Annotated in this window: 52 protein-coding genes and 1 pseudogene (1 of these 53 running past the window's edge); 13 read left to right on the top strand and 40 right to left on the bottom strand. The window is 68.1% G+C overall.

Annotation, left to right across the window (positions count from 1 at the left end):
* On the bottom strand, nucleotides 1–1,921 hold the 5' portion of the coding sequence (locus SBI80_RS21020; protein WP_318976762.1) for an ArnT family glycosyltransferase. 77 nt of this gene lie to the left of the window's left edge; only the first 1,921 of its 1,998 coding nucleotides appear in the window; its start codon is at nucleotides 1,919–1,921; its stop codon lies off the left edge, out of view.
* Between the two features lie 30 nt (nucleotides 1,922–1,951).
* Nucleotides 1,952–3,211: a bifunctional glycosyltransferase family 2/GtrA family protein gene (locus SBI80_RS21015; protein WP_318976761.1), complete on the bottom strand. Its 1,260-nt coding sequence runs from the start codon at nucleotides 3,209–3,211 to the stop codon at nucleotides 1,952–1,954.
* 222 nt (nucleotides 3,212–3,433) lie between these two features.
* Here SBI80_RS21015 and SBI80_RS21010 point away from each other — a divergent pair, with 222 nt between their 5' ends.
* Nucleotides 3,434–4,195: an ABC transporter permease gene (locus tag SBI80_RS21010; protein ID WP_318976760.1), complete on the top strand. Its 762-nt coding sequence runs from the start codon at nucleotides 3,434–3,436 to the stop codon at nucleotides 4,193–4,195.
* Nucleotides 4,196–4,264: 69 nt separating this feature from the next.
* Here the strand turns inward: SBI80_RS21010 and SBI80_RS21005 are convergent, their stop codons facing one another.
* The 5 genes from SBI80_RS21005 to SBI80_RS20985 are packed head-to-tail and all read right to left on the bottom strand — an operon-like array spanning nucleotide 4,265 to nucleotide 10,217.
* The gene (locus SBI80_RS21005; protein WP_318976759.1) at nucleotides 4,265–4,723 is read right to left on the bottom strand and encodes an amidohydrolase family protein; all 459 of its coding nucleotides are present in this window, start codon (nucleotides 4,721–4,723) and stop codon (nucleotides 4,265–4,267) included.
* Entirely contained in the window at nucleotides 4,716–6,251 is a 1,536-nt protein-coding gene (gene mhpA, locus SBI80_RS21000; RefSeq protein ID WP_318977025.1) for a bifunctional 3-(3-hydroxy-phenyl)propionate/3-hydroxycinnamic acid hydroxylase MhpA, read from the bottom strand. Before mhpA ends, SBI80_RS21005 begins: the two co-directional genes overlap by 8 nt.
* Nucleotides 6,252–6,259: 8 nt before the next feature.
* Complete coding sequence (locus SBI80_RS20995) at nucleotides 6,260–8,152, bottom strand: acyl-CoA synthetase (protein WP_318976758.1); 1,893 nt, start codon at nucleotides 8,150–8,152, stop codon at nucleotides 6,260–6,262.
* Nucleotides 8,149–9,087, bottom strand: a complete 939-nt coding sequence (locus SBI80_RS20990) for a fumarylacetoacetate hydrolase family protein (RefSeq protein WP_318976757.1) — start codon at nucleotides 9,085–9,087, stop codon at nucleotides 8,149–8,151. The genes SBI80_RS20995 and SBI80_RS20990 overlap by 4 nt, the downstream gene beginning before the upstream one ends.
* Nucleotides 9,084–10,217, bottom strand: coding sequence for a VOC family protein (locus tag SBI80_RS20985; RefSeq protein ID WP_318976756.1), 1,134 nt, complete (start codon nucleotides 10,215–10,217; stop codon nucleotides 9,084–9,086). Before SBI80_RS20985 ends, SBI80_RS20990 begins: the two co-directional genes overlap by 4 nt.
* A gap of 122 nt (nucleotides 10,218–10,339) precedes the next feature.
* On the opposite strand from SBI80_RS20985, the gene SBI80_RS20980 reads away from it, so the two are divergent.
* On the top strand, nucleotides 10,340–11,005 hold the full coding sequence (locus SBI80_RS20980; RefSeq protein ID WP_318976755.1) for a TetR/AcrR family transcriptional regulator: 666 nt from the start codon (nucleotides 10,340–10,342) through the stop codon (nucleotides 11,003–11,005).
* A 24-nt stretch (nucleotides 11,006–11,029) separates the two neighbouring features.
* On the opposite strand, the gene SBI80_RS20975 is transcribed toward SBI80_RS20980, so the two are convergent.
* From SBI80_RS20975 to SBI80_RS20940, 8 genes are all read right to left on the bottom strand, one after another.
* The gene (locus tag SBI80_RS20975; protein WP_318976754.1) at nucleotides 11,030–11,221 is read right to left on the bottom strand and encodes a ferredoxin; all 192 of its coding nucleotides are present in this window, start codon (nucleotides 11,219–11,221) and stop codon (nucleotides 11,030–11,032) included.
* A 2-nt stretch (nucleotides 11,222–11,223) separates the two neighbouring features.
* Nucleotides 11,224–12,501 carry a cytochrome P450 gene (locus SBI80_RS20970; protein ID WP_318976753.1) on the bottom strand — a complete coding sequence of 426 codons (1,278 nt, stop codon included), beginning with the start codon at nucleotides 12,499–12,501 and terminating at the stop codon, nucleotides 11,224–11,226.
* Between the two features lie 99 nt (nucleotides 12,502–12,600).
* On the bottom strand, nucleotides 12,601–14,016 hold the full coding sequence (locus SBI80_RS20965; RefSeq protein WP_318976752.1) for an aspartate ammonia-lyase: 1,416 nt from the start codon (nucleotides 14,014–14,016) through the stop codon (nucleotides 12,601–12,603).
* Nucleotides 14,013–15,182, bottom strand: coding sequence for a M20 family metallopeptidase (locus tag SBI80_RS20960; RefSeq protein ID WP_318976751.1), 1,170 nt, complete (start codon nucleotides 15,180–15,182; stop codon nucleotides 14,013–14,015). The genes SBI80_RS20965 and SBI80_RS20960 overlap by 4 nt, the downstream gene beginning before the upstream one ends.
* Nucleotides 15,179–15,847, bottom strand: coding sequence for a DUF1028 domain-containing protein (locus tag SBI80_RS20955; RefSeq protein WP_318976750.1), 669 nt, complete (start codon nucleotides 15,845–15,847; stop codon nucleotides 15,179–15,181). Before SBI80_RS20955 ends, SBI80_RS20960 begins: the two co-directional genes overlap by 4 nt.
* Entirely contained in the window at nucleotides 15,844–16,287 is a 444-nt protein-coding gene (locus SBI80_RS20950) for a RidA family protein (RefSeq protein WP_318976749.1), read from the bottom strand. The genes SBI80_RS20955 and SBI80_RS20950 overlap by 4 nt, the downstream gene beginning before the upstream one ends.
* A gap of 37 nt (nucleotides 16,288–16,324) precedes the next feature.
* Nucleotides 16,325–17,587, bottom strand: coding sequence for a flavin-containing monooxygenase (locus SBI80_RS20945; protein ID WP_318976748.1), 1,263 nt, complete (start codon nucleotides 17,585–17,587; stop codon nucleotides 16,325–16,327).
* Between the two features lie 122 nt (nucleotides 17,588–17,709).
* Nucleotides 17,710–18,621, bottom strand: coding sequence for a LysR family transcriptional regulator (locus SBI80_RS20940; RefSeq protein WP_318976747.1), 912 nt, complete (start codon nucleotides 18,619–18,621; stop codon nucleotides 17,710–17,712).
* A gap of 123 nt (nucleotides 18,622–18,744) precedes the next feature.
* Here SBI80_RS20940 and SBI80_RS20935 point away from each other — a divergent pair, with 123 nt between their 5' ends.
* Entirely contained in the window at nucleotides 18,745–20,253 is a 1,509-nt protein-coding gene (locus SBI80_RS20935) for an aldehyde dehydrogenase (RefSeq protein WP_318976746.1), read from the top strand.
* 27 nt (nucleotides 20,254–20,280) lie between these two features.
* A complete protein-coding gene (gene yczE / locus SBI80_RS20930) occupies nucleotides 20,281–20,886 on the top strand; it encodes a membrane protein YczE (RefSeq protein WP_318976745.1) in 606 nt (201 codons plus the stop codon).
* On the opposite strand, the gene SBI80_RS20925 is transcribed toward yczE, so the two are convergent.
* The 8 genes from SBI80_RS20925 to SBI80_RS20890 form a co-directional block, all read right to left on the bottom strand.
* The gene (locus SBI80_RS20925; protein WP_318976744.1) at nucleotides 20,858–22,426 is read right to left on the bottom strand and encodes a GMC family oxidoreductase; all 1,569 of its coding nucleotides are present in this window, start codon (nucleotides 22,424–22,426) and stop codon (nucleotides 20,858–20,860) included. The two genes, yczE and SBI80_RS20925, sit on opposite strands and share 29 nt — an antisense overlap.
* A complete protein-coding gene (locus SBI80_RS20920) occupies nucleotides 22,423–23,847 on the bottom strand; it encodes a purine-cytosine permease family protein (protein ID WP_318976743.1) in 1,425 nt (474 codons plus the stop codon). Before SBI80_RS20920 ends, SBI80_RS20925 begins: the two co-directional genes overlap by 4 nt.
* Before the next feature lie 195 nt (nucleotides 23,848–24,042).
* The gene (locus tag SBI80_RS20915) at nucleotides 24,043–25,572 is read right to left on the bottom strand and encodes an APC family permease (RefSeq protein ID WP_318976742.1); all 1,530 of its coding nucleotides are present in this window, start codon (nucleotides 25,570–25,572) and stop codon (nucleotides 24,043–24,045) included.
* Between the two features lie 237 nt (nucleotides 25,573–25,809).
* On the bottom strand, nucleotides 25,810–27,231 hold the full coding sequence (locus SBI80_RS20910; protein ID WP_318976741.1) for an aspartate aminotransferase family protein: 1,422 nt from the start codon (nucleotides 27,229–27,231) through the stop codon (nucleotides 25,810–25,812).
* Between the two features lie 12 nt (nucleotides 27,232–27,243).
* A complete protein-coding gene (locus SBI80_RS20905; protein WP_318976740.1) occupies nucleotides 27,244–28,392 on the bottom strand; it encodes a histone deacetylase-like amidohydrolase in 1,149 nt (382 codons plus the stop codon).
* Nucleotides 28,393–28,478: 86 nt separating this feature from the next.
* Nucleotides 28,479–29,078 carry a TetR/AcrR family transcriptional regulator gene (locus SBI80_RS20900; RefSeq protein ID WP_318976739.1) on the bottom strand — a complete coding sequence of 200 codons (600 nt, stop codon included), beginning with the start codon at nucleotides 29,076–29,078 and terminating at the stop codon, nucleotides 28,479–28,481.
* A 123-nt stretch (nucleotides 29,079–29,201) separates the two neighbouring features.
* Nucleotides 29,202–30,014 carry a carbon-nitrogen hydrolase family protein gene (locus tag SBI80_RS20895; protein WP_318976738.1) on the bottom strand — a complete coding sequence of 271 codons (813 nt, stop codon included), beginning with the start codon at nucleotides 30,012–30,014 and terminating at the stop codon, nucleotides 29,202–29,204.
* A 79-nt stretch (nucleotides 30,015–30,093) separates the two neighbouring features.
* The gene (locus tag SBI80_RS20890) at nucleotides 30,094–31,281 is read right to left on the bottom strand and encodes an MFS transporter (protein WP_318976737.1); all 1,188 of its coding nucleotides are present in this window, start codon (nucleotides 31,279–31,281) and stop codon (nucleotides 30,094–30,096) included.
* A gap of 94 nt (nucleotides 31,282–31,375) precedes the next feature.
* Between SBI80_RS20890 and SBI80_RS20885 the strand changes: the two genes are divergently transcribed.
* From SBI80_RS20885 to SBI80_RS20875, 3 genes are all read left to right on the top strand, one after another.
* Complete coding sequence (locus SBI80_RS20885) at nucleotides 31,376–31,924, top strand: TetR/AcrR family transcriptional regulator (RefSeq protein WP_318976736.1); 549 nt, start codon at nucleotides 31,376–31,378, stop codon at nucleotides 31,922–31,924.
* A 178-nt stretch (nucleotides 31,925–32,102) separates the two neighbouring features.
* Nucleotides 32,103–32,648 (top strand): hypothetical protein, encoded by a 546-nt coding sequence (locus SBI80_RS20880; RefSeq protein ID WP_318976735.1) that lies wholly within the window; start codon nucleotides 32,103–32,105, stop codon nucleotides 32,646–32,648.
* A gap of 140 nt (nucleotides 32,649–32,788) precedes the next feature.
* Nucleotides 32,789–33,769 carry an alpha/beta fold hydrolase gene (locus SBI80_RS20875; RefSeq protein ID WP_318976734.1) on the top strand — a complete coding sequence of 327 codons (981 nt, stop codon included), beginning with the start codon at nucleotides 32,789–32,791 and terminating at the stop codon, nucleotides 33,767–33,769.
* A gap of 3 nt (nucleotides 33,770–33,772) precedes the next feature.
* Here SBI80_RS20875 and SBI80_RS20870 read toward each other — a convergent pair whose 3' ends face one another.
* Nucleotides 33,773–34,621: an HpcH/HpaI aldolase/citrate lyase family protein gene (locus tag SBI80_RS20870; RefSeq protein ID WP_318976733.1), complete on the bottom strand. Its 849-nt coding sequence runs from the start codon at nucleotides 34,619–34,621 to the stop codon at nucleotides 33,773–33,775.
* Between the two features lie 149 nt (nucleotides 34,622–34,770).
* Between SBI80_RS20870 and SBI80_RS20865 the strand changes: the two are divergent.
* Together SBI80_RS20865 and SBI80_RS20860 are read left to right on the top strand one after the other, a co-directional pair.
* Nucleotides 34,771–35,021, top strand: a pseudogene (locus SBI80_RS20865) (hypothetical protein).
* Nucleotides 35,022–35,133: 112 nt separating this feature from the next.
* The gene (locus SBI80_RS20860) at nucleotides 35,134–35,898 is read left to right on the top strand and encodes an endonuclease/exonuclease/phosphatase family protein (protein ID WP_318977024.1); all 765 of its coding nucleotides are present in this window, start codon (nucleotides 35,134–35,136) and stop codon (nucleotides 35,896–35,898) included.
* On the opposite strand, the gene SBI80_RS20855 is transcribed toward SBI80_RS20860, so the two are convergent.
* A complete protein-coding gene (locus SBI80_RS20855) occupies nucleotides 35,892–37,499 on the bottom strand; it encodes a phospholipase D-like domain-containing protein (protein ID WP_318976732.1) in 1,608 nt (535 codons plus the stop codon). The two genes, SBI80_RS20860 and SBI80_RS20855, sit on opposite strands and share 7 nt — an antisense overlap.
* Nucleotides 37,500–37,633: 134 nt before the next feature.
* Between SBI80_RS20855 and SBI80_RS20850 the strand changes: the two genes are divergently transcribed.
* Complete coding sequence (locus tag SBI80_RS20850) at nucleotides 37,634–38,812, top strand: lycopene cyclase family protein (RefSeq protein ID WP_318976731.1); 1,179 nt, start codon at nucleotides 37,634–37,636, stop codon at nucleotides 38,810–38,812.
* Here SBI80_RS20850 and SBI80_RS20845 read toward each other — a convergent pair.
* From SBI80_RS20845 to SBI80_RS20800, 10 genes are all read right to left on the bottom strand, one after another.
* The gene (locus SBI80_RS20845; protein ID WP_318976730.1) at nucleotides 38,809–39,747 is read right to left on the bottom strand and encodes a serine hydrolase; all 939 of its coding nucleotides are present in this window, start codon (nucleotides 39,745–39,747) and stop codon (nucleotides 38,809–38,811) included. The genes SBI80_RS20850 and SBI80_RS20845 overlap by 4 nt on opposite strands.
* A gap of 291 nt (nucleotides 39,748–40,038) precedes the next feature.
* Complete coding sequence (gene fbaA, locus SBI80_RS20840; RefSeq protein WP_318976729.1) at nucleotides 40,039–41,061, bottom strand: class II fructose-bisphosphate aldolase; 1,023 nt, start codon at nucleotides 41,059–41,061, stop codon at nucleotides 40,039–40,041.
* A gap of 25 nt (nucleotides 41,062–41,086) precedes the next feature.
* On the bottom strand, nucleotides 41,087–42,076 hold the full coding sequence (locus SBI80_RS20835) for a LacI family DNA-binding transcriptional regulator (RefSeq protein WP_318977023.1): 990 nt from the start codon (nucleotides 42,074–42,076) through the stop codon (nucleotides 41,087–41,089).
* A gap of 5 nt (nucleotides 42,077–42,081) precedes the next feature.
* Nucleotides 42,082–42,777: a nucleoside/nucleotide kinase family protein gene (locus tag SBI80_RS20830; RefSeq protein WP_413232767.1), complete on the bottom strand. Its 696-nt coding sequence runs from the start codon at nucleotides 42,775–42,777 to the stop codon at nucleotides 42,082–42,084.
* A complete protein-coding gene (locus SBI80_RS20825; RefSeq protein WP_318976727.1) occupies nucleotides 42,729–43,640 on the bottom strand; it encodes a PfkB family carbohydrate kinase in 912 nt (303 codons plus the stop codon). The genes SBI80_RS20830 and SBI80_RS20825 overlap by 49 nt, the downstream gene beginning before the upstream one ends.
* On the bottom strand, nucleotides 43,627–44,421 hold the full coding sequence (locus SBI80_RS20820) for an ATP-binding cassette domain-containing protein (RefSeq protein ID WP_318976726.1): 795 nt from the start codon (nucleotides 44,419–44,421) through the stop codon (nucleotides 43,627–43,629). The genes SBI80_RS20825 and SBI80_RS20820 overlap by 14 nt, the downstream gene beginning before the upstream one ends.
* Nucleotides 44,418–45,425 carry an ABC transporter permease gene (locus SBI80_RS20815; RefSeq protein ID WP_318976725.1) on the bottom strand — a complete coding sequence of 336 codons (1,008 nt, stop codon included), beginning with the start codon at nucleotides 45,423–45,425 and terminating at the stop codon, nucleotides 44,418–44,420. The genes SBI80_RS20820 and SBI80_RS20815 overlap by 4 nt, the downstream gene beginning before the upstream one ends.
* Nucleotides 45,426–45,433: 8 nt before the next feature.
* On the bottom strand, nucleotides 45,434–46,432 hold the full coding sequence (locus tag SBI80_RS20810; RefSeq protein ID WP_318976724.1) for a substrate-binding domain-containing protein: 999 nt from the start codon (nucleotides 46,430–46,432) through the stop codon (nucleotides 45,434–45,436).
* A gap of 211 nt (nucleotides 46,433–46,643) precedes the next feature.
* Nucleotides 46,644–47,315: a DUF305 domain-containing protein gene (locus tag SBI80_RS20805; RefSeq protein ID WP_318976723.1), complete on the bottom strand. Its 672-nt coding sequence runs from the start codon at nucleotides 47,313–47,315 to the stop codon at nucleotides 46,644–46,646.
* Between the two features lie 96 nt (nucleotides 47,316–47,411).
* Entirely contained in the window at nucleotides 47,412–47,831 is a 420-nt protein-coding gene (locus SBI80_RS20800; protein WP_318976722.1) for a DUF6153 family protein, read from the bottom strand.
* Between the two features lie 253 nt (nucleotides 47,832–48,084).
* On the opposite strand from SBI80_RS20800, the gene SBI80_RS20795 reads away from it, so the two are divergent.
* Together SBI80_RS20795 and SBI80_RS20790 are read left to right on the top strand one after the other, a co-directional pair.
* Entirely contained in the window at nucleotides 48,085–50,118 is a 2,034-nt protein-coding gene (locus SBI80_RS20795) for a toprim domain-containing protein (RefSeq protein WP_318976721.1), read from the top strand.
* Between the two features lie 11 nt (nucleotides 50,119–50,129).
* Nucleotides 50,130–52,265, top strand: a complete 2,136-nt coding sequence (locus tag SBI80_RS20790; RefSeq protein ID WP_318976720.1) for a DNA gyrase subunit A — start codon at nucleotides 50,130–50,132, stop codon at nucleotides 52,263–52,265.
* Between the two features lie 4 nt (nucleotides 52,266–52,269).
* Here SBI80_RS20790 and SBI80_RS20785 read toward each other — a convergent pair whose 3' ends face one another.
* Both SBI80_RS20785 and SBI80_RS20780 read right to left on the bottom strand, forming a co-directional pair.
* Nucleotides 52,270–52,971 (bottom strand): MBL fold metallo-hydrolase, encoded by a 702-nt coding sequence (locus SBI80_RS20785; RefSeq protein WP_318976719.1) that lies wholly within the window; start codon nucleotides 52,969–52,971, stop codon nucleotides 52,270–52,272.
* A gap of 84 nt (nucleotides 52,972–53,055) precedes the next feature.
* Complete coding sequence (locus tag SBI80_RS20780) at nucleotides 53,056–54,927, bottom strand: fatty acyl-AMP ligase (protein ID WP_318976718.1); 1,872 nt, start codon at nucleotides 54,925–54,927, stop codon at nucleotides 53,056–53,058.
* Nucleotides 54,928–55,195: 268 nt separating this feature from the next.
* Here SBI80_RS20780 and SBI80_RS20775 point away from each other — a divergent pair, with 268 nt between their 5' ends.
* Nucleotides 55,196–55,960: a DUF1906 domain-containing protein gene (locus tag SBI80_RS20775; RefSeq protein ID WP_318976717.1), complete on the top strand. Its 765-nt coding sequence runs from the start codon at nucleotides 55,196–55,198 to the stop codon at nucleotides 55,958–55,960.
* Between the two features lie 67 nt (nucleotides 55,961–56,027).
* Here SBI80_RS20775 and SBI80_RS20770 read toward each other — a convergent pair whose 3' ends face one another.
* The 3 genes from SBI80_RS20770 to SBI80_RS20760 all read right to left on the bottom strand — a co-directional run.
* A complete protein-coding gene (locus SBI80_RS20770) occupies nucleotides 56,028–56,555 on the bottom strand; it encodes a class I SAM-dependent methyltransferase (RefSeq protein ID WP_318976716.1) in 528 nt (175 codons plus the stop codon).
* 75 nt (nucleotides 56,556–56,630) lie between these two features.
* Complete coding sequence (budC, locus tag SBI80_RS20765; RefSeq protein ID WP_318976715.1) at nucleotides 56,631–57,401, bottom strand: meso-2,3-butanediol dehydrogenase; 771 nt, start codon at nucleotides 57,399–57,401, stop codon at nucleotides 56,631–56,633.
* Nucleotides 57,402–57,425: 24 nt separating this feature from the next.
* Nucleotides 57,426–57,671, bottom strand: a 246-nt coding sequence (locus SBI80_RS20760; protein WP_318976714.1) for an FAD-linked oxidase C-terminal domain-containing protein, incomplete at its 5' end; no start/stop codon positions are given.

Below are 57,671 nucleotides of genomic sequence, written 5' to 3'. Positions count from 1 at the left end.
CCAGGATCTGGTCGGATTCCGACTTGGCTCCCGACCCGCCACCGAAGGACGGCATTCCCGGACGCGACGAATCGTAGTAATAGTGCACCCGGCCGTCTCGGACGTAGCCCTGGAACTGCCCCAGCGTCGGCGCCGGATCCCCGCCCCCGAAGCCGCCGATCGGCATCACCGAATGTCCGGTCGCCAGTTGGTAGTCCGAGGCACCCATCGATCCGGAGGTCGCCGCCACCCAGGTGTAGTCGTCGGCGTTGGCGGACAGCAGCGCGGTCACCTGGTCGGACACCTTGCCGCCCATCGGCCCGAACGGGGCACGACCCGCTTCATCCCCGGGAGCTCCCGGCCCACCGCGCCCACCCGGGCCCGGCATCCCGTGCATGCCGCCGCCCTTCGACTGCGGTCCTGCGGTGATGATGGAGCCGCTGTGTGCCGTGCCTAGGGTCTGGATGCAGTACGACACCGGCCCCGCCATGGCCGCGGCGACGGCCAGCCCGGCTGCCCATACCCTCGGGTCGCGTCCGGCCGGGATCGAGCTTGGTCGGATCGACGACACGAGGAACAGGATCGTCGCCACCGCTCCAGTGGCGACGACGACCCAGCGCAGCCACGGCAGGAAGTCGGGCGCCCTTCCCAGCAGCACCCATGACCACGCCGCGGTGATGGCGACGACCAGCGCCAATACCGCAGTCGCCCAGCGCTTCTCGCGATGACGCCACAGGTGCGTCGTCCCCATGCCGACCACCGTTGCGACCGCGGGCGACAGTGCCACCGTGTAGTAGTCGTGGTAGATGCCCGACATGAAGCTGAACGTCAGTGCCGTGACGAGCAACCAGCCACCCCAGACGATGTATGCCGCCCGCCGAGCATCCGTTCTGGCCGCACGTCCGCACAGCACTAGGCCGGTGACGAGCAGCACCAGCGCCGCGGGCAACAACCAGGAGATCTGCGTGCCGGATTCCGTCACGAACAACCGGGCGATGCCAGCCTGGCCGAACATTGGCCCACCGGGGCCGCCGTGTCCGCCCGGTCCGAAACCGTGGGGAAGCCCACCGCCACCGCCGACACCGCCACCCAGGATGCGGCCGAGTCCGTTGTAGCCCAGCGTGAGTTGCAGGAAGCTGTCGTTGGATGAACCGCCGATGTAGGGGCGCTCGGACTTCGGCCATAGCTCGACCAGAGCGACCCACCAGCCAGCGGCCACGATCGCCGCGCCGAGCCCGGCGAGCAGTTGGAGCAGGCGCGTTCGCAGCCTCGGCGCCGCCGCGACGAGGTAGGCGATCGCCAGGCCCGGCGTGATCAGCATGACCTGCAGCTGCTTGGTCAGGAACCCGACGCCGATGAGCACACCGCACAGCACGACCCAGCGCGTTCGCCCGCTGTCGATGCCACGCAGCAGGGCCCACACTGCCGCCACCATCAGGAACACCAGCAGGGCATCGGGGTTGTCGTAGCGGAACATCAGCGTCGCGACGGGTGTCAGCGCCAGCAGCGCGCCGGAGATCAGACCGGCGCCGGGGCCGAAAGTCCTTCGCACACAGGTGTATACCAGCGCAACCGACGCCACGCCCAAGAGCATCTGAGGCACCTGCAGGGCCCAGGAGTTCACTCCGAAGAGGCGGGTGCTGATCTCCATCACCCACAGCGATGCCGGTGGCTTGTCGACGGTGATGGAGTTGCCCGCGTCCGATGACCCGAAGAGGAGGGCCTTCCAGCTCTGGGTACCCGCCTGCACGGCGGCGGCGTAGAACGAGTTGCCCCAGCCGTTGCGGTCGAGTCCCACGGTCCAGCAGATGGCGGTCACCAGGAGCAGTGCGACCAATCCTGGCCGGGCCCAACGAGGATCGGGCGCGACGTCGGCCCGGGCAACGCCGTTGGGCCGGGCGGCGTCGTCACTGCGCTCGGTGGGCTCTGCTGCGATGGTCATGGGTCTCTTTCGCGAGGGATGGAGTGGCTGTCAGCGATTTGGGTGAAACACCCAGGAGCGCAGCACGACGAAGCGAAGCACGGTGGCGACCAGGTTGGCCGTGACGAGCACACCCAGCTCGAGCCAGTGCGGGGTGGGATGCACCAATGCGTGAATGCTAGCGAGCGACCCGCTGGTGATCAGCAGCGCCATGCCGAAGACCAGCAGACCCTCGCCGTGATGACGGGCCCGGCCGGCCTGGCCACGGATGCCGAAGGTGAACCTGCGGTTGGCGCCCGTGTTGCCGACCGCGGTGATCAGCAGCGCCAGGAAGTTGGCCGCCTGCGAGCCGACCGAGGCGTGAAGTGCGCTGAAGATCAGCAGGTACGCCAGCGTGCTGACGAGGCCAATCGCGCCGAAGACCGCCAATTGGTACGAGGTCCCCCGCGGCTCGGCAAGCTGCTCCCGCCGCGCCCCCAGATCCGCGGCCAACTCGTCGACGGGAATCCGGCCGAGGGCGAATCCCCTTCGCATCCTTGCGATGCCCTTGAGGTCGGCGGTGGCAGTCGCCACGATGTCGACCCGGCTGTCGGGGTCGTCGACCCAGTCGACCGGGACCTCGTGGATGCGCAGGCCGGCGCGCTCGGCCAGCACCAGGAGTTCGGTGTCGAAGAACCAGCCCGTGTCGGCGACCAGCGGCAGCAGCCGGCGCGCCACGTCGGCACGGATCGCCTTGAAGCCACACTGGGCGTCGGAGAACTTCGCCGACATCGTCGTCTTGAGGATCATGTTGTAGCAGCGCGAGATCACCTCGCGCTTCGGCCCACGCACCACTCGAGACGTCCGCGCCAACCGGGTACCGATGGCTAGGTCGGAATGGCCGGAGATCAACGGGGCGACCAGGGGGCTCAGCGCCGCCAGGTCGGTGGACAGATCGACGTCCATGTACGCCAGCACGGGGGCGTCGGAGTTCGACCAGACGGCGTTCAGTGCGCGGCCGCGGCCCTTCTGTTCCAGGCGGACCACCCGCACGCCGTCGAGTTCCTCGGCGAGTTGCGCGGCGATGCGTGGGGTGTGGTCGATGCTGGCGTTGTCGGCGATGGTGATGCGGACGGGGTAGGGCAGCGTCTCGGCGAGGTAGCGGTGCAGCCGGTGCACCGAGCCCGCCAGGGCGGCTTGCTCGTTGTAGACGGGCACCACGACGTCGAGGACCGGCACGCCGCGGCGGGCGGCATCGGCCAGCACGCTCGCGCGCCCGATGGTGGACGGGCCACTCTCGGCGGCCGGGGTCTCGATCAGCATCTTGGTCATGTGAACGATCCTGCGGTCCGGACATGAGCGGGATGTGGGTCCAACATTTGTGGTTGCTATGCGAGTTCGCGCCGGCACTCCACTCTGCGGTGACGGTGCGAGATTGCGAGTGGACGTCGCGGTACGCGCAGACTCGACCCGGCGGTCCCCCGCCGACGCTGACTACGGTGGTCAGTCGAAGCGCCCGACGGCGGGCGACGCGGTCGAGCGAGGAGACCGGCCTTGGCCGAACCGATCCTGAGTCCCACGCTGATCGCCGTGTGCGTCGCGATGACGATTGCTGCGGCTTTGGTCTCGAGGCTCGCGCTCAGGGGTTCGTGGTGGCCGGTTCCGACGGCGGCGGTGCGCGCGGTCGCCCAGCTCGCGGCGGTGGCGACCGTGCTGGCGGTGGCGTTGTCCAGGTTGTGGTCCTCGGTGCTGGTCCTCGTCGTGATGTTCACGGTCGCGGCGGTGACCGCCGCCCGCCGAAGCGAGGCCACCCGTGGTTCGTGGTGGCTGGCGCTCTCGCAGGCAGCTGGGATGACCGCGGTGATTCCCGTGCTCCTGCTGTCCCGCGTCGTGCCCCTGACCGGAGTGGCACTCGTCCCCGTGTTCGGGATCGTGCTCGGCGGCACGATGACGGCGTCGTCGGTGGCGGCCAGGCGTGCCCTGGACGCGCTGATCCTTCGCGCCGGTGAAGTCGAGGCCGCGCTGAGTTTGGGCATGACCGAACGCGATTCGCGGATGGAGATCATCGGCCGGCCGCTCACGGACGCGCTGCTGCCCAACCTCGATCAGGCCAGGACCGCGGGCCTGGTCACGCTGCCGGGTGCGTTCGTCGGCGTCCTGCTCGCCACTGGCTCAGCCGCTCAGGCGGGCGCCGTTCAGGTGCTGGTGCTGATCTCGCTGCTGCTAGCCCAGGCGTGCGGGGTGGCGGTGACGGGGGAGTTGGTGGCGCGCGGACGCATCGTGCGGGCTGGTGAGCGCGCGCTGCGACCTCGGTGATCTCACAGCGGGGTGCTGCGACCGTGTGGAGATCGACGCATCGACGTGGCCGGGAAGGTCTTCCGGCACCTAGGCGAGCCGGGGGAACAACGCCGCGGCATTCCCGCGGCACAGCATCTCCAGGGCAATGCCGTCGACACCGAGTTCGTCGAAGGCGTAGCCGATCTCGTGGATCGCGGCGTCGACGTCGGGCAACGGCAGCGAGGCGAGGAGCCCGAACCGGTCGGGATGCCGCCCGACGATCGCCGCCCCCTCCTCGTTCACCGCGCGGGCGAGCTCCCTGGCGTCGGCTGGATCGTCGGTGAGCAGCACGCCCGGCGAGGACACCGACAGGACCGCCGACGCGATGCCAGTGCGGTCCATCGTCGTCAGGGCGGCGTGCGGCTCCCACTCGGGTATCGCGGCCATGCCGTCGGGCATGGCGTGCCCCGTCGCCACCATCGCCTCGCGCAGGCGCGGCGTGATGAAGTGGGCGTGGACGTCGATGGCGGACTGCAACGGTGGTGCCCCGCTGTCCGGTTCAGCCACGACGAGTCCGAACTCTCGTTCCGGTGAACGACGGCACCGCGGCGCACATCGCCCCCACCGAACCGGTGGCCATGACGGTGCGGTCCGGACGGATGACCGCGGCGGCCGCACGGCCGCGGTGCAACCAGCGGGCCAGCTCGCTTCCGGCCTCCGCCGTCACGACGACCGCTCCGCGATCGGCCGCCAGCATGGCGTCGCTTTGCGCCACCGGGCCGGCGGTGACGATGGCGAACCCATTGCCCAGCCATGCATCCAGCCGTCGACCGTCGGGTTGCACCGGGTTGGGGATCAGGGTTCCGGCGAGTTGCCGCCGGGGCGTTCGATCCTTCTGGATCAACACCGAACGACGCAGCGGCGGAGTCACGCTGTCCACGACACGCCGCCGCAGCCCGGGGACGTAGTGCAGGCGCGGCACGACGACACGGCGGATCAGATTGCCGACGTCACCACCGCCGGTCATCGCCAGCCCGATTCCTCGCGCCAGCTGGATCAGTTGCCGTGCATGGGGTTTGCGCTCGGCCTCGTAGCTATCGAGCACGGCCTCGGGAAGGTCGCCGTGGAGTACGCCGGCCAGCTTCCACGCCAGGTTCATCGCGTCGCGCAGCCCGGCGCCCATGCCCTGTCCGATGAACGGCGGAGTCAGGTGTGCTGCGTCGCCCAACAGGAACGTGCTGCCGTGCCGCCACCGCTCGGCGACCTGCGCCCGGAAGGTGTAGTCGGTCACGCGGACCAGGTCGAGATCCTCGTCGGGGACCTCGCCGACCCACGGCTGGATCAGCGGGCGCACCGCCACCAAGGAGGTGAAGTCGGCGGCGGATTCGCCGTCGAGCAGCCGAAATTCCCACCGGTAGCGGCGCGCACCGATGCGCATGAAGGTGCCTGCCCGCCGCGGATTGCAGATCTGGTGTACACCGTCCCACTGCTTCAGGTCGTGTTCGGTCGACACATCCATGACCAGCCAGCGCTGGTCGAACCTCAGGTCGCGCATGGCGACCCCGATCCGGTCGCGGGTGATGCTGTTGGCGCCGTCGCACCCGAGGAGGAAGTCGCACTGCACCACGTGCTCGGTACCGTCCGCGCGGTCGACGTAGGTCACCCTCGGGCCCGGCCGGGCGCCGGTGTCGATCTCGATGACTTCGGTCTCGCCGCGCAGGCGCACACGCGGGTGGTCGGCGAGGTTGTCACGCAGCAGCTGCTCGAAGTCGGGCTGGTCGAACATGTTGGCCTGCGGAAAACCGTTGCGGCCACACACGTCGTCGCGCTTGAACTCGGCCAGCGGGGTCAACGCGTCGTCGAGCAGCCGGAGCCCCAAACCGGGCCGCGAGATCTTGGCGAACTGCTCGGCGATGCCCAGGTGCGCCACGATGCGACACACTTCGTCGTCCATGTGTACCGCCCGCGGCTGGGGGTACACCCCGCTCCAGCGGTCCAGGACGAGGGCCTCCACGCCGTAGGACGCCAGCAGCGTGGCCGCCGTGACGCCGGTGGGCCCGGCTCCGATCACCAGGACCGGAACCCGTTGCGCAATGACCTCGCTCACGACGCGTTCTCGAGCACGCACGTCACCGTGTACCACCCGAGGATCTCCTCGACCCCGGACCGGTCGGCGTCACCGACCAGCGACACGGTCACCACCGTCGCACCGTCGACGGAGGCGGCGTCGACTGCCTGGACGCCCGCCACGCCGGCGAGCGCACCACGGATCGCATCCTCCGCGGCGGCTGCCCGCAGCGGCAGCTTGTGGGGCTTGCCGATCGCCGTCACCGGAAGCGCGTCCAGCACGTGCACCGCCTTGGGTACCGCTGCGCGTTCGCCGATGCGACCGGCCGCCCACCGAACCAGTTCCTCGGCGGTCGCGGTGCTGCCGGGCGAGACCGTCACGTAGGCGACCGGCACCTCCCCGGCGTGGGGATCGGGCCGGCCCACCGCGGCCGCACCGGTCACGTCGGGATGGGCTAGCAGCGCATCCTCGATCTGGACCGGGTCGATGTTGTGGCCGCCGCGGATGATGAGGTCCTTGGCGCGCCCCGTCAGCCGCACGAATCCGTCGTCGTCGACCGAACCCAGGTCACCCGTGTCGAGCCAGCCTTCGGCCAGCTTGCCGAGCCCGTCGAGGATGAATCCGCCCGCGGTGCGCCCGACCACGTATCCGGGGAACACCGTGGGTCCGCTGATGGCCAGGACGCCGACCTCACCGGCAGGCAGGTCGGTCCACCGTCCCTCGTCGTCGACGTGCACGGCCTTGATCCGCTGGTAGGGCATCCGCTGCCCCACCGATCCCGGCCGCGGGTGCTCGGAGAAGCTGCGCACGCTGGCGCAGGTGGCCTCGGTTAGGCCGTAACCCTCCAATAGTGCTATCCCCGTGTGGGATTGGAAGTCCTTGCGCACGGAGTCCGGAAGTGCGGATGCGCCGACTAGGGCAAAGCGCAGACTCGAGATGTCCGCGTCCAACGGACATCGTGCGAGCACCGCGTACACCGTCGGGACGGCGCTCATCGCGTTGATGCCGTAAGCGGCGATGATCTTCCAGAGGTTGGCGTAGAGCGCGAAGTCGCGGTATCCCAGCGGTCCGGCCCAGATCGACTGCTGGCCCCTCAGAAGTGGTGCGAGCAGCGTGACCACCAGCGCATTGACGTGAAACAGCGGCAACCCCGCGAAGACGACGGCGTCCTCGGCCAATTGGGTATTCGCGGCGATCGACCAGGCGTCGACGACCTCGTTGGCGTGGGTGTGTGCGGCCAGCTTCGGCGTGCCCGTGGTGCCACCGGTGTGGAAGAGCGCCGCGAGATCACCTCTCTCGGGAACGGCACCGTGAAAGCGCGAGTCGTCGCGATCGGCCGCCAACCGGCTCAGGTACCCGACCGTCGCACCCGCGAGTTCGGGGGCCGACGACGGCGCCGCCACGCCCGTCGGGCTCAGCAGCAGGATGGTGTCGACGACCCCCGCGGCGGCCAGGTGCCGAGCGGTCTGCCAACTGGCCTCGTCCAGTTCGGGTGCGGCCGAGATCAGCACCCGCGCACCCGATCTCGACATCAGTTCGGCAACGTGGTCGGCGACCAGTCCCCCGTTGACCGGTGCGGCGATCCCCGCGAGTTCGGCCGCCAGCGTCGCGGTGATGAGCTCGTCGCAGTTCGGGCTGATCAGTGCGACGGCGTCGCGGCGGTCCACGCCAAGGTCACGAAGCAGGTTGGCGGTGCGGTGCACGTCGGAGAGCAGCTCACCGAACGTTCGCCGCGTCGGCTCCTGCCAGTGCTCGGCATCGGGCAGCACGGTGACGGCGATCCGGTCGGGCCAGGTCCGTGCGGCGTGCTGCAGAATCTCGTAGGTCGTCGCGGGCAGGTGCCGCTGCGCCAGCGGAACGGCCTCGATGTCGGCGAGATCTCCGGGTGTGGTGTAGCGCGTCGGCCACGTCGAATCCGCTGCGCTCACCGGTGATTGACCACCATCCGCTGGGTGCCCAGATCGATGGCCCCGTCGTCGGTGGCCACCGATGCCTCGACGACGTCACCGTGCGACAGGTACTTCTGATTACCGGCCTGGCGTTTGAAGAATGCCTTCCACTTCACGGCCGGCGGCAGCAGGGAGCCGATGATCTCGATCGGCTTGGGCGGCGCGCTCAGCGCGGTCCCGGCGGGCGTACCGGTCAGGATCAGATCACCGACGGCTAGGTCCTGGAAGTTGGCCAACGACTGCAGCGCCTGCAACGGCTTGTAGAGCATGTCGCCCTCGACCAGCGCATCCTGGCGGATCTCGCCGTTGACCCGCAGCCGCAGTCGCAGATCTCCGAAACGCTTGAGCTCGTCCGCGGTGAGCAGGACGAGGGCGGGACCGACGGGTGTGAAGGTGGGGTAGGACTTCGCCTCGTAGAACTGGGTCTGGGGCAGCTGGACGTCGCGCGCCGAGACGTCGTTGGTGATGACCAACGCGGCGACGAAGTCGGCCAGGTTGGCGTCGGTGACGGAGGTGCCGACCGGCAGCTCGCGACCGATGACGAGTCCGATCTCCACCTCGTAGTCGAGGAACCGGACGTGCGGGGGCTTGACGATGTCGTCGTACGGTCCGCTGATCGAGGCGGCTGCCTTGCGAAAGAACGTGAGCGGCACGGTCTTCGGATCCATGCCGGAGTCCTTGACATGGGATTCGAAGTTGGTCATCTGCGCGATGACGCGACACGGCCTGGTCACTGGCGAGATCGGCGCCAGGGTGTCGACGGGCACCGTCTCGGTGCTGACGGCCGCGCGTTCGATGGCGTCGCGGTCGGCGAGCAGTTCGGCGGTGGTCGTGGCGCTGGTCTGGATGCGCGCGGCACCAGTGCCAGTGTCGACCCACCAAGCGTCGGCGGTACGAAGGACGGAAGTCGTCACGAGTTGGGCACTTTCAGTAGTCCGAGTAGGCGGGTGAAGTCGAATTCGTTGTCGGTGTCGCGCACGGCGCTCAGCAGTGCCTGCGCTTCATGGCGGATGGACCTTGGGCTCACCCCGAGGAAGTCCTTGGTCGCCGGCGGTCCCCATTGCGCCAACCCCGAGGCCGTGAACGGCGACCAACCCGGTGCCAGGGAGCTGTCGAACATGTCGCCGTCGGTGAAGTGCTCGACGAGGAACCCGTCGGGATCACGCCAGTAGTCGAAGATCTGGCTGCCCTCGTTGTGCCGCCCAATCCCCCAAGACCGCTGATAGCCACGGGCCTTCAGGTATTCACCACCCGCGGCGAGCGCATCGAAGTCGCATACCTGATAGGCCGAGTGCACGTACCGGTTCGACGGCCCCAGCGCCATTGCCAAGGTGTGGTGATCGGCGGGTGTGCGACCGAGGTCGCAGCGGATGAAGCTCATCACCGGACCGCGCTCCCGCTGACCCGGAAAGAACTGGAAGTCGCTGACGATCATGCCGAGCTTCTCGAGATACCAGTCGAGCGTCTGACGGTACTTCGTGCTCTGCAGCACCACGTGTCCGAGGCGTTGTACCCGCGCGGGTACGCGGGGCGGGCGCTGGAAGTCATTGATGCGCAGGAGTTCGTCACCGACGTTGAGGGTCTGCGCCGTCTGATCCTGCAGCGCGGGCAGCTCGTGCATGCCCGCGACCACCGCCACGGGCACCCCGCTGGGGTCGACCAGATCGACTGCGTGTCCGCCGATCGACTCCGGCAGTGCCCGCGTCGCACGACCGGTGACGTCCGCCAGGCGCAGCACGTCCGCTTCGTCCTGAGCGGCGAACGCAACGCCGCGGAACCGGGTGCGCGCACCCTGCCGGATGACCACGCAGGGCGCCCCGGCGCGAGTGCCCCGCAGGATGAGTTCCTGCGGCGTCCGCATGGCGATGGCGAATCCGAACGCCCTGGCGAACGCCTCGGCACGGACGAGGTCGGGCTTGTCGAACTCCAGCCAGGCGATGTCCCGCACCTTGATCACCGGATTGGCCGAACGACCGGGATGCTCACCGCGGTGCGCGCCGTGCTCGCCGTGTAGTCCGTGATGTGCGTCGATTGTCTGCGACACGTCGCCTCCTCTCGTTATCTGACGAAATCGTCACATACGACGCGACGATCAGTCAAGCGTCTCTGAGGAAATAGTCATGACTGAGGACCGTCCCTTAGACTGACCCGAACACGGAGGTGGACATGACGTCGGACGCCGGTCCCGCAACGCCCAATCGACTACAGCGCCGCAAGCAGCGCACGCGCGCCGCGCTCATTCGGGCCGCCCAGGCGTTCATCGCCGCAGGGAAGACCAACGCGCCGATCCTCGAGATCACCAAGGCTGCCGACGTCGGTATGGGCTCCTTCTACAACCACTTCGAGACCAAGGACGAGCTCTTCGCCGCCGCGGTCGCGGACGTGCTTGACGCCCAGGGCGCGTTGTTGGACCAGATCACCGAGGCGCTCGACGATCCGGCCGAGGCCTTCGCGTGCCGCTTTCGCCTGTGCGGACGGCTGTTTCGTCGGCAACCGCAGGAGGCTCGGATCATGATGTCCAACGGGCTGTCACTGCTGTCATCCGACCGCGGACTGGCCCCAAGGGCGAGACGCGACATCATCGCCGCCGCGGAGGCCGGCCGGTTCACCGTCGCCGATCCCGACGTCGCGCTGGCCATCGCCGGCGGCGCCCTTCTCGGCCTCGGCCAGCTGTTGCTCGATCAGCCCGACCGTGACGATGCCACGACGACCGATGCGGCCACAGTCGAGGTGCTCCGCCTGTTCGGCGTCACGGCAGAAGAGGCACGACGACTCTGCTCGCGGCCGATGCCGGACGTGGTCCTGGTCGGTGACGCCGGGTCGGCCGCCTGACGGTGACGCAGACGCCGGCGACCGTCAGGACTCCAGACGCAGGGCCGCCACCGGGCACGCACTCACCGCGGAGGACGCCGAGTCGGTCTGATCCGTAGGCAGATCGGCACCCTCGAAGTGGTGCACGAGCCCGCCGTCGTCGTCGAGTTCGAAGATGTCGGGTGCCTGGAACGTGCACATGCCGTGCCCTTCACACCTTTCGTAATCTGCGATCACCCTCACAGCACCCCTCCAGCTCCGTTGTTCCGACCTGGTACCAGCCGCAGTGGCAGCCGTTCGAATCGATGAATGATGTTGTTGGAAGCTAGCTTTGGAACACCGGCCACCTCGATGTACTCCACTCGGTCCAACAGCGCTTCGAGGATCGACTCGGTCTCCAGGCGGGCCAGACCCTGGCCAGCGCATCCGTGCACGCCGAGCCCGAAGCCCAGCTGGGCAGCTGCGTTCCTGGTGATGTCGAACGAGTCGGGATCGGTGAAGACCGCAGCATCGCGGTTGGCCGAGGCGTAGAAGACGTTGACGCGCGCACCCCGGCACACCGGCACACCGGATATCTCGGTGTCCTCGATGACCCACCGGCTGAACGATCGCAGCGGCGCTTCGATGCGAACCACCTCGTTGACGGCATTGGACAGCAGCGACCGATCTGCCTTGAGCAACTCCCACTGGTCTCGGTGGCAGGCGAACAGCCACAGGGCGGCCGCGATGGCCCCCGCGGTCGTGTCGATCGACGGCGCGAGGTAGTCGATCATGAACGCCCGCAGCTGGGCCCCGTCGATGGACCTGGAGTCGCGGGCGACGTTCAGTTCGTGGCCCAGGCTGCCCGGCGCGAAGGAACCCCGGCGGGCCACCTTGGCCGTGAACCACTTCATCCCCGCCGCAGCGGGCAGAGCGACTACTGCCTGCCGATTGAGCGGACCCAGCAGGTCGAACGTCGCACCCGCCCAGGTCACCAGGTTGTCCCGACCGTCCCTCGGCCAGCCGATCAGATCGGGCACGATGGTGAGGGGCAAGCCAAGGGCGAGGTCCTCGACGCCATCCACCCGAGCAAGCCCCATGGCGCGATCGACGACCTCGCGCGCTGCCTGCTGCACCTGTTCGCGCATCGACCGCAACGCCCTTGGCGTCAACCGGTGCGCCAGCATCTTGCGCCGCCGTTCGTGGACCTGTCCGTCACTGTTGAGCGTGGTGCCCCTGCTCATCCGGTTGGTCGGCGAGTTGAGCGCGACACCGCGTCCGCTCACGAATGAATCCGGGTGCAGCAGAACGTACTTCACCTCGGCATGGCGAGCCACGGCGTACACCCGCTGCTTCTCGAGCCACACCACGGGGCCCAGCTCACGTAGGGCCGCGTAATGCGGATACGGATCGGCGATGGCTCCGGGGCCGTAGACGTCCGGTGCATAGCCGGGTACGCCGTACGGCGCCCGACGACCGAGAAGCAGTGCGTCGCGCAACGGCCGGCGCGCCGCTGCGATCTGGCTCGACACCGTCATACGTCCTCTTCCCTTGCCCATCCCGGGTCGCGTGGCCTACCCCACGCTGGAAAGTGACGATATCATCATCTATGACGTTGTCGTCATGGATAGCCACGGCTATTCGGCCGTGCGCCTCCCCGGACGGGTCAGATTCTCGGGATCGAGGATTGCGTCCAGTTCAGAAGCCGTCAGCAAGCCACGGTCGAGCACCAGCGACGCGACGTCGGCGTCGGCGCTCAGTGCGTCGGCCGCGAGCCGGGTCGCCGCCTCGTAACCGAGGTAGGGGTTGAGCGCGGTCACCAGACCGATCGAGCGGTCGACGGTCGCCCGCATGCGCGTGGCGTTCGCCGTGATGCCCACGACGCACCGCGTCCGCAGGGTGTCGCACGCAGCCGTCAGGTGAACCAGCGACTCGAAGAGGCTGTGCGCGATGATCGGTTCGAAGGCGTTGAGCTGCAACTGCCCACCCTCGGCGGCCATGGTGATGGTGATGTCGTTGCCGATCACCTCGAACGCGACCTGGTTGACCACCTCGGGTATCACGGGATTGACCTTGCCAGGCATGATGCTCGAACCCGCCTGCACCGCAGGAAGATTGATCTCACCGAAGCCGGCGCGCGGCCCCGACGACAGTAGACGCAGGTCGTTGCAGATCTTGGACAGCTTCACCGCGGTGCGCTTGAGCACGCCCGACAGCTGCACGAGGGCGCCGACGTCCTGGGTGGCCTCGACGAGATTGGCCGCCGTGACCAACGGCAGTTCGGTGACGGCGCGCAACTCCTCGCAGACTGCGTCGGCGTACCCGTGGTGCGCATTGAGACCGGTGCCGATCGCCGTGCCCCCGAGATTGATCTCGGAGATCAGCTCGACGGCCTCGCCCAACCGGTCCCCATCCTCGCCGACCATGACGGCGTAGCTGCCGAATTCCTGACCCAGCGTCATCGGCACCGCATCCTGCAGTTGGGTACGGCCCATCTTGAGGTGCCCGCCGAAGTCGACGGCCTTGTCCGCGAACGCCGTCACCAACGCCGTCATCGCCATGCGCAACCGTTGAACGGCAAAGTGCAGCGCGACCTTGAGTGCGGTCGGGTAGACGTCGTTGGTGCTCTGCCCCAGGTTGACGTGCTCGAGAGGGTGCAGATGCCGGTAGTCACCTCTCCGGTGTCCCAGCAGTTCCAGCCCGCGGTTGGCGATGACCTCGTTGGCGTTCATGTTGGTCGACGTGCCGGCACCACCCTGGATGACGTCCACGACGAACTGGTCGTGCAGCTTGCCGGAGATGATCTCGCGGCAGGCGGTGACGACGGCGTCCCTGCGTTCGGCGTCGAGCAACCCAAGCCGATGGTTGGCCTGCGCCGCAGCCAGTTTCACGCAGGCCAGGGCAACGACGAGTTCCGGATACCGCGAGATCGGCAGGCCCGTGATCGGAAAGTTCTCCAGTGCGCGGGCCGTGTGCACGCCGTAGTACGCCGCATCCGGCACCTCGTAGTCGCCGAGCAGATCGTGCTCTACGCGCAACGCGGTGGGGTTCATCCCTCGTCCCCATCGGCCAGCAATCGTTGGCGCGTGACGGGATCGGTCGCCGCGTCGAGCAGGGTCAGGGCCAGGGCACGGGCCCCGTCGATCGTGGCGCGGTCGGCGGCAGGCGAGATCGCGGCGGCCGCGAATTCGGGTTGGTGGTTGACCGCGGGGAGCGAGTCGATGCCGATGTAGGGGTGGATCGCCGGAATGCGTTGCGAGACATTGCCCATGTCGGTCGAGGCACGGTTCATCCGCGAGTCGGCGCCCGAGCTGAACCGCCTGCCGAGCTGCTCGGCGCGGCGTACGTAGGCGTCGAGCAGTCCCTCGTCGGTGCGGAACTCGGCGTAGGGCTTGCTCTCCGCAGTCACGGTCAGCTCGCAGCCCGTGGCCAGCGCGCCCGCCTCGAAGCACCGGGCGACGCGCTGCTCGAGATCGGTCAGCTCGGCGAGGGATGCAGCCCGCACGTACCAGCGTCCCTCGGTGCGTCGAGGAATGGAGTTCGGCGCCTCTCCCCCGTTGGTCATGACGCCGTGCACCCGCACGTCATGCGGCAGCTGCTGACGCAGCAGCCCGATGGCGACCTGGGCGATGGTGAACGCGTCCGCGGCATTGATGCCGCGGTCTGGGTAGGCCGCTGCGTGCGCAGCCTTGCCATCGTACTGAATATGACTGTGCGAGACGGCATATGGCTCCGCCCGTGCGACGTCCACCGGGCCTGGATGCACCATCGCCGTGGCGTGGATGCCCGCGAACCCGCCCCGGTCGAGCATCTCGATCTTGCCGCCACCGCCCTCTTCAGCGGGGGTCCCGAACACCGATAGCGTGATTCCGAGATCGTCGACGTACGGCTCGAGCGCCAGGGCGGCTCCCGTCGAGATCGCCGCGATGACGTTGTGCCCGCATGCGTGCCCTAGACCGGGCAGGGCGTCGTATTCGGCGCACACCGCGAGGTGCAATGGACCGGTTCCGCGGCGTGCGACGAAGGCGGTCTCCAGACCGGTGAACCGCTCCGCGACGGTGAACCCGGCGTCGGCGAGCTCACCGGCCACCCTGGCGCACGATCGCACCTCCTCCCAGGCGGTCTCGGGGTGGGCGTGCAGGTCGTGTGACAGCGCCAGCATCCGTTGGGCGACGCGGTCACCCGCGGATCGGACGGCGTCGTCGAGTGGGGCGCTCATAGGTCTCCGGGGACTCCGTATGACGGTGCGGCCGTTGGATCGAGCCCACGCGTGCGGTAGTCGGCCTTCTGCGGCTCCCAGACCTCCCACAGCCGCTGGAGTTCGCCGATCGGATCGTCGTGCCAGTCGACGCGCAGATCGGTGACGGGCCATGGCACGTCGGCCACCACCTGCAGTCCGGCGGAGTGCACCGGCCCGGCTTCCCCTCCGGCAGCGGATGCGGCGGCCAGACCGTCCAGCAGGCGCCGCTCGGTGGTGACCGCCCCGGACGTCAGATAGCCCTGCAGCAGGACGGTGATGACGGCCTCGTCGGCGAGCATGTTGCCTGCCGCGGCGGCATTCTCGGCGCGTGCCTCGTGCCGGATGCCGAGAGCCTTGGCGCCGGTGTGGATCGCGGTGTCTCCCGACCCGTCGACGACGACCAGCTGGCGGAAGTCGGCGTGCGGTTCACCGGCGATCGTCATCTCCAGCGCCGCGGCGGCGTTCACACCGCTCGCCAGGGCATCCAACGCGAGGGTGCCGAGGTTCGGGTTCGTGACGTTCTGACTGGCGACGGCACCCACACCGGGGCGCAGGTGCACGCAGCGCGACGCCACTGCCGGGCTGGAGGAGCAGACGACCATGCCGAACGCATCTCCGTCGCGCACGACGAGCGAGAACGTCATGCCGGGTCCTTGCCGAGCACGGCGGTGGCGTCGATCTCGACCAGCCACTCGGGCCGCGCCAGCGCATCGACGACGAGGCCGGTCGACACCGGGTACACGCCCTTCAGCCAGCGCCCCATCACGCGGTACACGGTTTCGCGATAGCGGATGTCGACGAGGTAGACCGTCACCTTGACGATGTCGCGGACGCTGCTGCCCGCCTCGTCGAGCAGCATCGCGATGTTGGCCATGGCCTTCTCGGTCTGCGCCTCGACGTCCCCGATCCCCACCGATTCGCGGGTGTCGAGATCCTGACCGATCTGCCCGCGCAGGTAGACCACGCCGCCGGCCACGACGGCCTGACAGAGGTCGTTGTCGAGGTTCTGCTCCGGGTAGGTCTCCTTGGTGTTGAAGGGCCGAATCCTGCGGTGGGTCGCCCCAGCCGGCGTCGCGTCGCTCATGGGACGGGACTCTCCTCTCTCGATTCTGTTGGCGCCGTTAGTGATCAACGGGTGAGGGCGCCTGGTAGGCCAGGTAGCTGCGCTGGATCGCGATCTGATCGGCCAGATACTTGGCGTCGTGCCAGACGCCCCAGATGAAGCTCGATCCCCGACGGGACTGCCACGGCAGGCCCAGGAAGTAGAGCCCGGGCTCGGTCGACACCCCTCGCTGGTGGCGCGGCCGACCCATCTCGTCGAACGCCTCGACCTGCAGCCATCCGTAGTCGAACGCAAATCCCACGGCCCAGACGATGGAGGTGATGCCGGCGGTGGCCAGATCGAGGGAGGCGATGGGGTCGGTGACGCACTCCGGGTCGGGCCCGAAGACCCGGGCCTGCGGCTCCTCCGGGAGGTCGAGGCCGTTGCGGGCGATGAAGGCGTCGGCTTCGTCGAGCATCGAAAGGTAGCTCGTATCACCGCGTTCGATGTTCTCGCGAAGGTCGGGCGCGAAGCTCATCACGCCGTCGACGTACGGGCCCGCCATGCCGAGCAAGGTGATGCCATTGGCGGCCAGGTTCCGGAAGTCGACGGTGTGACCACCGCGTGCACCACTGACGGCGATGGTGACGTGCTCGGCGCCACGCGGGGGCGCCGCGAGATCCCACTTGCCGAGAACCCCCAGCCACCAGCAGAAGTCACGTCCGCGATAGCTGCGGGGCGGCCGTTCGTGCGGGCCGACTGCGAGGTACGTCGAGCGGCCGGCTTCCCGCAGCTCGTCGGCGATCTGGACTCCCGACGAGCCGGCGCCGATGACGAGCACGGCACCCTCCGGCAGCTGCTCGGGATTGTGGTACGCGCTGGAGTGAATCTGGTGGATTCCGGCGGACTCGGGAATCAGTGGCGGGATGACCGGCTTCTGAAACGCTCCGGTCGCCGCTACCACGAAGCGCGCGTCGAGGTCGCCATCCGATGTCTCGACGCGAAACCCACTGCGCCCATCGATCTTTCGCACCGAGTTCACCTGGACCCCGGTGCGGATGGGTGCGTCGACCTTGTCGGCGTACGCGACGAGGTAGTCGGCCACGGCCTCCTTGCCGGCGAAGGCGTCGGGTGCGACGTCGAACTCGAGACCCGGAAAGCGGTCGTGCCACGCCGGCCCGTTGGCCACCAGCGAGTCCCAGCGCCACGACCTCCAGCGTTCGGCGATGCGATCGCGCTCCAGGACGAGGTGCGGCACACCCTGGGCACCGAGGTGCTCGCTCATCGCGATCCCCGCCTGACCTGCCCCGACGACGAGAACCTCGACCTCTTCGCTCGACACCCTGACCTCCACGGACTCGTTGATCCTGTTCGCCCGTCCATGTTCATTCCGGCGCCTGCATCTGTACAGCGCGTAGTTCCGATGTACGGCATTGGAGAAAACGATCCAAGCACGTGGGAGAGTCAGGAGCCGGGCGCGCTCGCGAACAGACTTCGGCAGAGTTCGGCGACGACGCTGGCCCGCCGGGTGGGTCGGGCCGCGACGGCATCGAGCAGGATGACCGTCAGGCTTGGCGGATCACCACTGATCGGGACCGCCGCGACCGAGTGCCCGTCGAGTGCCGTCGGCACCGCGGCCCGCAGATTCAGCACGCAGTAGGCCAGACCGCGGCCGACCAGCGCACGGCAGGTCTCCACCGTGGTGGATCGGTAGCGAATGTTCGGCGTCACCCCGGCCGCAGCGAACACACCCTGGAAGTAGTCGCGGCTGTGGGGCAGATCCAGCAGCACCATCGGTTCGTCGGCCAATTCGGCGAGGTCGATGCTGGCGCGGCTGGCGAAGCGGTGCTCGCCGGACACCAGCACGTACGGCGGCAGGGTGAACAGCGGCCAGCGCTTGAGGCGCGGATCCTCGACGAGGTCGTAGCCGATGCCGAGTTCGAAGGTGCCGTTGGCCACGCCCTCGGCGAGGTCGGCGAGGTCGACCTCCGTCGTGTGCAGGTGGAGCTTGGGCAGCTTCTCCGCGGCCGCGGCCAGCAGCTCGGGCAGCAGGTAGGGCGCAACGACCTGGAAGCATCCGATCGAGAGCGTGCCGCTGAGCGAGGTCCCCAAACCCTGTGCGACCGCCCGTAGGTCGGCCGCGGAGGTGAGAAGCTGGCGGCTTGCCACTAGCAGTTCCTTGCCCGCCGGCGTCAGACTGATCCCCCTGGCGTGATGGCGGACCAGCAGCTGCACCGACAGCGCGTTCTCGAGGTCCGCCAGCGCCGCGGACATGGCCGATTGCGACAGGTGCACCGACGCGGCAGCGCGGGTGACGCTGCCCGCCTCGGCGACTGCGACGAAATACTCGAGTTGGCGCAGCGTGTAATCGGACACGACGGACCTCCAGTATCAGGAAAACCGATCCTAGGGTTCGGAAAGACCGGCTGTACAGCTGCACGATCGCATTGCAGGGTGGAGTCGACGCTGGGCCCCGGCTCGGCCTGCGAAGGAGATCACGTGACGACGAAGCCAGACACGACGGCGGACACGACACCCGCGACCCTGGCCGACTGGCGCCGCCGCGCCGCGGACGTGCGACCGCGCGACGGCATCTTCGTCGACGGCGCGTTCCGGCCTGCCGAGTCCGGAGCCACCTTCGATTCGGTCAACCCCGCCACGGGAGACGTCATCGCGTCGGTGGCATCCGGGCAGGACGTCGACGTCGACCACGCGGTGTCCTCGGCTCGTCGCGCCTTCGACGACGGCGGCTGGTCGCGCAGTTCGATCGGCGACCGCAAGCGCGTGCTGTTGCGGCTCGCGGCGCTCGTCGAGGAGCATCGCGTCGAGCTGGCGCTGCTCGACTCCATGGACATGGGCAAGCTGGTCAACGAGGCCTTCACCGTCGACGTACCCTCTGCCGCTGCCCTATTCGCCTATTACGGCGAGGCCCTCGACAAGATCAACGGCGAGATTGCGCCGACGGAACCGGGTAATCTCGCACTCGTCACTCGCGAACCGCTCGGTGTGGTGGGTGCCGTGACGCCGTGGAACTTCCCTCTCGACCTCGCCGTCTGGAAGGTCGCGCCGGCACTGGCAGTGGGAAACTCGGTGGTGCTCAAGCCTTCCGAACGCGCACCGCTGTCCTCCCTGCGGCTGGCCGAACTGGCCATCGAGGCCGGCTTACCCAGCGGGGTGTTCAACGTCGTGCCCGGGCTCGGGCACACGGCGGGCGCGGCGCTGGGCCTGCACGCGGGAGTCGACGTGCTGGCCTTCACCGGATCGACGGCCACCGGCAAGCAGTTCCTGCGCTACGCGGCAGACTCCAACCTCAAGCAGGTCTGGCTCGAATGCGGCGGCAAGAGTCCGAACCTGGTGTTCGCCGACGCCGATCTCGACGAGGCCATCGACAAGGCCCTGTTCGGCGCGTTCTACAACCAGGGCGCCGTCTGCTCGTCGAATTCCCGCCTGCTGGTTCAGAAGTCGATTGCCGACTCCTTCGTCACCGAGCTGGTGGCCCGCGCCGCGGCGATGCGACCCGGTAATCCCCTCGACCCGACCGCCGCGCAGGGCGCCATCGTCGACGCCGCCCACGCCGACCACGTCATGGGCTTCGTCGAACGCGCCAGGGCCCATGGCGAGGTGCGGGCGGGCGGACGGCGCATCGACGGTGGCTGCTTCATCGAGCCAACGGTCGTCACCGGTCTCGGCGCGACCGACGAACTGATCACCGACGAGGTGTTCGGACCCGTGCTCGCGGTACAGACGTTCGACGATCAAGACGAGGCGATCCGGCTGGCCAACAGCACCGTATACGGCCTGGCCGCCTCGGTCTGGACCAGCGACCTGCGCCGCGCGCACACGGTCGCCGCGGCCCTGCGGGCCGGCACGGTGTCGGTGAACACCGTCGACGCCTTGAGCGCCCAGACCCCGTTCGGCGGATTCAAGCAGTCCGGGTTCGGTCGCGATCTGTCCCTGCACGCACTGGACAAGTACACCGGGCTGAAGACCACCTGGATCGCCCTCTAGGGCCCATCGCAAGCAAACCCGTCGACGATGAACAGGTGGCTGCCGCGTCCGCGCCAGGCCGTTTCCCTGGTGTGCGGCCAGTGGCTGTTCGGGACCGGCGAGGCGATGCTGGTGGCCGCCCATCTTGGCAACTCACCGTGGACGGTGTTCGCGCAGGGCGCCGCGACGCGTGCGCACACCTCGATCGGCGTGATGACCAACGTGCTCGGCGCGCTGGTGCTCCTGCTGTGGATCCCGTTGCGGCAGCGCCCCGGTCTCGGCACCGTCACCAACGTCCTGCTCGTCGGGACGGCGCTCGACGTCACCCTGCGCTGGCTGGCGCCCGTGGACGCCATGGCCGGCCGCATCGCGCTGTGCGTCGGCGGCATCCTCGTCGTCGCCCTGGGCAGCGGGATCTACCTCGTGACGGGCCTCGGCCCCGGTCCCCGCGACGGGCTCATGACCGGCATCGCACGGGTCTCGGGGTGGCCGCTTGGGGTGGCGCGCACCCTCGTCGAGGCAGGCGTGCTGGTCGCCGGCTGGCTGCTCGGCGGGGACGCCGGGATCGGCACGCTGCTGTTCGCCGCCTGCATCGGCCCCTGCGCGCACGCCGCGGTCCGACTGATCAGCCGGATACCAGACGATCAGCTGTGAGCCGGGCGTCCGCGTCCTCGGCGATGAGCGCACTGGCCCGCTCGGCGACGGTCATGATCGTTCCGACCGGATTGACCGACGGGATCGTCGGGAACACCGACGCGTCGACCACCCGCAGCCCGTCGACACCACGCACCCGCAGCCGCGAATCCAGCACGGCCAGTGGATCGTCGGCGGCGCCGATGCGGCACGTTCCCGAGACGTGGTAGACGGTCTGGTGCGTGGCGCGCAGCGGTGTCGAGAGTTCCTCGTCGGTGGTCAGGTCCGCGCCCGGGAACACCTCCCGGCCAATCCAGTCCGACATCGGGGACTGCGCGGCGATGCGCCGGGCCAGCCGGATGCCGGCGATGAGGTTCGCCTCGTCGGCACCGTCGGGATCGGTGAAGTAGCGGTAGTCGATGCTCGGCGGGGCGGTGGGATCGTCGGAGGTGATCCAGACCCGGCCCCGGCTACGCGGTTTGGCGACGTTCGGGGCGATCGACACGATGTGCTCGGGGAGCTCGATGCCGTAGGTGACGGCGTGATCGGCCACGGCCTCGACCGGAAAGTGCATCAGCACGTCCGGCCGGGCGGGACCATCCTCGCGCACCCGCACGGCGGCGCCGGCGTCCCACCCGGTGGCGCAGGTCTCGGGCACCTCGCGGCGGGCCTCCCACACGATCAGCCCCTCGGCGTGATCCATCAGGTTCTCCCCGACGCCAGGGCTGTCGACCAGGACGTCGACGCCCGCGTCGGTCAAGACCCGTCGGGGTCCGATTCCGGAGAGCTGCAACAACTTCGGCGTGTCGATGGCACCGCAGCACAGCACGACCTCGCGGCGGGCCCGAAGCTCGGATTCCGTGCCGTCTGCGTCGCGCACGACGACGCCGACCGCGGTGCCGTCCTCGACGAGCACCCTGGTGGCGCGCAGGCCATGCAGGATCCGCAGATTGGGCCGGGTGCCGATCGCCTCGTGCAGATAATGCACCGACGTCGAGGACCGCAGATGCGTCTCTGGCGTGTAACCGATCTCGAAGAATCCCGCGCCCCGTCCCGTAAGCGCGAAGTCGGGATCACTGTTCCATGCCGTCCTGGCCGGCAGCTCGAGGGCTCGTCGCGCGGACTCCACGACGTCGGCCACGTACGGGTTCCGGTGCTCGGCCGGCACTGGCGTGATCGGAGCGGCGATCCGGTCGTAGTACGGATCGAGCGTGGCCGAATCCCAGCCCTCGGCACCCAGGCTCACCCACTCGTCGAGGTCGGCGGGCAGCGGGCGCCAGGTGATCATCGTGTTGGCCGTCGAGCAGCCGCCCAAGATGTGCATCCTGGCCTGACGGATGTGGGAGTTGCCGCGTTCCTGCTCGACGCTGCGGTAGTCGAAGTCGTACTCACCCTCGAGCATTTCGGCCCAGCGCCGGATGTCCAGCGCGCGTGGCTCGTTGGCATCGCTGGGGCCGGGCTCGACCACCGTCACCACGACCTCGGGGTCCTCCGAGAGCCGGGCCGCTACGATGCACCCGGCGGTGCCGCCGCCGACGATCAGGTAGTCCGACTCACTCACGCGAGGCTCTCCACCCCGCGCGCCGCACCGGCTTCGTCCCCCGCCTGCATCCGCGGCTTCATCAGCACGTAGTAGAGCGGGCAGATGACCGCCAGCCCGACGATCCAGGAGATGTCGACACCCCCGATCGCGGAGGCGATGAAGCCGGTGAAGAGCGTCGTGGATAGGAACGGGATCTGCACCAGGATGCCGGCGAAGTAGCAGCCGATGGCCACCCAGTTGAACCGGCCATAACGCCCGCCGTCACGCTCGAACAGCGCCTCGATGTCATAGTGCCCGTGGCGCAGCAAGTAGTAGTCGACGAGATTCACCGCCGTCCACGGGATCAGCACGCAGAGCAGCAGGGCCAGGAAGTTGGCGTAGTTGGCCAGGAAGTCGTCGGCGCTGACGAGAGCCGGGATCAGCGCGATCACGAAGAGCACCACCGAGACCGCGGCGCGGCTGCCGGCGCGTGGGTTCCACTTCGGAAAGACGTTCTGCCCCACGGTGATCGTCGACAGCGTGCCGCAGTAGAGGTTCATGGCATTGGTTGCCGTGATGCCGACGGCGAAGATGGCGAACACGCCCGTGCTGACACCGTGCGTCAGCGTCGACAGACCGTCCATGGTGTCAGCGTCCGGCAGCGCAGCCCCGACCAGGACACCGAGCAGCATGGGCAGGACCGAACCGAGGACGCATCCGGAGTAGGTGCCCCAGAACGCGGCACGCTGCCCGGTGTCGCGCGGCATGTAGCGGGTGTAGTCCGAGACGTACGGCGCGTAGGCGATCTGCCACAGGGCGGCCACCGAGAGCGTGGCCATGAATCCGGCCCACGTGAAGCCGTCGGTATGCCAGGTGCCGTCCGGCACGCCATTGACGCCGATCATCCAGACGAACGCGACCACCAGCGCACCGCCTGCGACGACCGACAGGATCGCGGTGACGCGGTGGATCAGCCGGTAGCCCACCATCGTGGCGATCACGCTGATGAGCCCGATGACGACTATCGCCCAATTCGACGGCAGCCCAGTGACCTTGGCCAGCGCCTGACCGCCGAGTACCGCGTTGGAGGCGAAGAACCCGAGGTACATGAACACGACGAGGACGACCACCAGCAGGCTGCCGTACGAACCGAACTGGGCGCGCGTCTGCAGCATCTGCGGGACGCCCATCTGCGGACCCTGAGCGGCGTGCAGGGCCATCACCACGGCGCCGACGACGTTGCCGAGCACCACCGACAGCGCGCCCGCCCACAGCGGCAAGCCGAACACCGTGGTGGCGAGCGCTCCGGTGATGATCGTCAACAACATGATGTTGGAGCCGAACCAGACGGTGAACAGGTCGCGCGCCCGGCCGTGACGTTCGTCGACCGGGATGTGCTCGATGGTCCGTCTCTCGACGGACTCGGGAGTGGGGTTGGCTCCGGGGGTTGATGCAGTCATGGCGTACCGACTTTCGGGGCAACGGCGTAGTCCGCGCGGCGGTGACCGCGATCACCTGAGTATTGGCCGACGCCTAGGACAGGTAAATCACAAAGAATCGGGCGACTGCATCGATTTTGGCGATGCATCGTCGCGAGTGTGAATCCTGCGACGCCGAACCGGTGGATTCCGTCGCAGGATTCACACTCGCTGCGGTCACGCTGAGGCGTTGACCTGCTCGGGTGCGGCGTCCCGCACCGCGACGCGCAACGGCTTGGCCGCCAGGTAACCCACCATGCCCAACGCGGTGAGTGCGGCGAGGGTGCCGAGCGTGAACACCTCGAACACCGTGGCGCTCACCCCCCAGGTCTGTTCGAAGTCGTAGTCCAGGCCGAAGAGGCGGTCGAGCGTGCCCGGGAACACGGCCACCCAGCTCCCAAGTGCCACCCAGGTGATGCAGAGCGCTCCCATCGCCCGGAACACGTTGTCCGAGACCGGCACCCTGAACGGACGGACGACGTCGGGGAACGCGGTGCGCAATCGTACCGCCGCGGGAATCGAGATCAGATAACTCAGCAGGAACGTCGACACCGAGATCGACAGCACCACGGCGAACACCGCCGCCGCCGAACCGCTCACCGCCATGGCGGCGAACATGAACGCGGTGCCCACGGCGCCCGACAGCAGGTTGACGCGCACCGGCGTGCCCAACCTGGGATGAAAGCGGCCGAAGAAGCCGCCGAAGAAGGCGCCGTCGGCGGCGGCCATCGCCTGCATGCGATCGCTGATGATCATCCACGCCGAGCCCTGCGTCATCAGAATCAGTGCGAAGACGACGCCGGTCAGCGTCAGCATGGCCGGGGCCGCCGAACCATACACGGCGTACACCGTGGCCACGGCCTCCATCAAGCCGCCGATGCCGGTGATCTGATCGGCGGGCACGACCAGCAGGATCGCGGCGATCGGGAGCAGGTAGGCCGCGGCGGCGATCGCGGAGGAACGCGCGATGGCCACCGGGACGTCGCGGGCGGGCTTCTTCATCTCCTCGGCAGCGCTGTTACCCGACTCGAAACCGAGGTAGGAGAACAACAGCAGCGGCGTCACGCCAAGCAGACCGGCCAGCGTCGGCGAGAAGTCCCCCGCGGTGAGTCCAGCCAAGCCGTGGCGAGCGGCGTAGATGCCGGCCGTGACGATGAAGCTCACCAGGAAGACGATCTTCAGGATGGCGCCCATGTTGGGGATCCACTTGCCGTGGCGCAGGCTGACGACCGCTGCCACGACCGTCATCCAGATGAAGGCGAACTTGAACCCGTAGTCGGTCGGGGAACCGTGCTCGAAGGGCATGACGTATCGGCTCCACACCTCGGCGGCGATGAACGTGCACGACCCACCCACCCACACGGGCTGCGTCACCCATGTCAGGAGCGACGCAATCGCCGCCATCGGGCGGCCGAAGGCGCGCCGCACCCAGACGTACACGCCGCCCTCGTCGGTGAAGGTGCTGCCGATCTCGGCGAAGATCAGGCCGTAGGGGACGAGGAAGAAGACCGCGAGGACGAGCGCCCACGTGAAGGTCTGACCGCCGAAGCTGGAGACCTGACCAAGCACCTCGATCGACACGACGGCAGCGACGATGAGGAAGACGACGTCGAGCCGCCCGAGCGACTTCTGAAGGTGCTTCGTCTCACTGGCGGCCCGAGCGGTCTGCTCGGCGGCCGATACTTGAATAGGCTTGTCTGGGGCCACGTGTCGCGTCCTTGTCTCGAGAGGTCATCGGGGAGCGAGGCCGCTCCTGTGATACTCGACACTGCAGCCGACGTGCGACGGTTGTAAAGAACACTTTTCCTGCCATGAAGATCGGTTTCATCGATACCGATTGTGCTGCAAAGGATCTCAGTGCACACGGCTGGCTGACGCCAAAACAGTTTTCGCGCATTACGATTCGCCCGTGGGCGGGTGACCACGGGCGAATCGAAGGCGCTGCTAGAGCACCCGGTCGGCCAACTCGCCCAGCACCCGGCCCACCCGGCCGACGAGCTCGTCGATGTCGGCGCGGGTGAACACCAGCGGCGGGGAGAACTGCACCAGCGGCGTGCCCTCGTGGTCCACCGCGGCTCGGCAGAGGATGCCGGCCGCCATCAGCGCGGGCTGCAGCATCGAGTGCACGAAGTCCCCGGCCGGCAGCTGCGCAGCCCAGGTACGCCGGTCCGTGTCGGTGACCAACTCCAGCGAGTAGTGGTACCCGAGTCCGCGGACGTCACCGACGAGCCGCTGGTCGAGCAGCGTGTCCAGCTGGGCCCGGAAGTACGCCTCGTTGCGCCTGACGTTGCCGAGGACGTCCTCGCGTTCCATGATCGCGATGTTCGCCAACCCGGCGGCGCAGGCCGCGGGGTGGCCGCCGAAGGTGAGTCCGTGCAGGTACATGCCGTCCGGACCGTCGTTGACGGCATCGAGGATCTCGCTTCTGGTGATCATGCCGCCGAGGGGGACGTGCGCCGAGGACACGCCCTTGGCGAACGTGATGACGTCGGGCCGGACGTCGAACCGCGTCGAGCCGAACCACTCCCCTAGCCGGCCGAACCCGCAGATGACCTCGTCGGCCACCAGCACGATGCCATGCCGGTCGCAGATCTCGCGCACGCCCTCGTGAAAGCCCGCGGGCGGCACCAGCGACCCGCCGGCATTCTGCATCGGTTCCAGGAAGATGCCAGCCACGGTGTCGGGACCCTCCTGCACGACGAGGGTCTCGATCTCGTTCAGCAGGGCAGCCGTGAACTGCTGCTCGGATTCTCCGGCCGGGCGCCGGTAGCGCTTGCTGTTGGTGACGTGCCGCGAGCCGTACATCAGGGGCTCGAACTGCTTGCGCAGGTTGGTCATTCCGTTCAGCGACAGGGCCCCGAACGACGTGCCGTGGTAGGCCGCGCGCCGGGAGATGAACTTGATGCGCGAGTGTTCACCGCGGGCCTGGTGGTACTGCCTGATGAGTTTGATGGCGGCCTCGTTGGACTCACCACCACCGGAGGTGAAGTACACGCGATCCAGTCCCGGCGGCGCCAGCTCGGCTATCTTGGCCGCGAGCCGCACCGCCGGCGGATGCGCCACCCCCCAGTTCGTGTAGTACGGCAATTCGGCCATCTGGTCGCGCACCGCGTCACCGATCTCGGCGCCGAAGCTGTATCCGACGTTGACGCAGAACAATCCGGCGAGCGCGTCGAGGTACTCGTGGCCGTCGGCGTCCCACAACCGGCTGCCCTCACCTCGCACCATCACCGGCGGCGGGGCACCGGTGTAGGCCGAGCCCGGGGTGAAGCTCATGACGAGGTGCCGCTGAGCCAGCCGGCCCAGATCGGTCGTCGACTCGTCGGTGCGGTCGGGCGTCCGCGAGGTCGTGATGGTGTTGGTCATGGGGTCGTCCCTTCAGTCGATTGGGGTGGGGTCCAGGTGAAGTTCGCGAGCGATGTCGTCGACGATCGCGCACTGGTACTCGACGACACGGGCCGTCGGCTGTTGCGCGACGAAGATCTCCTCGAACGGGTCGACGACCTCGGTTCGAACGCCTGCCAGCGTCTCGATGATCGCCAGTCCGCAGAAGGGCACGGCCGACTCGGCGTATCCGCCCTCGTGCACGACCACCAGACGGCCGTCGCACAGATGCTCGGCAGCCTCGAGCACCAGGCCGGTCATCTCGCGAAATGAACCAGCGTGCAACAGTTGTCGCGCCAGCGGGTCCACCGCGTTGGCATCCAGCCCGCTGGCCACGATGATGAGCTCGGGCCCGAACTCCTCCAACGCGGGAAGCACGATCGTGCGCATGGCGTGCAAATACGTGTCGTGGCCGGATCCGGGCGGCAGCGGCACGTTGAGGTTGAAGCCACGGCCGGGGCCGTCGCCGCGCTCGCCGACCGCCCCGGAGTCCACCGGAAAGCAGTTCTCCTGGTGCAGCGAGATGGTCAGGACGTCGTCACGCTGGTAGTAGACGTGCTGGGTGCCGTTGCCGTGGTGGACGTCCCAGTCCAGGACGGCCACCTTGCCGAGCCCGCGCGACGCCTTCGCCGCTTCGATGGCGATGGGAATGTTGGCCAGCAGGCAGAAACCCATGCCCGTGTCGGGCAGACAGTGATGTCCCGGAGGCCGCGACAGCGAGTAGGCGTTGCGACGGCGGCCGTCCAGTACGTCGGCGACGGCTTGCTTGGCCAAACCCGCCGATAGCGAGGCGATTTCGAAGCCACCGTGTGAGAACAGCGCCTCGGGACCGATCTCGCCGCCGCGTCCTGCGCTCAGCGCTTGGAAGCGTTCGACGTAGTCGGCGGTGTGCACGCGCAGCAGGTCCTCGACGGTGGCGGCCACCGCGCTGCTGACCGTGAGCTCACCGGTCAGGCCGGAGACGTCCAAGAGGGACTTGAGTCGGCGCTTGGATTCCGGGGACTCTGGGTGCCCGCCACCTGCGAGGGGCTGCAGCCAACCGCCGACCGGGAGGAAGAGCACTGCCTCACCCGTGCTGTGCCACAGGCAGAGCTCGTCGTGATAGAGGCCAGTGCCGGCAGAGCCACCAGCGTTGGATTCCATGACCTGCGATCGCCCTCTCTAATTCTCTGCGCTTGAACGCAAAGAATGCGCCTCCGCGAAGGCGTCGTCAAGCGGTGGCGCCGAAGTTACAGCTCGGCGCCGGTGACCGACCGCGCGTAGGACCGCAGCAGACCAACGGCCGAGCGCGCGTCCAGCGAGGAATTGCCGCCGTTGAGATGCATGCCGTAGGCGTCTTCGAGGGCGACGAAGTTCTGCGCGATGGCCAGCACTGGTTCGGTCAGCGTGAAGTCTCCGGACGCGCGGCCGGCCTCGAGCACCGCGACGTACAGCGACACCTCGCGGTCGAACAACAGCGTCAAGAGCGTGCCGTGCGACGGGTCGCGACCAGCGTTGACGGCCAATTCGTAGAGTGCACGGTTGAGCATGTCATCGGTGCCGGTGGGCAGTCCCGACTCGATGAGGTTGAGCAACCGGTCCCGTGGTCGGTCGAGCCTGGTGATCGCCTCGAGCCGCTGCCAGTAGTACCGGTCCACGGCGTTGCGATAGACCTCGTCGATCAGGTCGTCGATCTCGGGGTAGTAGTAGGCCACCAACCGGGGCGAGATCTCGGCCGCGTCGGCGACGTCCTTCATCCGCATGCCACCGACACCGCGATGGGCGATCACGTCGATCGCGGCCGCCACGAGCTGGTTGCGACGCGCGTCCTGATTCCGCACCCGCGCCATGACGACCACCTTCCGCTCAGCGCCTCCGAGCGTACGGTACCGACCGGGCCGGACCAATCGAATCCCAGCCCGGTTTCATTGCGCCCTGGAGCAAGCAATTGCGTGGCACGTCGGCTCGACGGTTCACCGCACGGGTGGCGCCGGGTGCGCCCACAGCGCGCCGGCCGCGACCTCGGCCGCCCGGATTCCGGCGTCCAGATCCACGGTGGCGACCAGCAGCTCCGGACCCACATCGTCTCCGACCCGACCCGCCTGCGCCGCGATCGTCCCGTCCGGAGCGATGATCCCGCTCTTGCCGAGCAGCTCGCCGCCGCACTGGTTCGCCATCACCCACCACTGGCCGTTCGCCAGGGCATTCGCGGGATACAGGACGTCCCACCAGGTTTCGGTGGCGACCTCGTAGGCACACGGTGCGATGACGACGCGGGCGCCGCGGTCGTGGAGCAGGCGCGCGTAGGAGGGATGGTCACCGTCGAAGCACGTGCTTACGCCGACGGTGCCGAATTCGTCGACGTCGAGGACGGTGGCGCGATCGCCCGCCGTGAACACCGCGTCCTCCCCGAGGGGGACGTAGAGGTAGACCTTGCGATGGGCGGCCGCAAGCCGTCCGTCGGGCGCGTACACCGGGACGGTGTTGTAGAGGTGAGCACCGTCGCGCTCGGGCACCGAACCCGCGAACAGCCACACGCCGTGGGATCGAGCCGCCTCCGCCAGGGCCCGTCCACGCGGGCCCTCGAGCGGTTCCGCGGCGCCCTCGGCATCCGTGGCCACCGTCGCGGGTTCGTATCCGCACGGCCAGAGTTCGGGAAGGACGATCAGGTCGCAGCCGCGGCCCGCGAGCGCGGCAATGAACTCGAGGGCGTCGCGCAGATTGCGATCGGGATCGCCACATCGCGCCTGCCATTGCGCGATACCGATCGTCACCATGCCCGCCATCCGGTCAGTATTCGCGCTCACCGACACCGCGCAAAACGCCCTCGATCGATGCAACGGTTCGGATTCCCCGATGCGGGGGTCAGCCCTGCGCGACGGGCGCCGGCGTCCTGGCGAGTCCGTGCAGCGGGCCGAACGCGCGGGCGACGACGGGACTGACCGCGGCCAGCAGGGCCATCGCGACCGACACCGCGACGGCGCCGCGCGGGCCGTACGCGTCGGTGGCGACACCGGCGATGGCGGTGCCGACGGCGCCACCCACGATCGCGGCACTGCTGAGCCACCCGAACGCCTCGGTGGCCACGTGCGGGCCGACCTCTCGGGAGACCATCAGGTGCAGGGCCGACATCGCGGGAGCGAACCCCACGCCGGACAGGAACAGCGCCGCGAACTGCAGGACCAGGCCGTCCACCACCCCGTACAGCGCGATACCGATGGTGACCCCGGCAAGCGCCGCGACGACTCCGATCACCCCGAGCCGACGATGGCCGAAGAACAGCCCGCCGGTCATGGATCCGACACTCGCCGAGGCGATCGCCGCTCCCGCCGTGGCCCCGCCGTTGCCGAGGGCGGCGATGATGCCGACCTCGAGGGCGGTGAAGGACGCCACCAGCGCGAGGCTGGCCACCATCGCCAACAGAACGGCGCGGTGCAGCAGAACCCGGCCGAATGTCACGCCGCTGGCGGCCTTCTCGGGGTGGTGGCGACGAGAACTCAGGAGGAACCAGGTCGTTCCCACCAGCGTGACCGCGGCGCAGAGGATCAACGGGAAGGCCGTCGACATCGCCGACGCCAACACGGTCGCCGCGACCGGGCCGATGACCCAGATCAGTTCTTGCGCCGTGGTGTCGAGCGCGAAGAGCGTGCGCACCTCGTCGTCGCCGACCATCTGCGGGTAGAGCGCCCGCACGACCGGCATCAACGGCGGCATGGACGCTCCAACGAGCAGTCCCAACCCCGTCAGCACCGCGGCCGACGACCCGGCCAGCGCCAGGCCCAGGGTGCCGGCGGCGTTGACGATGGCGGCGGTCATCAGCGTGCGTGCGACCCCGACCCGGCCGGCGAGCCGCGCGGTCATCGGCATCGCGACGGCCTCGCCTGCCCCGACACTCGCCACCACGGTGCCCGCCAACGCATAGGAGTGCGTCAACCCCTGCACGTGCAACAGGATCGCCAGCGTCAGGATGCCAAGAGGCAGGCGCGCGCACAGCTGCGAGGTCGTCACGTTGAGGACGCCGGGCACCCGGAGTATGTCGCGGTAGGTGCCCATGGTTGCCGTCCTTCAGTCGAGTACCGACCCCAGCGCGCGGTACTACACCGTCCAGACGGTACACAGGCTGGAATGGACATCGTAAACTGGCTCGGTGACCTCTTCGCGGGACCGCATCCTGGACGCCTATGCGGACCTCCTCATCACCGATGGTGAGCGGCAGGCCACGCTGGAGGCGGTGGCGGCCCGAGCCGACGTCTCCAAGGGGGGCCTGCTCTACCACTTTCCCTCCAAGGAACGACTGGCCGTGGGGCTCTGCGAACGGCTGGCGACACTGGCAGCTCAGGACGCGCACGCCATGCGCACCGCCGACGAGGGACCCGCCCGCTACTACGTCCGCTCGTCCCAGTACGCGAACACCCCGCTGGACCGAGCTCTGGTCGCCGTCTCGAGGTTGCGCCAGTCCGGCGACGGACGAGCCCGCGCCACCATCGAGGCCGCCTCCGATGCATGGCTGGCCATCCTGCACGAGGCTCTCGGCGATCTCGACGTCGCCAGGGCCGTGAAGCTCATCGGCGACGGCCTGTACTACAACGCGCTCAACGGGGCGGCCGGCGGCCTTCCCGCGCCGACCGAGCCCGACCAGGGTCTGCTCGACGTCGTCGATCGAATCACCAAGGCGGTCAACGCACCTCGTCGTTGACCCCCGGCCGCCGGCAGGACGAGCACCGCGCGCACGTGGGGGCTAGCACTACCCGTTCGGTCATGCCAACGCCATTGTGACGTTCGGCCCCGCGCGGAGATGCTGTCTGCATCGGCGCAGGATTGGCGCCGAACGCACTGGCCGCCAACGGCCCTCGAACCCAAGGACCGGAAAGACCATGAGTAAGGCAGTTCGCGAGGATCTGGTCCTCTCACACGCAGTCGTCACCGCCGACGTGGACGCACCGTTCGACCGCATCGACATCGCGCAGTGGCTGAAGACCCTCCCCACGCACGAGTATCAGCGCTGCGCTCCTGGCGATCACAAGGCCGCCGGTTACACCGTCGACGACGACGGCACACCGATGTCGATCAACGTGGAGATGATCGGGACGGGCCTGGTTATCCAGCAGTATCGCTTCGAGGTGGCCGAACCCCACCATTGCAAGATGGTCTCGCTCTCGGACATCCTCACACCCGCGGGATGGACTACCACACAGGTGATCTGGGAGCTCCGAATGGAACGGATCGACGGGGATCGGTGTCGCTACACCAACTCCGTGACCTCCCACCCCACCGAGGACTTCCTGGCTTTCATCGCCGAGCACGGGCAGACGTTCGAAGATGCCGCCGCAGCTCGGCAGGAGGCGTCGGGACGCCACTGCCGCGTCGAGACCCCGCGGTACGCGCAGAGCATCGCCCGATCGGCTGCTGCCAGCGTCTGACGCATCACGCTGCTGTGCAATCGATCTGGTCATCCGACTCCGTAGTGGATCTCGTCGGCAGCGGTCCACGACGGTCACTAATGCCGCCCCGTGGGTCGTGTCAACACCATCTCTCGCGCACAACGTCTTAGGAGCTCGTCATGACTGCCACGCTGGACTACGACCGCAGAGCGGAGCCCCCGTGCGATCGCTCACTGGGCCGATCCGGTCCCACGTCACGGCGCATGCGGCTGTCCGGAGGCCACCTCGCCTACACCCTGGCCGGCGCCGGCCCCATCGTCGTCCTGATACACGGGTTGGGTGGCACCCGCCAGACCTGGGAGCACCTGATCCCCGTGCTCGCCCGGACGCACACCGTGATTGCGCCCGACCTTCCCGGCCATGGCGACTCCGATCCGCCGGCCGGAGACTACTCACTGGGCGCGCACGCCTGCGCCGTGCGCGATCTGCTCCTCGCACTCGGCCATCGCCGCGCGACGATCGTCGGTCACAGTCTCGGCGGCGGGGTGGCGCTGCAGATCGCCTACCAATTCCCCGACCGCATCGAGCGTTTGATGCTGATCAGTAGCGGCGGTCTGGGATCCGAGGTCGCCCCGTTGTTGCGGGCCGCAACCCTACCGGGAGCCCAAACCGTGGTCGCCGGGCTGGCGAAGATTCCCGTCGCCGTCACGCGGCGCGCCATGGCCCTGCTGCCACCACTGGCCGCATCGCCGGATGCCGATGTACTGGCCAGAGTGCTGCGAGGGCTGACCAGTCTCCAGCGGCGGCGGGCCTTCGTGCGCACCGCGCACACCGTCATCGACTGGCGCGGCCAGCGCGTGTCGGCCACCCGCCAGCTCGGCCTCTTGCGCGAGGTGCCGGTATTGGTCGCCTGGGGAACGCGGGACTCCACGATCCCTCCGCACCATCACCAGAGCTTCGCCAATCGTGTGCCACACGCGGCGCTGCTGGAGATCCCCGGCGCCGGGCACTACCCGCACGAGACCGAACCCGCGCTGCTACTCGCGGCGATGGCGACGTTCCTGTCGAGCACGATGCCGTTCCACTACTCCGAGGAACGGTGGACCGAGCTGCTCACCGCACCCCACCTCGATCCCGAGACGGTAGACGCAGGGGCATGACCCTCAGAGGCCAAGCTTCTCGGCGAGGTCGAGCACGGCTTCGGCGCGGGCCCGGGTGGGTCCCACGCTGCCGTCGTAGGGCCCGGCCGGCGCATCCAACCGGGCGAGGACGTGGCGTGCCTCGTCGATGTCCAGAGCCGACGGACTGAGCAGCCGATTGATCGTCTCGGCATGGTCGAGATCCAGGCACAGCCGTCCGCTCATCCCGGCGGCCTTGGCCACCGCGGTCTCCCGCGCGAGGTGGCGGGTCTGTCCACGCAGGGTCGGTCCGTCGATCGGAGCAGGCAGTCCCGCGGCCCTACTGGCGATCACCAGCCTGGCGCGCGCGTAGGCCAACACCGTCGGGTCTTCACTCATCCCGGTGTCGCGGCGAAAGTCGCCGACACCGAAGGCAATGCGGGAACATCCGTTGGCTCGCGCGATGTCGGAGACCGATTCGACGCCGAGCGCCGATTCGACCAGCGCGACCAGTGGCGTTCCGAAGGGCAGCCGGGCGGCGGTGGTGGCGACGTCGTCACCGGATTCGGTCTTGGCCAACATCACGCCAGCGAGTCCACGCGTCTCGGCCACGGCGTCCAGGTCGGCAGACCAAGCTGGCGTGCTGGTGCCGTTGATTCGCACCCACCCCTGCCCTGCGGCATTCAGCCAGTCGGCCACCGACCGTCGACCCGCGGGCTTCTGCGCATCGGGAAGGCCATCCTCGATGTCGAGGACGACCGCGTCGACACTGCTGGCGACCGCGGCGGCGTAGGCGTCCGCACCATCCGGGATACCGGGCTGCAACAGCCAAGTTCGGGCCAGTGACCAGTGCGGCTTGCGAACTCGCTCGGTTGACTGCGCCGAAACTGGCACGTTCGGGTCCTCTCCTTCGACGATGTCACCTCCATCGTCCAAGCCGCCCGGGCAGAGCACCAGGTTGCGCACATAAAGTTCACGGCGATGAGTTCGGCCGTCCTCCTGCGTCTGCATGGGTACCCGCCCCGAGACCCCAGGAGAGCACCATGACCGCCACCTACACCTTCGACGTCTTCTCCAGCCTCGACGGTTACGGCGGGGTCAGCTCCGGCGACTGGGGTGGCTACTGGGGCAGGCAAGGCCAGGAACTCCTCGACCACCGCCCGTCATCACCGGCCGGACCGGCGACGAGCCGATCTTCCGGGGTGCGGCCGACTTCGACTTCGAGTTGCTCGAGAGCCGGACGCTGGACGGCGACATCCAGGAGCTCGTCCATCGCCCCACCCTGCACGTCTGAGCCAGACCGTGCACGGCGTCCAGCGGACCCACGAGCCCGGGATGCTAGACATGGCCATGCGGCGAAACTCATGGCGCGCCAGGCGTGACGCCTCGGGGAGCCGGTGATCGCGCTGCGCGTCGCGACCTTCAACATCCTGCACGGCCGGACCGTCGGCGACGTCGTCGACGCGGCTCGGTTGTATGACGGCATCCGCCGGCTCGAGCCCGACATCCTGGCACTCCAGGAGGTCGACCTCGACCAGGAACGCTCCGGAAACGTCGATCTGACCGCCGTCGCGGCCGAGGCGATGGACGCCGTCGACCACCGGTTCGTGCCCGCGATCTCGGGCACCCCCGGATCCAGATGGACCGCGGCGACGGGTGCCGAGCAACCCGGCTCGGCGGCGTACGGCATCTCGCTGCTGTCCCGGTTTCCGGTGTCCGACTGGCGGGTGCTGCGCCTGCCGCACATTCCCGCCCGGATACCGGTGTACGTCTCGGTTCCCCGCCGGGTCGTCGTCATGCACGAGGAGCCGCGGGCCGCGGTCGTCGCGCAGCTGGACACACCGCTGGGTCCGTTGACGGTGCTCAACACCCATCTGTCCTTCGTGCCCGGATGGAATCGCCACCAGTTGCGCCGGATCACCGCCGCGCTGCGAGACCTTCCTGGACCGCGCCTGATCGTCGGCGACCTGAATCTCTCGTCGGCTGCCGCGCAGCGATGGTCCGGGCTGCGGACGCTGGCCGTCTCGCCGACGTTCCCCGCCCACCGCCCACGGCGCCAGCTCGATCACATCCTCACCGACGACCCTGGATTGCTGGTGCGACACCGCGAGACGCCGTTGATGCCGATCTCCGATCACCGACCCCTACTGGTCGACATCCACCGTCAGTGATCGGATTTTCCTGCTGGCGTTGACTTCTCGCCGCTCACCACGTCGATGACGATGCCGCGCAACATCTCGTACCACGGGGCGAATGGGGTCTGGCGCAACGGCCACGTCACCACCGATTCGACCAGCTTCAGCGTGCTGAGCGCGATGGACTGAGGCACGTGCAGGGGATCCATGAGGTCGTTCTCCGCGAACGGGCCCTCGTCGGCGGAGACCATGGTGTCGGTCAACTTGCGCAGGGATCGGCCGGTGCTGCGCAACTCTTCGATGCCATGGCGGAATGCGCCCCGCCGCTGCACCTCCTCACGGAAGGCTCCGACGGAGACCCCCAGATGCTCGGCCACCAGACGGTCTCGGGTGTCGAGGATCTCGCGTCGAACCTCGTCGTGGTTCGCAAGCCTGGGATCGGCTTCGATCGCGATGTCGCACTCGCTGTCGAAGCCCAGTGAGCGGTTGTTGAAGTTCGACGACCCGATGCGCAGGAACCTGCCGTCCACGGCGATCACCTTCGAGTGCACGTACACCGATACTCCACCGCCGGCCACCGGCCAGTAGACCCCCAGCCGCTCGTGCAGGTCCGCCGACCTGAGCAGTCGCACCAGGCGCTGACGCGCGCTGTCCATCGACTCGACTTCCAGACGGCTCTCGGAGCTGCGCGGGAGGATGATCACCACTTCGGGCCCGTGCTCCTCGCGCAACCGCGCCGCGATCGCCTCGGCGATGCAGCGCGACGCGAAGTACTGATTCTCCAGGTAGATGACGTCGCGAGCGGCGGCGATCGCTGCCAGGTCCAGTGCCTCGACCTCGCGGACCTCCTCGCGATGAGGCAACCCCGGAAGCGTGCGCGCCACCCCCACCACCACGTCGTGCAGCGCTGGACGGAGGCCCTCGGGCCACACGGACGCGAACGGTACGTCCTTGACCATCGATTCGCCGGTCGCTGCCTCCCACCGCTCGTGAGCCTGCTGGGCGAGCAACCGCGCGGCGGCTCCGTCCATCGCGGCGGCGACCTCGTGTCGGGGGCCGTACGGATCGCCGGGCCCGTGCCTGCGCGGGTCGGCGGGGAGATGGTCACTGGTGTCCCAGCGGCCGATGGTCAGATCGATGCCGCCGCAAAACGCCACCGCATCGTCGATCACCACGATCTTCTGGTGGTGTACCGCGCCGGTGGGGCGCACTCCGTCGACTGCGAAGTGCATGCGCGGCGAGGTGACTTCGTTGACCAGACTCACCGGCGCAACGCCGAACCAGAACGCGTCGAATGCGGGCAGCAGGCGAAGGTTGGACTTCAGCAGGTAGACGTTGAGTTCGCGGCGCTTCCACAGCAGCCAGTGCAGGAAGGGCCCGAGGTGATTGGGCCCCTCCAACGTCGTCTCGCCTCGCTCGAAGGCCGTGCGGTAGTCCAGATCCCAGCCGATGATGACGATTCGATGGTGCGCGTCGAGCATCGCGGTCTTGACGTGGCGCAGGTAATCCGCCCCGTCGACGATGGCGGCGTAGCGATCCGCCGGCGCCGACCGCCAGCAGGTCTGCCCGGGGACCAGCAGCGTCTCGTCGGATCCGTCGGCGTGGTCGCCGGCCGGATCATCGGTGTGCACGGACATCGATTCCTCCCGGATCCTCGGCGAACCGCGCAGGGCGCGGACCCGAGCGCCATCCTCCCTCGTGTGCCCACCCTCGGCACAACCAAACCCAGGGGACCGGCGGCCGGCCATGGGCCAGAGGGCACGATGGACGGATGGACGTCTTGGTGGTCGGGGCCGGCCCCGCGGGCTTGGCGCTGGCGGCGGCGTGCGGGCGTCTTGGGCTGACCACCGCCGTGCTGGACCCGGCTCCGGATCGGCCCTGGACCGCCACCTACGGCATGTGGAGCCGGGAGTTGCCGCCCGAACTCCCGGACTCGGTGGTCGCCGCTCGCGCCGCCGGCCGGGCGATCGCGACGTCGGAGCACCACTTGGGTTGGGAATACGCCGTTCTCGACGTAACGGCGCTGCAGGCCCACTTCACCGACCAACTGGCGGGGGTCCAGATCCAGGCCGGCCGCGCCGTCGGGTCACCCGAGGCGGGCGTGGTCGAGCTGGCCGACGGTTCCCGGCTGCAGGCCTCGATCGTCGTCGACGCCGGCGGTGGGGTGCGTCCGCTGGATGCCACCCGGTCGCGGCGCACCCCGGCGGCCCAAACCGCGTACGGCCTCGTCGTCGACGAAGAGACGGCTGCGCCCCTCGTCGCCCCCGGCGATGCATCGTTCATGGATTGGCGGCCCGACCACGGCGAGGGCGGCTGGCCGACGTTCCTCTACGCGGTTCCGCTCGGCGGTGGGGACGTGCTGCTGGAGGAGACCTCACTGGCCCGCCGGCCGGGACTGCCGATCGCCACGTTGCGCCGGCGTCTACATGCCCGGCTGGCCCGTCACGGCGTCCTGCCTCCGGAGGACGCGCGCAGCGAGAAGGTGTCCTTCCGGGTCGACCATCCGCGCCACCACGGGTCCGGCGTCGTGGGTTTCGGTGCGGCCGCGCCGTTGATCCACCCGGCGACCGGGTTCAGCGTGGCCGCATCGCTGCGGCTGGCCCCTCGACTGGCCGCTGCGCTCGCCGCGCACCTCCCGAACGACCCGGACGGCGCGCTGGCGGAGGCTCGGGAGACCATCTGGTCGCGGGAGGCGCGCATCGTGCATCACATCCGGCGGATCGGCCTCGAGGCGCTGCTGCGGATGCCCCCGGCCGACGTGCCAGGCTTCTTCGACACGTTCTTCGAGCTGCCCGAGGCACGCCGCTGGACCTACCTCACCGCGCGCGACGACGTCCGCGGCATCGCCGCCGCGATGAACTCCCTGTTCTGGGTGTCCAATGGGCGGCTGCGGCGCCACCTCGTCACGTCCGCCTTCCGGCCGCCAGTGCGGACCAACGATCCGGGCTAGATCGCGCCGCCAGGAAATATCGTCTCGACGGCGCGGGTGACGTTCGCGCGGGCGTCGGCGGCGTCGGTCGGGTCCAGGGAACTGATCGCCATCGCGTAGCGGTGGTCGCGCCCGATGATGCCGGTCGACACGTGCAACTGGTCGTTGCCGTTCCAGCAGCAGAACCAGCCCTGTTTGACCGCAACCTGTTCGGCGTAGAGCCCTTCGGGAATGCCGAACCGCTGCGGGTACCCGTCCGTTCCAGTCGGCGTCGACTGCGCGAGGTTGCCGATGATGACGTTGGCCTGCTGGGGCGGCAGCCCACCGGTGCCGTTCAACAGCATGTCGTAGTAGCGGACGAGATCGCTCGCGGTGCTCAGCGTGACGTCCCAGTGGCCGTTGTAGGGCGCCGTCGTGCCGGTCAATCCATAGCGGGCCTTGATTCGCGCGATGATGGCGTTTCCGCCGCTGCGGTCCCAGAAGGTTTGGGCGGCATCGTCGTCCGAGGAACGCAGCATCAGGTCGAGCGACTGACGGTCCTCGTCCGACAGTTGGGTCTGGCCCTGCGACTCCTGCAACAGCAGGTCGTCGGCAATGAACAACTTCACCACCGACGCGATCGGGAAGGGCTTGCTGGATCCGTTGGTGAATGTCCGGCCACTCGTGCGGTCCAGCACCGCTATCTCGATGTCGTCCCCAGACGCCGCGGCGTCCGCGGTGGCCTGACGAACGCGGGCGTCGAGCCCATCGAGTGATCTCGACGGCTCCGCGAGTGGGGCGGCGGACCGCGCGGGAAGGGAGGGCGGTGGAGTCGCGACCGGCGCCGGGGGAATGGTCTCGACGGCCGGCGGTGCCCCCCAAACCTGTGCCTCGCACCCGCTGATCATCAGCGCCACGCATCCAATGGTCATCACCGTCATTCGGTTGGGAAGCCGGCGCACGAGTCTCCTCCACATGGATCATGGATCTAGGAAGCGGCGTCTGCGTCGAGCCACCGATCCGACCAGAATAATCTTCCGGAGGCGGCGGTGGGGTTCCAGACGGCGCCCTCGCTCGACGCTCGAGGTCATGGCAGGGCGTGGACCGGGTGCTCGAATGAGGAGTCTGCACACGTCCACGAATACGACTACATCGTGGTTCCCGTGACCGGCGGTGTCTTCACCGTCGTCGACGATCACGATGCCACGCGAGGGATGTGCAACTCAAGCGATGACCGCCGGGTGGATGGTCCCGCCCCGGGAGCCGGCCTAACGCATCGCCCGACCCGCCGATCCCAGCATCTGAGCGGCCTCGACGACACGTGCGGACATCGCGTTCTCGGCCGGTTTGCCCCACGACCTCGGGTCGTAGGCCTTCTTGTCGCCGTAACCGCCGTCGACCTTGAGCACCTGGTCGTACTTGGCGATCATGTGGCCGGCGATCGACCGGGTGAACGCGTACTGGGTGTCGGTGTCGACGTTCATCTTGACGACTCCACTCGCCACCGCCGACGCGACGTCCTCGGCGCTCGATCCCGATCCGCCGTGGAAGACCAGGTCGAACGGTTGGGGTCGCCCGACTTCCGAGCCGATGACGGTCTGGATCTCCTCGAGAATCTCCGGGCGCAGATGCACCGAATCCGGGTGGTACACGCCGTGCACGTTGCCGAACGTCAATGCCGTCAGGTACCGACCGCGCTCCCCCGTCCCCAGCGCCGCCACGGTGGCGCGCGCATCGTCGACGGTGGAGTACAGCTGCTCGTTGATCTCGTGGGAGATACCGTCCTCCTCACCACCGATCACACCGACCTCGATCTCGAGCAGTGTGTTCGCCTTCACCGAGGATTCAAGTAATTCCGTTGCAATGCGCAGGTTTTCGTCGAGCGGCACCGCCGATCCGTCCCACATGTGCGATTGATAGAGCGGGTCCAGCCCGCGCCCTCGGCGCTCGATCGCGTCGGCGATCAACGGGCGCACCCAGTCGTCGAGGTTCTCGGCAGGACAGTGGTCGGTGTGCAGCGCCACCGTGACCGGATAGTGCGCTGCCACCTCGTGCGCGTATAGCGCGAGTGCCCTCGACCCGGCGAAGCGGCTCTGAACCGCGTTGCCGGACAGGTAGAGTGCCGTGCCGAGCGACACCTGGATGATGCCGTCGCTGTCCGCCTCGGCGAACCCCTGCAGGGCAGCGTTGAGGGTCTGCGAGCTAGTCACGTTGATCGCCGGATAGGCGAACCCGCCCTCCTTGGCACGGTCGAGCATGGCGAGGTAGTGGTCGGGGCTGGCAATCGGCATGAGCCGGGCATCCTCTCGGTGAGCATCAGGTACATCCGCAGGAATTGCGGTGGTTGAACGTCGTCGGCACCCGAATCCGTCGCGGCTCGGCGTCGTGTCCCCGGATGCGGCGCAGCAGCAACTCGGCGGCGGTCGCGCCGATCGTCTCGACGTCCTGCGCCGCCGCGGTGAGCCTGGGTTCGAACAGATCGGACCACTCGAAGTCGTCGTAGCAGACGAAGGCCACGTCCGACGGAATGGAAAGGCCAAGACTGCGCACGGCTTTGAGCGTTCCGATGGTCATCGAATTGTTCAGGGACACCAGTGCGGTGGGTCGATCCGCGCGCGACATCAATTGGTAGACAGCGCTTTCCGCCACGTCGGTGCTGGACTCGCCGTCCACGACGAGAGCGTCGTCGAGATCGATGCCGCGCTCTGCGAGAGCCTCCGTGTAGCCGTCGAATCGCTCGGTGGTCGAGGAGATTCCGGCAAGTCCGCGGACCACGCCGATCCGGCGGTGCCCGAGGTCGAGGAGATGCTCGGTCAGCGCGCGGGCCGACGCGAGGTTCTCGGGACCGACCTGGTCGCAGCCGACGTCGACCCTGCGGTCGATCAGGACCAAGGGCGTTCCGGTACCGGCGATCTTCGGGAGGGTGATCCGCTCCGACCCAGCCGCGGGGGCCACGATCATACCGTCCACCCGCCGGTCGAGCAGCGAGTCGGTCACCCGCTTCTCCGAATCGACGTCATCGTGGGAATCCCCCACGATCAACACGTAACCGGCATCCGACAGCGCCCGTTCGACAGCGTGCACCAGGCTGCCGAAGTACGGATTGGTCAGCGCGGAGATCGACAATCCGACGGTGTGCGTGCGTCCGGCCGCGAGCGAGCGGGCGACGACGTTGCGACGGTAGCCGGTCTGCTCGATGGCAGCCTCCACGCGACGCCGGGTCGCGGTGTCGACCCTGCGGGTGCCGTTGAGCACGTGGGACACCGTCGACGCGGAGACGCCGGCGATGCGCGCCACGTCGCCCATCGTGGTCACCGGAGACGCACGATGCGGTCGGCGCGACCTGCGGTCGACTCGATCAGCTGGGCATTGCGCTCGTCGGGTCCCAAGGCCCAGAACGCGGCATCCTCCGGGGACTTTCCGTACGCCTCGTGTCGGCGCAGCAGCCGCTGGTGGCGAACGTCGGTGTCGGGGGCCAGGAACCAGACTTCGTCGATGCAGGCCCGCGCCGCGGGCCACGCGTCGAAGTCCAGCAGCAGGTAGTTGCCCTCGGTGACCACCAGCGGCACCGTGGGCGGGACGGGAATCGAGGAACCGATCGACTCCTCGATCTCGCGGCGGAACCGGGGCGCGTACGCGGTCGCGTCGTCGACCCGCTGCGCCCGCAGCGCCGCGATCAGCCGGGCGTAGCCACCGTCGTCGAACGTGTCGTGCGCACCCTTGCGATCCCGACGACCCAGGTCGATCAGCACCTCGTTGGCCAGATGGAAGCCATCCATGGGGACGAGTACGGCAACGTCTGGACCGAGGGCGGCGACGAGTTGCTCGGCGACGGTGGACTTTCCGGCCCCCGGAGCTCCGGTGAGCCCGAGGATCCTGCGCTCGCCGGGGACGACGAGCGCCGCCGCCCACTCGACCAATTGGTCCAGGGTGGCGTCCCGCGCGTCCTGCTCGATGGTCACCGTTCTCGCTTTCGACTCAGTCGGGTGGAGAGTTCGCGCAGCCATGCTCGCGGCCCGATCACCGAACACCGTAGTGCCGCCACGCGGGCCGAGCGATCGATGCGCTCGGCCAGAGCCTCGTGGCCCTGCGTCGCGAAGTAGGCGTACGCACCGTGAAAGGCATCACCGGCACCCAGGGTGTCGACCACGGCCACCGGTTCCACCGGCACCGATCCGGACTGCCCATCGGACCACCACCGCACGGGGTCACCTCCGTGCGTGGTGACGACGGTGCGCACACCGCCGCGTACCAGCGCCGCGGCGGTCGACCGGGAGTCCTCGGTGCCAGGCATCCGGAAGTCGTTGGAGCACACCATGTCCGTCGCATATCGAATGAGCTCGCCCATGACCGGTTTCCACCGACCGGCGTCCACGACGAGCGTGGTGTCGCATGCCGCCGCGAGGTTTGCGGCAGCACGGGCGATCAGGGGGTGGTGCCCATCGACGAGCACCACGTCGGCTTCCGCCACGAGGTCACCCAGATCGGCCGGTGGTGACGCGTCGGAATTGACGGCGTCCAGTGAGACGACCGATCGGTCACCCGTCGACTCGACGACCGAGACTGTCGAGACGGGCACCGCCCGGATGGTGCCCGCCGCCGCGTCGAGGACGCTGACGCCGTACGCGGCGAGGTCGGCCCGGATCAGGTCGGCGACCGGATCGTCGCCAAGGGCGGTCACCAGGATCGCCCGGCCGCCCAGCCCGGCGAAGGTGACCGCCGCGTTCGCGGCAGGCCCGCCCGCCGCGACGAATTGCGCCGCCGAGGTGATCTTCTGGTTCACCGCGGGCACTTCCGCGATGCGGTGGATCACGTCGAGGGTCGCCAGTCCGACGAAGAGCCCGACCGGCGCGTCCTCAGAGACCGGCACGTTCGGAATCGGTGGGCTCCTCTGCCCCGGTCATCAGCGCGACCACCTCGGACATCGACCGCTGCTTGGGATCGACGACGCCGGCACGCTGGCCAAGTCGGTGGATGTGGATGCGGTCGGCCACCTCGAAGACGTGCGGCATGTCGTGGCTGATCAGCACCACCGGAATGCCGCGGTCGCGGATCGACATGATCAGATCGATGACCTGACCGGATTCCCGGACGCCGAGCGCTGCGGTGGGCTCGTCCATGATGATCACGCCCCGGCCGAAGGCCGCGGCGCGGGCCACCGCAACGCCTTGGCGCTGCCCACCGGACAACGTCTCCACGGCCTGGTTCACGGACTTGATGCCGATCTTCAGATCCGCCAGGTGCTGCGATGCCTCCTGCCGCATCCGCGGCATGTCCAAGCGTCGGAAGAGACTGCCCGCGAGCCCCTTTCGCCGCACTTCGCGGCCGAGGTACAGGTTCGAGGCGATGTCGAGCGCCGGAACCACCGCGAGATCCTGGTATACGGTCTCGATGCCGGCCGCCCTGGCGTCGCGGGTGTTCTTGAACGACACCGGCGACCCGTTCATCAGGATCTCGCCCGCGTCTGGAATGACTGCGCCCGCAAGGGCCTTGATCAGGCTCGACTTGCCGGCTCCGTTGTCTCCGATGACCGCGAGGACCTCACCCGCCCGAAGCTCGAAGTCGGCCCCGTTGATGGCCGTCACGTTGCCGTAACGCTTGACCAGCCCGCGGGCCTCGAGCACGGGTGTGCCGCTCTTGCCGGTCGTCACTGTGATCTCCTGCGGGCGAACTGATCCACAGCCACCGCGACGATGACGAGGATTCCGGTGGCGATGTTCTGGTAGAGGTTGTCGACGCCGGCCTGGGTGAGGCCGTTGCGCAGGACGCCGACGATCAACGTTCCCACCAGTGTTCCGCCGACGCCTCCGCGTCCACCGAACAGGCTGGTGCCGCCGATCACCACCGCGGTGATGGTCTCGAGGTTGGCGTTCTGGTAGGCATTCGGGTCGGCGTTCGGGATGCGGCCGAGTGCCGCCCACGCGGCGATGGCGGCGATCACCCCGGTGACGACGTATACCGAGAACAGCACCCGCGCAGACTTGATACCGGACAGATTCGACGCCTGCGGATTGCCGCCGACGGCGTATATGTGCTTGCCCCAGGCGGTTTGGGACAGCGCGTACCACATGACGAGGTAGACCAGGAGCATCGTCACCACGCCGAACGTGGTGGAGAAAGACCCGAGGCGGAAGGACGTGCCCAGGAAGGTCAGCGGTCCCGGCTGGACGCGGTAGGTCTCGGAACCGGCAAGCAGGCGGGTGCCCGCCAGGATCGCGGTGAACGTCCCCAGCGTCACGATGAACGGCGGCAGGCGCAGCGCCGTGACGAGGCCCCCGTTGAGCGCACCGAACACGACGCACACCAGCAGCGTCGACCCAAGCGCCACGACCGGGCCGTATGCACCGGCACTTTGGGCCATCACGATCGTGCCGAAGACGGCGACCGCACCGATCGAGAGGTCGATGCCGGAGGTGAGGATGATGAGCGTCTGACCCACGGCCAGAATGCCGACCACCACCGACTGCTGCAGGATCAGCGAGATGTTCTGCGGATTCAGGAAGGAATCCGAGACCGCGCTGAAGATGATGATCGCGACGACGAGGGCCACCAGCGGACCGAGCAGCGGCTCACGCAGGAGGCTGGCAGCGTTGAACCGGCTCGCCGCGGAGGGCTTGGCCGTCGACGGCGCGGTCGTGGGAGCGTCAGTGGTCATGTGGCGACTCAGCCCCAGCAGTTCTTCTCGCCCCAGGCGGTGTCCTTCGACTCGAGTCCGGGGACGGGCTTGTCGGTGACGAGCTGCGAGCCGGTGTCGTTGAAGCCGCTGGGCTTGGTTCCGTCCTTGGCGAACTTGACCACGGCGTCGACGCCCTGTTCGGCCATCTTGGCAGGGAACTGCAGCACCGTCGCACCGATCTTTCCGGACTTCACGTCCGCGATGCCCGTGCAGCTACCGTCGATCGACCCGATGGTGATCTGGCCGGCACGGTTGGCGGACTGGATCGCCTGGTACGCACCGGCCGCGGCCGGCTCGTTGATCGTGTAGAGCGCGTTGATCCCCGGCGCGCGCTGCAGGATGTTCTCCATCGCGGTCTGCGCCTTGGTCTGGTCGCCGTTGGTGTTCTCCCTGCCGACGATCTCCGGCGAGTCGTTCGTGATGCCGAAGCCCTCGAGGAAGCCGTCGTGGCGGAAGGTGTCGACGGTGCCACCGGGAGTTCCGTCCAACATCACGACCTGAGGTGGGGTGTTGCCCAGCGCGGCCTTCACCCACTTGCCCTGGCTGACGCCGGCGGCCTTGTTGTCGGTGGCGAAGGTGGCGTCGACGGCGTCCTCGGGGTCGGTGGCGGTGTCCAGTGCGATCACCACGACGCCTGCGTCGCGCGCCTTCTTGATCGCGTCGAGCACTCCGGTGGAGGAGTTCGGGGTGATCAGGATGCCCTTCACGCCCTGGCCGACCATGTTCTCGATGGCTGCGACCTGGCCCTCGTTGTCACCGTCGAATGCACCTGCCAGGGCGATCAGCTGAGCACCGTCCTTGTCGGCCTGCGCCTTCGCGGCCTCCCGCAGCTTCACGAAATACGGGTTCGAGTCGGTCTTGGTGATCAGTCCGACCTTGACACTGCCCGAGTTGGATCCGCCGCAGCCGGCCAGACCGAGAACCAGCGAGCCGGCCACGAGCACCGCTCCCATCGCGAGCGTGCTCCTGTTTCGGGATTCGAGCATGGGGACTCCCTCGTCCTGTGTGTGACGCCGATCACGCGGCGCGGTCCACAGGAGCTTAGGATGGAGGCAAGCGCTTGCGCATGCGCTTTCGCGAAAAAAGGAATCCTCCGCCGTTCGAGTTCGTGACCCGACGTCACGCCGATGGCCGACTCGCGGTCGCCGCGCTCGGCGAGCGATGGTCGCCCGCCGAGCGGTGTCGGGGCAGCCAGTGCTAGCCGAGCATGCTGCGCATTTCGACGATCTCGGCCTGCTGGTCGGCGATGATCGACTGGGCGAGCTTCTTGGCGTCGGGATTGGTTCCGTCGCGCAGCTCCGTGGTGGACATGTCGATGGCCCCGGCGTGGTGGTCGATCATCATCTGCAGCCACATCCGGTCGAAGGCCGCACCCGACAGGCCGGCGAGGGTGGTCATCTGCTCAGCCGACATCATTCCCGGCATGCCACCCGTCCCGGGCATCTCGTGAGTCGACGTGTCCACCGACGGTGCTGGTTTGCCGAAGCTCTCGAGCAGTCCGGCCATCTGGGTCATCTCGGGCGCCTGCGCCTTTTCGATGGCTTCGGCCAGGCTGACGACCTTCTGGTCCTGGGAGCGGCTGGGGACGAGCTTGGCCATGTCGACGGCCTGGGCGTGATGCGGATACATCATCTGCAAGAACATGACGTCGGCGTCGTCGAAGTCGTTGCGCGTGGCAGTCGAGGTCGATGGGCCGCCGTGATCCATCCCCGGCATCGGCTCACTCATCGCGGGTGACGTCGAGACGGTCGGCGACGTCGAGGCATTGGCGGCGTTGGGGGCGTCGCCGCTACAACCGGACACGGTGATGGCTGCCGCGATGGCGGCGGTGAGCAGGGTGGTCTTCATGGCGATGGCGGAACTGAACATGGTGAGATTCCTTACGAAAGGTTCGACGTGTGAGGTTGATTGGGCTATCGACCAGGCGTAATCCACTCGAGGGGAGCGGTCGGGCCGGCCTACCCGTCAGACCCGCAGGATCGACAGTTCGCAAGGAGTGAACACCGTCCAGGGCGGTGCCCGTTGGCCACTACGGTAGGGAGCGCCCATCGTCGACGCGACCGCCACCGCGTGATCGGTGCCGATCCAGTACAGCAGTTTCAGACCGATCGCGATTGCCAACGCGGTGATCACGAAGACACACCCGTGCAATCCGCTGTGCTCGCCGCAATCGTCGCAACCACGGGGGTCGCTGCCAGGGGGTTCGCCATGTCCCCCCGCCACGACGTGGTGCTGCGCGGCGTCCACCGATGAGGGGTGACCGCCGTGGCCGGAGCCGAGGGAGAACGTGATGGCGTGCATGGCGACGACGCCACCGAGAAGCGCCGCCAGGAGGAGCAACCGCGGGAGGGCCGGAAACGCCGTCTCGCAGCGCAACTCGGCCATGCCCTGATCATAGCCACGATTCCGACTGATACCCCTCCGGGGTACTCGGTCCTCGATGCTGCGCACGGCGGCGTGACACCCCCGCCTCTCGCCCCGACTCGGCCCCACCTCGCGCTGACCTCCGCGAATCACTGCATGCCGCGGCGATGGCGAACGATGTCTGCGGTACCGGGCACAATACGTACGCCGCCGAAGAATGCCACTCCGACGGGATCGATCGCTGCGGCATCGGCCCGGAGGGAAAGGATCAGTAGTGAGTTACAACGCCGCAGACATCACCGAGCTCGACGATGTCCAGCACACGCGCCTGCGGCCAGCGGTGAACCTGGGCCTCGACGTGCTCAACACGGCGTTGCGCGAGCTGGTGGACAACGCCATCGAAGAGGTCGCCGATCCCAGCCACGGCGGATCGACCGTGACGATCTCCCTGCACGAAGACGGCTCGGTCAGTGTCGCCGACGACGGCCGTGGCCTGCCCGTCGACTCCGACCCGGTGACGGGCAAGAACGGCATCGTCAAGACGCTGGGCACTGCGCGGGCAGGGGGCAAGTTCTCCGCCCACACCGATGCGACGAGCACCGGCGCGGGTCTCAACGGAATCGGCGCCGCCGCAGCGGTGTTCATCTCGGCGCGCACCGACGTGACGGTGCGCCGGGCCGGCAAGACCTACCTGCAGAGCTTCGGCGGCGGCTACCCCGGTGTCTTCGAGGGCAAGGACTTCGACCCGCAGGCTCCGTTCACCCGCGCCGACGCGCAGAAACTGCGTGGCGCCGGCAACCGAAAACCGGATGCGCACGGCACGACGGTACGCATTCTCTTCGACCCGGCCGTGGTACCGGACTCCACCGTCGACATCGACGAAGTGCTGCTGCGCGCACATGCCGCGGCACGGATGTCGCCCGGCGTCCACCTGATCGTGGTCGACGAAGGCTGGCCCGGCGAGCAGGTGCGGCCCGAATTGCTCGAACCGTTCGGCGGGCCATGGGGCACCGACACCCTGCTGGACCTCATGTGCGCCGCCGCCGGCACCCCTGCGCCAGGGGTGCGGGCCGCCGTGGAGGGCCGCGGCGAGTACACCACCGGTCGCGGCCCGACGCCGTTCCGGTGGTCGCTGACCGCGGGACCTGCAGAGCCGGCCACCGTCGCCGCGTTCTGCAACACCGTGCGCACCCCGGGCGGCGGATCCCATCTGACGGCAGCGGTGAAGGGATTGTCCGAAGCCTTGGCCGATCGCGCGTCGCGCATCCGCGACCTCGGCCTGGCCAAGGGTGAGGACGGTCCTGAGCCGCAGGACTTCGCGGCCGTCACCGCGTTGGCGGTCGACACCCGCGCGCCCGACGTCGCTTGGGACTCCCAGGCCAAGACCGCGGTGTCGTCGCGCTCGCTGAACATCGCGATGGCCCCGGACGTGGCTCGCGGCGTCACCATCTGGGCAGCCAATCCCGCCAACGGCGACACTGTGTCGCTGTGGACCAAGCTCGCCCTGGAGGCCGCCCGGGCGCGCCGCAGCGCCGAGGGCGCGAAGGCGCGTTCACGGGCGGCGTCGAAGGCCAAGGGCCTTGGCACGAACCTGTCACTGCCGCCGAAACTACTGCCCAGTCGCGAATCCGGGCGCGGATCGGGCGCCGAACTCTTTCTGTGTGAGGGTGATTCGGCACTGGGCACCATCAAGGCGGCCCGTGACGCCACCTTCCAGGCCGCCTTCCCGCTGAAGGGCAAGCCGCCCAACGTCTATGGGTTCACCCTGAACAAGGCGCGGGTAAAGGACGAGTTCGACTCGATCGAACGCATCCTGGGCTGCGGCGTGCGAGACAACTGCGATCCGGAATCGTGCCGCTACGACCGGATCCTCTTCGCCTCCGACGCCGACCCCGACGGCGGCAACATCAACTCCAGCCTCATCTCGATGTTCCTGGACTTCTACCGGCCGCTCGTCGAAGCCGGGATGGTCTACGTCACGCTGCCGCCGCTGTTCGTCGTCAAGGACGGCACGCAACGGATCTACTGCCAGGACGAGTCCGAGCGCGACGCCGCGGTGGCGCAACTGAAGGCCACCTCCAAGCGCAAGGTGGAAGTGCAGCGCAACAAGGGTCTCGGTGAGATGGATGCCGACGACTTCTGGAACACCGTGTTGGATCCGCAGCGGCGCACGGTGATTCGGGTGCATCTCGACGACGGTGAATCCAAGTTGCACCACACCTTGTTCGGCGGCCCACCGGAGGGTAGGCGCACCTGGATGGCCGACATCGCCTCCCGTGTCGACACCTCCGCCCTCGACCTCAGCTAGGAAGAAGAATCGTGACCGCCACCCTGGACGTTCCCGAGCAGAACCCGGACCTGGTACTCGACCAGAGCGCCGATGACTACTGGAACCACTACCAGCTGACCTTCGCGCTCTACAGCGTCAGCGATCGCGCCATCCCGTCGGCATACGACGGGCTCAAGCCGGGCCAGCGACGACTGCTCTACCAGATGCACGAGTCGCGCCTGCTGCCCGGCAACAAGCCGCAGAAGTCCTCCAAGGTCTGCTCGGCGGTCACCGGCAACCTGCACCCGCACGGTGGCGCGTCGATGTACGGCGCGGCGGCGCTGATGGCCGCCGAGTTCCAGCGCGTGAAGGTCATCGACGGGCAAGGCGCCTTCCCCCGCATCCAGGGTGACATCCCCGCCGCTGACCGCTACACCGAGATGCGGCTGTCGGCACCCGGTGCGGCGCTGACCGCCGAACTCGAAAACCATGCGGTGCCGATGGCCCCGACGTTCGACGGTGAATGGATCGAACCGACGGTGCTGCCGGCGCGGTGGCCGGTCCTGCTCTGCAACGGCGCCATGGGCATCGCCGAAGGCTGGGCCACCAAGGTTCCGGCGCACAACCCTCGCGAGATCATGGCTGCCTGCCGGGCGCTGCTGACCAAACCCAACCTGTCCGACGACAAGCTGATGGAGCTGATCCCCGGCCCGGACTGGGGATGCGGAGCCACCGTCGTCGGCACCAACGGGTTGCGCGAGTACATCACCACCGGGCGCGGAGCGTTCACGGTGCGCGGCACGGTGTCGGTGGATGGCAAGAACGTCATCGTCACGGAACTGCCACCCGGCGTCGCGAGTTCCACTGTGCAGGAACGCATTCGGTCTCTCGTCGAGTCGGGCGACCTGCCCGGAGTGGCCGACATGTCCGACCTGACCGACCGCCGCAACGGCCTGCGGATCGTGGTCACCGCCAAACGCGGCCACGATGCCGAAGCCATCCGGGATCAGCTGCTCGCGCTGACACCGCTGGAGTCGACGTTCGCCGCCAGCCTGGTCGCCCTCGATGAGAACAAGGTCCCCCGGTGGTGGTCGGTGCGCGAACTGATCGCCGCGTTCCTGTCGCTGCGCGACTCGGTGGTGGTGCGCCGCAGCGAGCACCGCCTGGAGAAGGTCACCGCGCGCCGCCACCTGGTGGCCGGCCTGATGACGATTCACCTGGACATCGACGCCGCCGTGGCGGTGATCCGCGGCTCCGACACCGTCGACGAGGCCCGGCTGGGGTTGCAGGCGCGGTTCGGGATCGATGCCGAACAGGCCGATTACGTTCTGGGGCTGCAACTTCGGCGACTGACGAAACTCGACGTGATCGAACTACAGGCCGAGGCCGAGCGCCTTGACGCCGAGTTCGCCGAACTGACCGAACTGGTGTCGAATCCCACCGCGCGGCGGACGGTGATCAACAAGGAACTCAAGGAGACGGCGAAGCTGTTCGATGGTCCCGAGTTCGACCGTCGCACCGTGTTGGATGCGACTGCCACCCCGGTGACGGCCGGCACCGACGAGGACGGCGCCCGCGAGCGCAAGGTCAACACATCATGGCGCCTGGACGACCGGGGCGTGTTCTCCGACAGCCACGGCGAACTGCTCACCGCCGGGCTGGGTTGGGCCGTGTGGGCCGATGGACGGGTCAAGTTCACCACCGGCGGCGGTTTGCCGTACAAGATCCGCGACATCCCGGTGGCGCCGGACATCACCGGGCTGGTGCGGTCGGGAGTGCTGACCGACGGTCAACACCTGGCGCTGGTGACCCGGCGCGGGAAGGTGCTGCGCATCGACCCGGCCGCGGTGAACCCACAGGGCGCCGCAGGCAACGGTGTCGCCGGCGTGAAGCTTGCTGGCGACGGTGACGAGGTCATTGCGGCGCTGCCGCTCACGTGTCAGAACGGTGAGGCGATCCTATCGACTTCCGAAAGGAGTTGGAAGGTAACCGAAGTCGCCGACATCCCGGTCAAGGGCCGCGGGGGCGCCGGCGTTGGGTTCCATCCGTTCGCCACCGGGGAGGCCGTGCTGCTGTCGGCGACGGTATCGGCGACCGGGTTCATCCGAGGCAACCGGACCGTGCGGGCCGAGAATCGCGCCAAGTCGTCGATCAAGGGTTCCGGTGCCGACGTGACGCCGGCGTGACCGTTCACCGCCCCCGCAACCATCGTTGTTGGCGCCGAATGAAATTCGCGTCGACGACGGCGCCGTGTCCGGGGACGTAGACGGCGCCGGGCCCGCCGACGTCCATGACCCGGTCCAACGTCGCCGGCCACTGTGCCACGTCGGACTCAGGCGCCACCGAGGGATCGCCGGACTCCTCGACCAGGTCGCCGCAGAACACGACGTTCGGGTCGGTTGCATGGAGCGGCGGTACCCGCACGATCAGGTCATGGTCGGTGTGGCCGATCCCAGGATGCTCGACCTCTACGGTGCGGTCACCGAGGTCGATCGAAGCCCGAGCTCCGAGGTGTTGCGGGATGCGCACCGCGGCGATCACGGCGTCGACATCTGCCTCAGCGGCGCCATATTCGAGCGCGTGTGCCCGCAGGTAGTCGGTGCGGTGCAACATCGTCTCGGCGACTGCGGGCATGGCATGAACCGCAGCCTCGGCGAATACCGTGGAGCCGAGGATGTGGTCGAAGTGGTCGTGCGTCAGCACCACACGAGTCACTCCGCGCTGGTCGAAGGCGAGAACGTCGGCCTCGATCGAGCGAGCCTCATCGAAGGTGGTTCCGCTGTCGATTAGCAACACCCCCTCGCTGCCGAGAACCAACCCGACGGTGACGTCGAGAAACGCCAGCCGACACCGGTAGACGCCCGTCGCGAGTGACTCCCAGTCCTGATTCATGTTCGCTGCCTTCAGCCGATGCCGATCACCATGAAGCCGATCGTCAGCGGCGTTGGACGCGTTGCCAGGCGACGGTTCCCACCGTCATGCCTTGCCCGCGGGGTTGAACGCCTCGGCGAGGTAGGCAGACCGGCATGCCCGGCGCGCGAGCTTCCCGCTGGTCGTGCGGGCCAGCGTACCCGCAGCCACGATGCGGACGTCGGCCACTGCGATGCCGTGACGACGTGCCACGGCGGCGGTGATCGCCGCGACGGCGGATGCATGTTCGTCGCGGCGGGCACCGGCGGCACGTTCGGCGATGACCACCAACCGTTCACCGGAGCCGCGTGCCGTGACATCTGCGAGCCTCTCGGCTGGTACCGAGAAGGCGGCGACGTATCCCGAGCGGACAGCCCGCGAACATTCCGAAACGGTCGCTTCGATGTCCTGTGGATAATGGTTGCGTCCATCGATGATGACGACGTCCTTGATGCGTCCGGTGATGTACAACTCACCATCGAGGTAGACACCGAGATCACCGGTGCGTAGCCAGAATCCGTCCTCCGGGGCGCCCTCGGCGTGGCTGCCATGCCCGAGGCGTCGTTGCAGTTTGTTCTGGAAGGTCAACTCGGTCTCGAGGTCGCGACCCCAGTAGCCGTTGCCGATGTTGCCGCCCTGCAGCCAGATCTCGCCGACTCGTCCGTCGGGCAGCTCCACCCCCTCGGCGGGGTCGACGATCACGCCCCACTGGCTGCGAACCACCTGGCCGCAGGACACGTGGGCAACGGCGTTCGGGGAGTCCGGGTTCACCAGTACTGCCCGATTCAACGACAACTGTTCGCGATCGAGGTGGACCGCACTCGGCTCGGCCTGCGGCGCGATGCTGGCCACCGACAGCGTGGCCTCGGCCATCCCGTAGGACGGTTTGATGGCACTGGGGACGAGCCCGTATGGGGCGAACGCCGTCAGGAATTGGTCGATTGCGCCCATGGTCACCGGTTCGGAACCGTTCAGCAACCCGGCCACATTGCTGAGGTCGAGCCGCTCACCGTCCGCGGGCAGCCCACGCTGGGCAGCGAGTTCGAAGGCGAAGTTCGGTGCTGCCGCAAAGGTTCGGCCGTGGGCGCCCTCGTCCGCGAGTGCCTTGATCCATCGATGCGGTCGTCTCACGAAGGCCTGCGGTGACATCAGCGTTATGTGTCCCCCGCACAGCGCCGGGAACATGATCATCACCAGACCCATGTCGTGGTGAAGTGGCAACCAACTCACGCTGCGGATGTCGGTGTCCAGTCCACCAGCGAGGATCATCTGCGCGACGTTGGTGCACACGGCGCGGTGGCTGATCTGCACACCGGCTGGGTGGCGGGTCGACCCCGACGTGTACTGGAGGTAGGCGACGTCGTCGGTGTCCACGCGTACGGGCGTGAACATGCCGGCGACCGAATCGGGCACCGCATCGATCGCCAAGATCCTCGGACGGCTGAGGAAGGGACGCTTGCGAAGGAACGCCGTGATCGGTTCAGCGGCGACACCGGTAGTCAGCACCACCGACGGCGTCGCATCCGCGATCACCGCATCGAGCCTTTCGGCCTGCCCGGCGAACTCCGGCGCGAACAGCGGCACGGCGATGCCCCCGGCCTGGATGGCCGCGAAGAAACCGACGACGTAGTCGAGGCCCTGGGGAGCCAGGATCGCCACCCGGTCGCCAGGCTCGATGACCTGCTGCAATCGAGCCGCCACAGCCTGCACTCGGGTACCAAGCTCGGCCCAGCTCAGCTGCACCGCTCGACCATCGTTGTCCCGCGCGTAGTCCAAGAATCGATACGCCGGTGTCTGACCGAGCTTCCGCGTGTTGCGTTCCAGGTGCGATATCAGGGTTACACCGTCCGGGATGGCGATATTGCCAGCTTCGTCAAGATAGTCACCGAGGGTCCTCTCGACCTGATCAAGACTGCAGTGCAACGCTTCCCGACTCATGTCGCGACAATAGTGGGCCACTAATTATTAGCCCAACGAAGTTCTTATGGTTCTCGTCACTTCTACTCTCGATTGTTAGATGGATCTCACCGACGCCGACGTCGCCGATGCGCACGCATCAACCGACGATCCCTCGGGGCTCCGCCGACGAAACGGGGCGATATCGAAATGGACTCGGCCGGTAACGCTACGACATTCACAGCAGTCCCATTGTTAACATCCAACGGTGCAGGACTGGCCAGGGTATTCCGCGCGGCGATCACACCCGGTGACGCGACGCGATGCGCTGCGCTATGCGGCCGCTGCATCGGCACTGGCCGGGCTGGGTGCCGCAGCGGCAGGCGCTGGCGCGCCGCGCGCGTCGGCCGCCGCCCCCACCCTGATCGACTACGCCATGCGTCAGATTCCGGCCCAGGACATCCGGGCCGCTGGCCATTCCGGCGTGATCAACTACGTCTCGACGTCGCGCCCGGGTTCGTCCTTCGGTGCCAAGCCCATCACGCTGCCCTACGCGCAGTCGCTCAACGCCGCAGGCCTGGTGATCGTCAGCAATTACCAGTACGGCAAGCCGGGTGGGACCGCACCGTCGGACTTCACCCGCGGGTACGCCGGAGGCATCGCCGACGCGCGGACCGCCTGGCAGTTGCACACCGCCGCAGGCGGCGGCCGCAGCGCACCGATCTTCTTCAGCGTCGACGACGACATCGACCGCAATGCCTGGAACAACCTGGCGTTGCCGTGGTTTCGTGGAATCAACTCGGTGATCGGCGTGCAGCGCACCGGTATATACGGCGGAATCAACGCATGCCAGTGGGCGGCCGGGGACGGAGTGATCGGGCAGTCGCAATCGCCAGGACACGTCTGGGCGTGGCAGACCAGATCGTGGTCGCGCGGCCAGATCTATCCCGCCGCAGTCCTCTACCAACGCATCGTGAGCACCGCGTCGAATCCGGGCCCGGTGGTCGGTGGACTCGAAGTCGACGTCAACGACGTCATGGCCCAGGATTGCGGGCAGTGGAACCTGCATCCGTGAGGATGTAACTGCACTAGCCAGCCCGGTGCGGTCCTCGTCGCACGGTGACGACCAACGTCGCGGGCGGTCAGGCGCCCAGCGGCTTCACCCAACGCCACTGGCGGGTGGAGCACTCCTCGGCGTCGGGCACGCGATCACGCACTGCCGCAACCACACCCGGCCACCATTGCTCGTCATAGTCGTCCCCGGAGAGCCAGCCACCCGGTGCCACCTTCGGCAGCCAACCGTCGATGTCGGCCAGCACGCTGTCGTATTCATGGCGGGCATCGAGGTGTACCCAGGCCAGGGACCCGTCGGCGAACAGCGCGGCAGCCGCCGGTGACGGACTGACCAACAGGTGCACGCGGTCGGCGAAACCGCACGCGATGACGTTGCGGTGCAGCTGCCCGGCGAGGGTGCCATCACCGTCGGCAACGGCGGCGGCATGAGAGTCCTTGGCGGCGGTGCCCTCTCGCCCGCTACCCCGGCAGTAGTCGACGCCAATGACGGTGAACTCGCGATCCGACTCACTCACCACCTCGGCCAGCGAACACAGACTGCGGCCAAGGTAGGAGCCGACTTCGACGAACGTGCTGCCCGCAGCGAAGGCACTCACGGCCTCCTCCTGCAGATCGCGCCAACCGAACCAGCCGTGAATCTGCGACCAATGCGCTATCGGGGACGCGCCCACCTAGTGCGCCTGCCCGGTACTCGCCGAGGTGCCGCCGTCGACGGGCAGCCACGCACCCGTGATGTAGCCGGCGTCCGGACTGGCGAGGAACAGCACGGCAGGCGCGACGTCCGCCGGCTGACCCGGACGCCCCAGCGCTATCCGGTTGACAGCGCTGGCCAGGGCCGCTGGGTCGTCCTCGACGTCCTTGGTGAGGTCGGTGATCGTCAGCGCAGGCGCCACCGCGTTGAAGCGGACGCCGCGAGGGCCGTAGTCCAGCGCGAGTGACTGCACGAAGTTCATGATTGCGGCCTTGGTCGCGTTGTAGGCGGCCTGGCCCCAGTCTCCGCGCACCCCGGACACCGAACCGACCACGACGACGTTTCCCCCGGACTCCTCGAGCGCTGCCACGGAGTGCCGGACGACGTGCACGAAGCCGTCGATGTTCGTGCTCCTAATGAATTCCCAGCTGTCGAGCGACATTTCGTCGAACGGGCCGTTGAAGTAGGCAGCGGCATTGTTGACCAGCACGTCGAGCGCACCGAACCGCTCGATGACCGCGTCGACCATCGCCTTGGCCGAGTGATCATCGGCGACGTCCGCCTCGACCGCGAGCGTGCGTTGCTCGGGATGCCCCTCGAGCACGGCGTCGAGTCTGTCCCGGCGTCGTCCACTAATGGCCACATTGGCACCGTTGGCCAGAAAGGCCTCGGCAATGGCGCGGCCGATCCCGGAGCCGCCGCCGGTGACCAGCACCGTCTTACCGCCGAATGGATAGCTGTTGACCGTCATTCCGACCACATACCCTCTCGCGCCCTACTCGAATATCTTGCCGGGATTGAGGATTCCCGCGGGATCCAGGGCGTACTTGATCGCCCGGTGAAGGCCCAGCACCGTCGGCGAGAGCTCGTTCACCAGGCCACCGCGCTTGAGCAGGCCTACCCCGTGCTCACCGGTGATGGTGCCACTGAAACGCCCTGGAAATCCCGGAGGCTCCTGACCTTGGAAACGAGGATGCAGGTATGCCGAAGGAACAGTCGCCGGGGAAACCCACGGCGCGTC

The organism is Mycolicibacterium sichuanense, from assembly GCF_033741125.1.
Taxonomy (GTDB): Bacteria; Actinomycetota; Actinomycetes; order Mycobacteriales; family Mycobacteriaceae; genus Mycobacterium.
Note: the sequence above shows the minus strand (reverse complement) of the source record. Positions and strands in the feature narration are given on the sequence as shown.

Coding starts and splice junctions, on each gene's coding strand:
- SBI80_RS21015 (WP_318976761.1), bottom strand. CDS start 3,211: ATGACCAAGATGCTGATCGAGACCCCGGCCGCCGAGAGTGGCCCGTCC.
- SBI80_RS20980 (WP_318976755.1), top strand. CDS start 10,340: ATGACGTCGGACGCCGGTCCCGCAACGCCCAATCGACTACAGCGCCGC.
- SBI80_RS20970 (WP_318976753.1), bottom strand. CDS start 12,501: ATGACGGTGTCGAGCCAGATCGCAGCGGCGCGCCGGCCGTTGCGCGAC.
- SBI80_RS20965 (WP_318976752.1), bottom strand. CDS start 14,016: ATGAACCCCACCGCGTTGCGCGTAGAGCACGATCTGCTCGGCGACTAC.
- SBI80_RS20960 (WP_318976751.1), bottom strand. CDS start 15,182: ATGAGCGCCCCACTCGACGACGCCGTCCGATCCGCGGGTGACCGCGTC.
- SBI80_RS20955 (WP_318976750.1), bottom strand. CDS start 15,847: ATGACGTTCTCGCTCGTCGTGCGCGACGGAGATGCGTTCGGCATGGTC.
- SBI80_RS20950 (WP_318976749.1), bottom strand. CDS start 16,287: ATGAGCGACGCGACGCCGGCTGGGGCGACCCACCGCAGGATTCGGCCC.
- yczE (WP_318976745.1), top strand. CDS start 20,281: ATGAACAGGTGGCTGCCGCGTCCGCGCCAGGCCGTTTCCCTGGTGTGC.
- SBI80_RS20920 (WP_318976743.1), bottom strand. CDS start 23,847: ATGACTGCATCAACCCCCGGAGCCAACCCCACTCCCGAGTCCGTCGAG.
- SBI80_RS20910 (WP_318976741.1), bottom strand. CDS start 27,231: ATGACCAACACCATCACGACCTCGCGGACGCCCGACCGCACCGACGAG.
- SBI80_RS20905 (WP_318976740.1), bottom strand. CDS start 28,392: ATGGAATCCAACGCTGGTGGCTCTGCCGGCACTGGCCTCTATCACGAC.
- SBI80_RS20900 (WP_318976739.1), bottom strand. CDS start 29,078: ATGGCGCGGGTGCGGAATCAGGACGCGCGTCGCAACCAGCTCGTGGCG.
- SBI80_RS20895 (WP_318976738.1), bottom strand. CDS start 30,014: ATGGCGGGCATGGTGACGATCGGTATCGCGCAATGGCAGGCGCGATGT.
- SBI80_RS20890 (WP_318976737.1), bottom strand. CDS start 31,281: ATGGGCACCTACCGCGACATACTCCGGGTGCCCGGCGTCCTCAACGTG.
- SBI80_RS20880 (WP_318976735.1), top strand. CDS start 32,103: ATGAGTAAGGCAGTTCGCGAGGATCTGGTCCTCTCACACGCAGTCGTC.
- SBI80_RS20875 (WP_318976734.1), top strand. CDS start 32,789: ATGACTGCCACGCTGGACTACGACCGCAGAGCGGAGCCCCCGTGCGAT.
- SBI80_RS20855 (WP_318976732.1), bottom strand. CDS start 37,499: ATGTCCGTGCACACCGATGATCCGGCCGGCGACCACGCCGACGGATCC.
- SBI80_RS20850 (WP_318976731.1), top strand. CDS start 37,634: ATGGACGTCTTGGTGGTCGGGGCCGGCCCCGCGGGCTTGGCGCTGGCG.
- SBI80_RS20845 (WP_318976730.1), bottom strand. CDS start 39,747: ATGTGGAGGAGACTCGTGCGCCGGCTTCCCAACCGAATGACGGTGATG.
- fbaA (WP_318976729.1), bottom strand. CDS start 41,061: ATGCCGATTGCCAGCCCCGACCACTACCTCGCCATGCTCGACCGTGCC.
- SBI80_RS20835 (WP_318977023.1), bottom strand. CDS start 42,076: ATGGGCGACGTGGCGCGCATCGCCGGCGTCTCCGCGTCGACGGTGTCC.
- SBI80_RS20830 (WP_413232767.1), bottom strand. CDS start 42,777: ATGGCTGCGCGAACTCTCCACCCGACTGAGTCGAAAGCGAGAACGGTG.
- SBI80_RS20815 (WP_318976725.1), bottom strand. CDS start 45,425: ATGACCACTGACGCTCCCACGACCGCGCCGTCGACGGCCAAGCCCTCC.
- SBI80_RS20810 (WP_318976724.1), bottom strand. CDS start 46,432: ATGCTCGAATCCCGAAACAGGAGCACGCTCGCGATGGGAGCGGTGCTC.
- SBI80_RS20805 (WP_318976723.1), bottom strand. CDS start 47,315: ATGTTCAGTTCCGCCATCGCCATGAAGACCACCCTGCTCACCGCCGCC.
- SBI80_RS20800 (WP_318976722.1), bottom strand. CDS start 47,831: ATGGCCGAGTTGCGCTGCGAGACGGCGTTTCCGGCCCTCCCGCGGTTG.
- SBI80_RS20785 (WP_318976719.1), bottom strand. CDS start 52,971: ATGAATCAGGACTGGGAGTCACTCGCGACGGGCGTCTACCGGTGTCGG.
- SBI80_RS20780 (WP_318976718.1), bottom strand. CDS start 54,927: ATGAGTCGGGAAGCGTTGCACTGCAGTCTTGATCAGGTCGAGAGGACC.
- budC (WP_318976715.1), bottom strand. CDS start 57,401: ATGACGGTCAACAGCTATCCATTCGGCGGTAAGACGGTGCTGGTCACC.